This is a genomic window from Methylobacterium sp. WL119 (genome assembly GCF_008039875.1).
In the GTDB taxonomy this organism is placed as follows: Bacteria; Pseudomonadota; Alphaproteobacteria; order Rhizobiales; family Beijerinckiaceae; genus Methylobacterium.
In genome coordinates this window covers 1-53,730 of sequence record NZ_VRUU01000018.1, presented here as the reverse complement: position 1 = coordinate 53,730, position 53,730 = coordinate 1, and the positions used below count along the sequence as shown (strand labels likewise).

General features: G+C 70.1%; 58 protein-coding genes, 1 tRNA gene and 3 pseudogenes. 36 read left to right on the top strand and 26 right to left on the bottom strand.

The window, feature by feature from the left end; all coding sequences use genetic code 11:
• Window positions 1-34: 34 nt before the first annotated feature.
• The 10 genes and pseudogenes from FV227_RS09945 (at window position 35) to FV227_RS09900 (ending at window position 9,895) form a co-directional block, all read left to right on the top strand.
• The gene (locus FV227_RS09945) at window positions 35-382 is read left to right on the top strand and encodes a metalloregulator ArsR/SmtB family transcription factor (RefSeq protein WP_147853407.1); all 348 of its coding nucleotides are present in this window, start codon (window positions 35-37) and stop codon (window positions 380-382) included.
• A complete protein-coding gene (gene arsC, locus FV227_RS09940) occupies window positions 382-807 on the top strand; it encodes an arsenate reductase (glutaredoxin) (RefSeq protein ID WP_147853406.1) in 426 nt (141 codons plus the stop codon). The genes FV227_RS09945 and arsC overlap by 1 nt, the downstream gene beginning before the upstream one ends.
• A 34-nt stretch (window positions 808-841) precedes the next feature.
• The gene (locus FV227_RS09935) at window positions 842-2,137 is read left to right on the top strand and encodes an arsenic transporter (RefSeq protein ID WP_147853405.1); all 1,296 of its coding nucleotides are present in this window, start codon (window positions 842-844) and stop codon (window positions 2,135-2,137) included.
• An 85-nt stretch (window positions 2,138-2,222) separates the two neighbouring features.
• Window positions 2,223-3,304 (top strand): annotated as a pseudogene (locus tag FV227_RS09930) (MFS transporter).
• 186 nt (window positions 3,305-3,490) lie between these two features.
• Window positions 3,491-3,691 (top strand): heavy-metal-associated domain-containing protein, encoded by a 201-nt coding sequence (locus FV227_RS09925; RefSeq protein ID WP_147853404.1) that lies wholly within the window; start codon window positions 3,491-3,493, stop codon window positions 3,689-3,691.
• An 88-nt stretch (window positions 3,692-3,779) separates the two neighbouring features.
• Window positions 3,780-4,205 (top strand): hypothetical protein, encoded by a 426-nt coding sequence (locus tag FV227_RS09920; protein ID WP_147853403.1) that lies wholly within the window; start codon window positions 3,780-3,782, stop codon window positions 4,203-4,205.
• Window positions 4,206-4,286: 81 nt separating this feature from the next.
• Window positions 4,287-4,691, top strand: a complete 405-nt coding sequence (locus tag FV227_RS09915) for a FixH family protein (RefSeq protein WP_147853402.1) — start codon at window positions 4,287-4,289, stop codon at window positions 4,689-4,691.
• Entirely contained in the window at window positions 4,688-6,229 is a 1,542-nt protein-coding gene (locus FV227_RS09910; RefSeq protein WP_147853401.1) for an efflux RND transporter periplasmic adaptor subunit, read from the top strand. The genes FV227_RS09915 and FV227_RS09910 overlap by 4 nt, the downstream gene beginning before the upstream one ends.
• Window positions 6,226-9,402, top strand: coding sequence for a CusA/CzcA family heavy metal efflux RND transporter (locus FV227_RS09905; RefSeq protein ID WP_147853400.1), 3,177 nt, complete (start codon window positions 6,226-6,228; stop codon window positions 9,400-9,402). The genes FV227_RS09910 and FV227_RS09905 overlap by 4 nt, the downstream gene beginning before the upstream one ends.
• Window positions 9,403-9,562: 160 nt before the next feature.
• Window positions 9,563-9,895: a four-helix bundle copper-binding protein gene (locus FV227_RS09900; protein ID WP_147853399.1), complete on the top strand. Its 333-nt coding sequence runs from the start codon at window positions 9,563-9,565 to the stop codon at window positions 9,893-9,895.
• Window positions 9,896-9,923: 28 nt separating this feature from the next.
• Here FV227_RS09900 and cueR read toward each other — a convergent pair whose 3' ends face one another.
• Window positions 9,924-10,397, bottom strand: coding sequence for a Cu(I)-responsive transcriptional regulator (gene cueR, locus FV227_RS09895; protein WP_147812918.1), 474 nt, complete (start codon window positions 10,395-10,397; stop codon window positions 9,924-9,926).
• 137 nt (window positions 10,398-10,534) lie between these two features.
• On the opposite strand from cueR, the gene FV227_RS09890 reads away from it, so the two are divergent.
• Window positions 10,535-11,284, top strand: a complete 750-nt coding sequence (locus tag FV227_RS09890) for a glutaredoxin (protein ID WP_147853398.1) — start codon at window positions 10,535-10,537, stop codon at window positions 11,282-11,284.
• A gap of 14 nt (window positions 11,285-11,298) precedes the next feature.
• Window positions 11,299-12,033, top strand: a complete 735-nt coding sequence (locus FV227_RS09885) for a DUF4396 domain-containing protein (protein ID WP_147853418.1) — start codon at window positions 11,299-11,301, stop codon at window positions 12,031-12,033.
• Window positions 12,034-12,124: 91 nt separating this feature from the next.
• On the opposite strand, the gene FV227_RS09880 is transcribed toward FV227_RS09885, so the two are convergent.
• The 3 genes and pseudogenes from FV227_RS09880 to FV227_RS09870 form a co-directional block, all read right to left on the bottom strand.
• Window positions 12,125-12,388: a hypothetical protein gene (locus FV227_RS09880; RefSeq protein WP_147853397.1), complete on the bottom strand. Its 264-nt coding sequence runs from the start codon at window positions 12,386-12,388 to the stop codon at window positions 12,125-12,127.
• 172 nt (window positions 12,389-12,560) lie between these two features.
• Window positions 12,561-12,986, bottom strand: coding sequence for a threonyl-trna synthetase (locus tag FV227_RS09875; protein ID WP_147858840.1), 426 nt, complete (start codon window positions 12,984-12,986; stop codon window positions 12,561-12,563).
• Between the two features lie 139 nt (window positions 12,987-13,125).
• Window positions 13,126-13,443, bottom strand: a pseudogene (locus tag FV227_RS09870) (efflux RND transporter permease subunit); the annotation flags it as partial.
• Between FV227_RS09870 and FV227_RS09865 the strand changes: the two are divergent.
• Window positions 13,441-14,016, top strand: coding sequence for a hypothetical protein (locus tag FV227_RS09865; protein ID WP_187274744.1), 576 nt, complete (start codon window positions 13,441-13,443; stop codon window positions 14,014-14,016). The pseudogene FV227_RS09870 and the gene FV227_RS09865 sit on opposite strands and share 3 nt — an antisense overlap.
• Before the next feature lie 151 nt (window positions 14,017-14,167).
• Window positions 14,168-14,569: pseudogene (locus FV227_RS29760) on the top strand (hypothetical protein); the annotation flags it as partial.
• Here FV227_RS29760 and FV227_RS28925 read toward each other — a convergent pair.
• Window positions 14,451-15,038 (bottom strand): hypothetical protein, encoded by a 588-nt coding sequence (locus tag FV227_RS28925; RefSeq protein WP_187274742.1) that lies wholly within the window; start codon window positions 15,036-15,038, stop codon window positions 14,451-14,453. The pseudogene FV227_RS29760 and the gene FV227_RS28925 overlap by 119 nt on opposite strands.
• A 235-nt stretch (window positions 15,039-15,273) precedes the next feature.
• Here FV227_RS28925 and FV227_RS09855 point away from each other — a divergent pair, with 235 nt between their 5' ends.
• Window positions 15,274-15,591, top strand: a complete 318-nt coding sequence (locus tag FV227_RS09855; protein ID WP_147853394.1) for a hypothetical protein — start codon at window positions 15,274-15,276, stop codon at window positions 15,589-15,591.
• 158 nt (window positions 15,592-15,749) lie between these two features.
• Here FV227_RS09855 and FV227_RS09850 read toward each other — a convergent pair whose 3' ends face one another.
• Together FV227_RS09850 and FV227_RS09845 are read right to left on the bottom strand one after the other, a co-directional pair.
• Window positions 15,750-16,376, bottom strand: a complete 627-nt coding sequence (locus FV227_RS09850) for a hypothetical protein (RefSeq protein ID WP_147853393.1) — start codon at window positions 16,374-16,376, stop codon at window positions 15,750-15,752.
• A 71-nt stretch (window positions 16,377-16,447) separates the two neighbouring features.
• Window positions 16,448-16,954 (bottom strand): hypothetical protein, encoded by a 507-nt coding sequence (locus tag FV227_RS09845; protein WP_147854983.1) that lies wholly within the window; start codon window positions 16,952-16,954, stop codon window positions 16,448-16,450.
• Between the two features lie 258 nt (window positions 16,955-17,212).
• On the opposite strand from FV227_RS09845, the gene FV227_RS09840 reads away from it, so the two are divergent.
• The 7 genes from FV227_RS09840 (at window position 17,213) to FV227_RS09810 (ending at window position 21,842) form a co-directional block, all read left to right on the top strand.
• Window positions 17,213-17,491, top strand: coding sequence for a helix-turn-helix domain-containing protein (locus FV227_RS09840; RefSeq protein ID WP_147858839.1), 279 nt, complete (start codon window positions 17,213-17,215; stop codon window positions 17,489-17,491).
• Window positions 17,492-17,533: 42 nt separating this feature from the next.
• The gene (locus tag FV227_RS09835) at window positions 17,534-19,333 is read left to right on the top strand and encodes a ParB N-terminal domain-containing protein (protein WP_187274741.1); all 1,800 of its coding nucleotides are present in this window, start codon (window positions 17,534-17,536) and stop codon (window positions 19,331-19,333) included.
• Window positions 19,334-19,343: 10 nt separating this feature from the next.
• Window positions 19,344-19,892, top strand: a complete 549-nt coding sequence (locus tag FV227_RS09830; RefSeq protein ID WP_147858838.1) for a hypothetical protein — start codon at window positions 19,344-19,346, stop codon at window positions 19,890-19,892.
• Window positions 19,807-20,397 carry a hypothetical protein gene (locus tag FV227_RS09825; RefSeq protein WP_147854987.1) on the top strand — a complete coding sequence of 197 codons (591 nt, stop codon included), beginning with the start codon at window positions 19,807-19,809 and terminating at the stop codon, window positions 20,395-20,397. Before FV227_RS09830 ends, FV227_RS09825 begins: the two co-directional genes overlap by 86 nt.
• Complete coding sequence (locus FV227_RS09820; RefSeq protein ID WP_147858837.1) at window positions 20,397-20,927, top strand: hypothetical protein; 531 nt, start codon at window positions 20,397-20,399, stop codon at window positions 20,925-20,927. Before FV227_RS09825 ends, FV227_RS09820 begins: the two co-directional genes overlap by 1 nt.
• Window positions 20,928-20,940: 13 nt before the next feature.
• Window positions 20,941-21,165 (top strand): hypothetical protein, encoded by a 225-nt coding sequence (locus tag FV227_RS09815; RefSeq protein WP_147854989.1) that lies wholly within the window; start codon window positions 20,941-20,943, stop codon window positions 21,163-21,165.
• 179 nt (window positions 21,166-21,344) lie between these two features.
• Window positions 21,345-21,842: a hypothetical protein gene (locus tag FV227_RS09810; RefSeq protein ID WP_147858836.1), complete on the top strand. Its 498-nt coding sequence runs from the start codon at window positions 21,345-21,347 to the stop codon at window positions 21,840-21,842.
• Here the strand turns inward: FV227_RS09810 and FV227_RS09805 are convergent.
• The 6 genes from FV227_RS09805 to FV227_RS09780 all read right to left on the bottom strand — a co-directional run bounded on the left by FV227_RS09805 (window position 21,839) and on the right by FV227_RS09780 (window position 27,667).
• Window positions 21,839-22,120 carry a hypothetical protein gene (locus FV227_RS09805; protein WP_147854991.1) on the bottom strand — a complete coding sequence of 94 codons (282 nt, stop codon included), beginning with the start codon at window positions 22,118-22,120 and terminating at the stop codon, window positions 21,839-21,841. The two genes, FV227_RS09810 and FV227_RS09805, sit on opposite strands and share 4 nt — an antisense overlap.
• Window positions 22,107-22,667 (bottom strand): metallophosphoesterase, encoded by a 561-nt coding sequence (locus tag FV227_RS09800; RefSeq protein WP_246686452.1) that lies wholly within the window; start codon window positions 22,665-22,667, stop codon window positions 22,107-22,109. The genes FV227_RS09805 and FV227_RS09800 overlap by 14 nt, the downstream gene beginning before the upstream one ends.
• A 340-nt stretch (window positions 22,668-23,007) precedes the next feature.
• Window positions 23,008-24,489, bottom strand: a complete 1,482-nt coding sequence (locus FV227_RS09795; RefSeq protein ID WP_187274740.1) for an integrase arm-type DNA-binding domain-containing protein — start codon at window positions 24,487-24,489, stop codon at window positions 23,008-23,010.
• 343 nt (window positions 24,490-24,832) lie between these two features.
• Window positions 24,833-25,513, bottom strand: a complete 681-nt coding sequence (locus FV227_RS09790; RefSeq protein WP_147858834.1) for a TenA family protein — start codon at window positions 25,511-25,513, stop codon at window positions 24,833-24,835.
• 47 nt (window positions 25,514-25,560) lie between these two features.
• Entirely contained in the window at window positions 25,561-26,235 is a 675-nt protein-coding gene (locus FV227_RS09785; protein ID WP_147726003.1) for a response regulator transcription factor, read from the bottom strand.
• Window positions 26,236-26,281: 46 nt separating this feature from the next.
• The gene (locus tag FV227_RS09780; protein WP_246686455.1) at window positions 26,282-27,667 is read right to left on the bottom strand and encodes an ATP-binding protein; all 1,386 of its coding nucleotides are present in this window, start codon (window positions 27,665-27,667) and stop codon (window positions 26,282-26,284) included.
• Between the two features lie 210 nt (window positions 27,668-27,877).
• On the opposite strand from FV227_RS09780, the gene FV227_RS09775 reads away from it, so the two are divergent.
• A complete protein-coding gene (locus FV227_RS09775) occupies window positions 27,878-28,774 on the top strand; it encodes a hypothetical protein (protein WP_147858846.1) in 897 nt (298 codons plus the stop codon).
• Between the two features lie 283 nt (window positions 28,775-29,057).
• On the top strand, window positions 29,058-30,044 hold the full coding sequence (locus FV227_RS09770) for a hypothetical protein (RefSeq protein ID WP_147858833.1): 987 nt from the start codon (window positions 29,058-29,060) through the stop codon (window positions 30,042-30,044).
• Window positions 30,045-30,092: 48 nt separating this feature from the next.
• Here the strand turns inward: FV227_RS09770 and FV227_RS09765 are convergent, their stop codons facing one another.
• Window positions 30,093-31,829 carry a DEAD/DEAH box helicase gene (locus FV227_RS09765; RefSeq protein WP_147858832.1) on the bottom strand — a complete coding sequence of 579 codons (1,737 nt, stop codon included), beginning with the start codon at window positions 31,827-31,829 and terminating at the stop codon, window positions 30,093-30,095.
• A 231-nt stretch (window positions 31,830-32,060) separates the two neighbouring features.
• Between FV227_RS09765 and FV227_RS09760 the strand changes: the two genes are divergently transcribed.
• Together FV227_RS09760 and FV227_RS09755 are read left to right on the top strand one after the other, a co-directional pair.
• Window positions 32,061-33,167, top strand: a complete 1,107-nt coding sequence (locus tag FV227_RS09760) for a calcium:proton antiporter (RefSeq protein ID WP_244033554.1) — start codon at window positions 32,061-32,063, stop codon at window positions 33,165-33,167.
• A gap of 239 nt (window positions 33,168-33,406) precedes the next feature.
• Window positions 33,407-34,492, top strand: a complete 1,086-nt coding sequence (locus FV227_RS09755) for a phytanoyl-CoA dioxygenase family protein (RefSeq protein WP_147726192.1) — start codon at window positions 33,407-33,409, stop codon at window positions 34,490-34,492.
• Between the two features lie 63 nt (window positions 34,493-34,555).
• On the opposite strand, the gene FV227_RS09750 is transcribed toward FV227_RS09755, so the two are convergent.
• Both FV227_RS09750 and FV227_RS09745 read right to left on the bottom strand, forming a co-directional pair.
• Window positions 34,556-35,272, bottom strand: a complete 717-nt coding sequence (locus FV227_RS09750) for an FAD-binding oxidoreductase (RefSeq protein ID WP_147726191.1) — start codon at window positions 35,270-35,272, stop codon at window positions 34,556-34,558.
• The gene (locus FV227_RS09745) at window positions 35,265-35,870 is read right to left on the bottom strand and encodes a sulfite oxidase-like oxidoreductase (RefSeq protein WP_147858831.1); all 606 of its coding nucleotides are present in this window, start codon (window positions 35,868-35,870) and stop codon (window positions 35,265-35,267) included. The genes FV227_RS09750 and FV227_RS09745 overlap by 8 nt, the downstream gene beginning before the upstream one ends.
• Window positions 35,871-35,998: 128 nt before the next feature.
• Here FV227_RS09745 and FV227_RS09740 point away from each other — a divergent pair, with 128 nt between their 5' ends.
• Window positions 35,999-36,748 (top strand): class I SAM-dependent methyltransferase, encoded by a 750-nt coding sequence (locus FV227_RS09740; RefSeq protein WP_147858830.1) that lies wholly within the window; start codon window positions 35,999-36,001, stop codon window positions 36,746-36,748.
• Between the two features lie 174 nt (window positions 36,749-36,922).
• On the top strand, window positions 36,923-37,225 hold the full coding sequence (locus FV227_RS09735; RefSeq protein ID WP_147726188.1) for a hypothetical protein: 303 nt from the start codon (window positions 36,923-36,925) through the stop codon (window positions 37,223-37,225).
• Between the two features lie 37 nt (window positions 37,226-37,262).
• On the opposite strand, the gene FV227_RS09730 is transcribed toward FV227_RS09735, so the two are convergent.
• The 6 genes from FV227_RS09730 to FV227_RS09705 all read right to left on the bottom strand — a co-directional run bounded on the left by FV227_RS09730 (window position 37,263) and on the right by FV227_RS09705 (window position 41,902).
• Window positions 37,263-38,165 (bottom strand): DMT family transporter, encoded by a 903-nt coding sequence (locus FV227_RS09730; protein ID WP_246686451.1) that lies wholly within the window; start codon window positions 38,163-38,165, stop codon window positions 37,263-37,265.
• A gap of 55 nt (window positions 38,166-38,220) precedes the next feature.
• Window positions 38,221-38,496 carry a translation initiation factor IF-1 gene (gene infA, locus FV227_RS09725; protein WP_147025743.1) on the bottom strand — a complete coding sequence of 92 codons (276 nt, stop codon included), beginning with the start codon at window positions 38,494-38,496 and terminating at the stop codon, window positions 38,221-38,223.
• Window positions 38,497-38,731: 235 nt separating this feature from the next.
• The gene (locus FV227_RS09720; RefSeq protein ID WP_147726186.1) at window positions 38,732-39,838 is read right to left on the bottom strand and encodes a branched-chain amino acid ABC transporter substrate-binding protein; all 1,107 of its coding nucleotides are present in this window, start codon (window positions 39,836-39,838) and stop codon (window positions 38,732-38,734) included.
• Between the two features lie 143 nt (window positions 39,839-39,981).
• The gene (locus tag FV227_RS09715) at window positions 39,982-40,509 is read right to left on the bottom strand and encodes an MmcB family DNA repair protein (RefSeq protein ID WP_147858828.1); all 528 of its coding nucleotides are present in this window, start codon (window positions 40,507-40,509) and stop codon (window positions 39,982-39,984) included.
• Between the two features lie 83 nt (window positions 40,510-40,592).
• Window positions 40,593-41,381, bottom strand: coding sequence for a cobalamin-binding protein (locus FV227_RS09710; protein ID WP_147726184.1), 789 nt, complete (start codon window positions 41,379-41,381; stop codon window positions 40,593-40,595).
• Window positions 41,381-41,902: a DedA family protein gene (locus FV227_RS09705; protein ID WP_147858827.1), complete on the bottom strand. Its 522-nt coding sequence runs from the start codon at window positions 41,900-41,902 to the stop codon at window positions 41,381-41,383. The genes FV227_RS09710 and FV227_RS09705 overlap by 1 nt, the downstream gene beginning before the upstream one ends.
• 93 nt (window positions 41,903-41,995) lie before the next feature.
• On the opposite strand from FV227_RS09705, the gene pdxY reads away from it, so the two are divergent.
• The 4 genes from pdxY to FV227_RS09685 all read left to right on the top strand — a co-directional run bounded on the left by pdxY (window position 41,996) and on the right by FV227_RS09685 (window position 45,370).
• Window positions 41,996-42,844: a pyridoxal kinase PdxY gene (gene pdxY, locus FV227_RS09700; RefSeq protein ID WP_147841039.1), complete on the top strand. Its 849-nt coding sequence runs from the start codon at window positions 41,996-41,998 to the stop codon at window positions 42,842-42,844.
• A gap of 22 nt (window positions 42,845-42,866) precedes the next feature.
• Window positions 42,867-43,751: a PhzF family phenazine biosynthesis protein gene (locus FV227_RS09695; protein ID WP_147858826.1), complete on the top strand. Its 885-nt coding sequence runs from the start codon at window positions 42,867-42,869 to the stop codon at window positions 43,749-43,751.
• The gene (locus FV227_RS09690) at window positions 43,744-44,499 is read left to right on the top strand and encodes an NUDIX hydrolase (RefSeq protein WP_147858825.1); all 756 of its coding nucleotides are present in this window, start codon (window positions 43,744-43,746) and stop codon (window positions 44,497-44,499) included. The genes FV227_RS09695 and FV227_RS09690 overlap by 8 nt, the downstream gene beginning before the upstream one ends.
• A gap of 85 nt (window positions 44,500-44,584) precedes the next feature.
• On the top strand, window positions 44,585-45,370 hold the full coding sequence (locus FV227_RS09685) for a 3-hydroxybutyrate dehydrogenase (RefSeq protein ID WP_147726179.1): 786 nt from the start codon (window positions 44,585-44,587) through the stop codon (window positions 45,368-45,370).
• A 76-nt stretch (window positions 45,371-45,446) separates the two neighbouring features.
• Here the strand turns inward: FV227_RS09685 and FV227_RS09680 are convergent, their stop codons facing one another.
• The 3 genes from FV227_RS09680 to FV227_RS09670 form a co-directional block, all read right to left on the bottom strand.
• The gene (locus FV227_RS09680; RefSeq protein ID WP_147858824.1) at window positions 45,447-45,878 is read right to left on the bottom strand and encodes a CsbD family protein; all 432 of its coding nucleotides are present in this window, start codon (window positions 45,876-45,878) and stop codon (window positions 45,447-45,449) included.
• Window positions 45,879-45,967: 89 nt separating this feature from the next.
• The gene (locus FV227_RS09675) at window positions 45,968-46,096 is read right to left on the bottom strand and encodes a TFIIS helical bundle-like domain containing protein (protein ID WP_147726177.1); all 129 of its coding nucleotides are present in this window, start codon (window positions 46,094-46,096) and stop codon (window positions 45,968-45,970) included.
• 120 nt (window positions 46,097-46,216) lie between these two features.
• On the bottom strand, window positions 46,217-47,095 hold the full coding sequence (locus FV227_RS09670) for an alpha/beta hydrolase (RefSeq protein WP_147858823.1): 879 nt from the start codon (window positions 47,093-47,095) through the stop codon (window positions 46,217-46,219).
• A 211-nt stretch (window positions 47,096-47,306) separates the two neighbouring features.
• On the opposite strand from FV227_RS09670, the gene FV227_RS09665 reads away from it, so the two are divergent.
• The 3 genes from FV227_RS09665 (at window position 47,307) to FV227_RS09655 (ending at window position 51,323) form a co-directional block, all read left to right on the top strand.
• On the top strand, window positions 47,307-48,557 hold the full coding sequence (locus tag FV227_RS09665) for a nucleoside transporter C-terminal domain-containing protein (protein ID WP_147858822.1): 1,251 nt from the start codon (window positions 47,307-47,309) through the stop codon (window positions 48,555-48,557).
• A 152-nt stretch (window positions 48,558-48,709) separates the two neighbouring features.
• The gene (locus FV227_RS09660; RefSeq protein WP_147858821.1) at window positions 48,710-50,125 is read left to right on the top strand and encodes a cytochrome P450; all 1,416 of its coding nucleotides are present in this window, start codon (window positions 48,710-48,712) and stop codon (window positions 50,123-50,125) included.
• Window positions 50,126-50,276: 151 nt separating this feature from the next.
• Entirely contained in the window at window positions 50,277-51,323 is a 1,047-nt protein-coding gene (locus tag FV227_RS09655; protein WP_147858820.1) for a KpsF/GutQ family sugar-phosphate isomerase, read from the top strand.
• A 157-nt stretch (window positions 51,324-51,480) separates the two neighbouring features.
• Here the strand turns inward: FV227_RS09655 and FV227_RS09650 are convergent.
• Window positions 51,481-51,557: transfer RNA gene (locus FV227_RS09650), tRNA-His, on the bottom strand.
• A gap of 131 nt (window positions 51,558-51,688) precedes the next feature.
• Between FV227_RS09650 and FV227_RS09645 the strand changes: the two genes are divergently transcribed.
• Window positions 51,689-53,536, top strand: coding sequence for a chloride channel protein (locus FV227_RS09645; RefSeq protein ID WP_147858845.1), 1,848 nt, complete (start codon window positions 51,689-51,691; stop codon window positions 53,534-53,536).
• The last annotated feature ends 194 nt before the right edge of the window (window positions 53,537-53,730 follow it).

The window sequence follows — 53,730 nt, the reverse complement described above, 5'->3', positions numbered from 1 at the left end:
TCTACGTTTCAATGATGGTTGAGATATTGACATCATGATGGACGAACGGCAAGCCGTCGCTGCCTTCGCGGCCCTTGGCCAGGAGCATCGGCTGCACATCGTGCGCCGGCTCGTCACCGCGGGGCCTGACGGGATGGCGGCCGGCATGCTGGCCGAGGCGGTCGGCGTGTCCGGCACCAACCTGTCGTTCCACCTGAAGGAACTCAGCCATTCCGGCCTGGTCACCTCCCGGCGCGAGGGCCGGTCGATCATCTACAGCGCCGCCTACCCGGACCTCTCGGAGCTCATCCAGTTCCTGATGCGCGATTGCTGCCAGGGCCGCCCGGAGGTCTGCGCCCCGGCCGTCGCCGCCCTGTCCGCCTGCTGCGAGGAGACCGCCTGATGGACGTCGTGATCTACCACAACCCGGATTGCGGCACGTCCCGCAACACCCTGGCCCTCATCCGCAACGCCGGCATCGAGCCGCATGTGATCGAGTATCTGAAGACGCCCCCTAACCGGACCCTGGTGCGCCAACTCGCCGAGCGTGCCGGCATGACGGTGCGCGATCTCCTGCGCGAGAAAGGCACGCCCTACGCCGAGCTCGGGCTCGCGGACCCGAGCCTGACGGACGACCGGCTTCTCGATGCCATCGCCGCGCACCCGATCCTGCTGAACCGCCCGTTGGTCGTCACCCCTCAGGGCGTCGCCCTATGCCGGCCCTCCGAGGCGGTCCTCGACCTCCTGCCTGCCCAGCAGGGCGAATTCGTCGAGGAGGACGGCGGGCGCGTCGTCGACGAGCACGGGCGCCGCGTCGCCACCGCCTGATCGCCTCACAAAATCAAAAACGAGAATCGGTCCGATGCTCGCGCTCGCCATCTTCGTCGTCACCCTCGTCTTCGTCATTTGGCAGCCGAAGGGCTTTGGGATCGGATGGAGCGCCCTGACAGGGGCCGCCGTCGCCCTGGCCACCGGGGTGATCCACCCCGGCGACATCCCGGTGGTCTGGCACATCGTCTGGGATGCCACCTTCACGTTCGTGGCGTTGATCATCATCTCGCTGCTCCTCGACGAGGCGGGCTTCTTCCACTGGGCGGCGCTGCACATCGCCCGGTGGGGCGGCGGACGGGGGCGCCTGCTGTTTCCGCTGGTGATCCTGCTGGGGGCGGCGATTGCCGCGGTGTTCGCCAACGACGGCGCGGCCCTGCTGCTCACCCCCATCGTGTTGGCCATCCTGCTGAGACTCGACTTCAAGCCCGCGGCAGCCCTGGCCTTCATCGTCGCCTGTGGGTTCGTGGCGGACTCGACCAGCCTGCCGCTGGTGATCTCGAACCTCGTCAACATCGTCTCGGCGAACTTCTTCGACATCTCGTTCAGCCGCTACGCGGTCGTGATGGTGCCGGTGAACCTCGTCTCGCTCGCGGCGACCCTGGTGGTGCTGTGGCTGTTCTACCAGCGCGACCTTCCGGCCACGTACCCCGTGGCCGAGCTCGAAGCGCCGCCGCACGCGATCAAGGACCCGCTAGTGTTCAAGGCGGCCTTTCCACTCCTGGCCCTGCTGCTGGTGGCCTACTTCGTGACCGCGCCGTTCGCCGTGCCGGTATCGGCGGTCACCTGCGCCGGCGCCGTGGTGCTGCTGGTGCTTGCGAACAGGAGCCGCGTCATCCCGATCCGCAAGGTGCTCGCCGGTGCCCCCTGGCAGATCGTGCTGTTCAGCCTCGGCATGTACCTCGTCGTCTACGGGCTGAAGAACGCCGGCCTGACCGACTACCTGGCGCAAGGCCTCGTCTGGCTTTCGGGCCACGGACCGTTCGTGGCCACCATCGGTACGGGGGTCGCCGCAGCCATCCTGTCCTCGGTCATGAACAACATGCCGAGCGTGCTGGTGGGGGCGCTCTCGATCCAGCAGGCACCGGACCTGTCGCCCCTGATGCGCGAGCTCATGGTCTACGCCAACGTCATCGGCTGCGACCTCGGACCGAAGTTCACGCCCATCGGGAGTCTGGCGACCCTGCTCTGGCTCCACGTCCTAGATACCAAGGGCCAGCCCATCACCTGGGGTCAGTACATGCGGGTCGGCCTCGTGATCACCCCGCCGGTGTTGCTCGTCACCCTGGCGGCCCTGGCACTGTGGCTGCCCCTGCTCGGGGCTCGGTAGCGCGGCGATGCCCCCGACGCGTCGATGGCCCGTGATCTCGGCCCTGGGCGTCATCCAGATCCTGACCTGAGGCTCCTCGTTCTACCTGCTGTCGGTGCTGGCCGCGCCGATGTCGAAGGATACGGGATGGCCCCTCGGCTGGGTCATCGGAGGGCTGTCGGCCAGCCTCCTCGTCGCGGGCCTCGTCTCGCCGCGGGTGGGAGCCTTCATAGGGGAGCATGGCGGGCGGCCGGTGCTGGCCTTCGCCGCCATCGCCCTGGCGCTGGGCCTCACGGGCCTCGCCCTGGCCCCGAACCTCACGGCTTATCTGGCGGCCTGGCTTCTCGTCGGCCTCGGCATGGGCACCGGGTTGTACGATCCCGCCTTCGCCACGCTCGGACGCCTCTACGGCGCCGAGGCAAGGTCCGCCATCACGACCCTGACCCTGTGGGGCGGTTTCGCCAGCACGGTGTGCTGGCCGCTCTCGGCCTTCCTCGTCGAACGGGTCGGCTGGCGCGGGACCTGCCTCGCCTATGCCGGGTTGCATCTTTCGGTCACGCTGCCGCTCGTCCTGCTCGCGATCCCCCGCCCGCACACCCGGTCACGCGACCCGCAGGCCCGAGCCCCGTCATTCGTCTCCATGGTCGGGAACACCGTGCCTTCCTCCTCATGACGGGGGTGCTGACCCTCGGGGGCACGGTGATGGCCATGGTGTCGGTGCACCTCATCACCCTGCTGCAGGCCCGTGGCGTCGCGCTGGCCTCGGCCGTCGCTTACGGCGCCCTGATCGGACCGTCGCAGGTGGGGGCGCGCATCGTCGAGATGGCCGGGAAGGGCCGGCATCACCCACTCTGGACCCTGACCGCCGCCATGATCCTGGTGGTCCTTGGGGTCACGATGCTGGCGGCCGGCCTACCCTTGGTCGGGCTGGCGCTGGTCCTCTACGGGGCCGGCAACGGGATCTACTCGATTGCACGGGGTACGGTGCCCCTGGCCCTGTTCGGTCCGGAACGCTACGCCGCGCTCGTCGGCCTGTTGGCACGTCCGGGCCTGGTGGCGCAGGCGCTCGCGCCATCCCTCGGGGCCGTCGTGCTGACACATGGCGGAGCCGATGCGACCTATACCGTCCTGACCGTTCTTGCCCTGGGCAACGTAGTGCTCGCCCTGTTGCTGTGGCGCGTACGCTAAGCGCCGGCCCGTTCCCCGATCCACCTGGGTTCACGGAATTGGATGCCCGCCAGATGCCGCCGCTCGCGCCGTCGGGGGCATCGTTCAAGCATTCGGGCAAGCGTGAGAGGACATCGGCCGGCGACCCTTGACCTTACCACTATGGGAAGCCCCATCCCGGCGTGACGTTATCGAAGGAAGAGCGTCATGCTCCGTTACAAGGTCGACAAAATGGGATGCGGCGGATGCGCCAAGTCCGTGACCCGCGCGGTGCTTGGCATCGAGCCTGGAGCCCGGGTGGATGTGGACCTCGGTGCCAAGCTCGTGACCGTGTCCGATGCCGCCGGCCCGGCCGACCGGATCGCCGGAGCCATCGTTGCGGCCGGCTTCCCGGCGGTGCTCGCCTGACGGGTGCTTGCAACCAACCTGGTCCTGCGTCGTTCGAGGAATTCGGAACGGGCTTTCGCCCGACCGTAGAATTTGGCATCCTGCATCCGTGACCCTTCGGCTTGCCCTTAGGCGACTGTTGCCGCTGCTGGCGGTTCTCAGCCTCGCCCTGACGCCGGTGACCGCTCCCGCGGCCACTGTGGGCATGCACGCGTCCATCGCTCACGAGGCCGCGGCCTCGATGCCGGTCGTTCACCACGGCATGGTCATGGATCATGCCGTAATGGGTGCGATGGACATGGCCGAGATGGCCATGGACGACATGCCCTGCTGCCCGAAGGAAACGGCGAAGAAGCCCGACTGCACCAAGGGCTGCCCGCTGATGGCCCTGTGCTTCGCAAGCGCCGTGTCCCTGCTGCCGGGGACGGTCGCCGTCCCGGCTCCCGTCGCGTCCCGTGCGACACTGTCCTGGCCCGCCTCGGGGTCCTTCGCGAGCGTGCATGGGACGCCGCTACCCGAGCCCCCCCGAGCCTGAACCGATGACGCCGGCGCCGCATGCGCCGGCACGGTGACGCATGACCACGCGTCCCTTCCCGTCGTTCAGGAGACATCCCCCGTGACCCAGAAGACTTTTTCGCGCGCCGTCTCGGCGGCGCTGCTCGGTGCCGCCCTGTCGGCGACCGCGTTCCCGGCATTCGCCGACACCAAGGACTACCGCTTCGAGCTCGTGCAGCAGGAGGCCAAGGTCGGCGAGGCTGTCCTGTCGGTGCGCCTTCTCGATAAGCGCAGCGGCAAGCCAGTTCCCGACGCCGTGATCTTCGCCAAGCGCATCGACATGGCGCCCGACAGCATGGACGAGATGACCTCGAAGATCGAGCAACTCCCCACGACCGAACCGGGCGTCTATCGCTTCAAGGCGAAGCTCACGATGGCCGGCGGCTGGCGCCTGTCGCTCGGGGCCAAGGTCCAGGGCGAGACCGGCACGGTCGAGGACAAGCTGGTCTTCAAGGCCGTCAAGTGAGCCGCGCGGCCTGGTTCGCCGGGACCCTCGCCGCACTCGCGGCGGGGGGCGCCGGCTATGTCGCGGGGCATGGGGAGAACCCCGTGCCGGCGCTCGCCGAGCGCGCCCGGACGGAGTTCGCCCGGTGGTCTCCGGGCCCCATGCCGGCCGCGCAGGCTAGGGCCTCCGCGAAGGCGACCGGACCGGTGGTCTACTACCAGGACCCGGACGGGAAGCCGGTCTACTCGCTTTCGCCGATGGCGACCGCGGATGGCCGGGAGTTCCGGGCGGTCCACGCCAGCGAGGACGTGCGCTTCGACGCGCCGGATGCGGACGAGGCCATGCCCGCCGACATGGCCGGGCAGGGGATGGCCGGGCAGGGGATGGCCGGGCACGACATGGCCGCCCAGGACATGGGGAAGGCCGGGGACGCGAAGGCCGCCGCGGGCGCCCGGCCCATACGCTACTACCGCAACCCGATGGGCCTGCCGGACACCTCGGCCACGCCCAAGAAGGATTCGATGGGGATGGACTACATCCCCGTCTACGAGGGCGAGGACAGCGACGGCAATGTCGTCACCGTCTCGCCCGGCAAGGTCCAGCGCACCGGCGTGCGGACCGAGGTCGTCGAGCGGCGGGTGGTGGCGCAGCCCGTGCGCGTCCCGGGCACCGTCGCCCTCGACGAGCGGCGGGTGACGGTCATCGCGACACGCTCGGACGCCTACGTCGACCACGTCGAGAACGTCACCACCGGCGACCGCGTCCGCAAGGGACAGGCGCTGGTCCACGTCTACTCGCCCGAGATCAACGCCGCGGCGGCCCAGCTCATCGCCAACCCGGGCTTCGACGGCGCGAGGCGGCGCCTACGGAACCTGAACGTCTCCGAGGCCGTGATCGACGAGATGGAGCGCACCCGGAACGTGCCGATGGCCATCACCTGGTCCTCGGCCCGGGACGGCATCGTCCTGCAACGGACCGCCATCGAGGGCATGAAGGCCGCGGCCGGGGATACCCTGTTCCGGATCGGCGACATCTCCACCATGTGGGTGCTGGCCGACGTGCCCGAGCGCGACCTCGCCAACGTCCGCGTCGGGCAAACCGCCACGATCCGCCTACGCTCGGCCCCGGGCCGCACCTTCACCGGCAAGGTCGGGGTGATCTACCCGCAGGTGAATCCGGAGACCCGGGCCACGCGGGTGCGCATCGAGCTCCCGAACCCGGACGGCACCTTGCTGCCCGACATGTACGCCGACGTCGAGATCGCGACGGGGGACGCCATGCCGGTCGTGGCCGTGCCCGACGACGCCGTCATCGACACCGGCGAGCGACAGGTCGTGCTGATCGACCGCGGCGAGGGTCGCTTCGAGCCCAAGGCCGTGAAGGTCGGCGTACATGGCGGCGGCTACACCGAGATCCGCGACGGCGTCTCGACCGGCGACCGGGTGGTGACCTCGGCCAACTTCCTCATCGACGCTGAGAGCAACCTGAAGGCGGCACTGCAAGGCCTGGCGCCTCCCAAGGACGACCGCCTGGCCGCCGACGCGGGAGCGACGCCATGATCGCGCGCCTCATCGGATGGTCGGCCCGCAACCTCGTACTGGTGCTGGTGGGCACCGTGTTCGCCGTCGCGGCAGGCGTCCTGTCGCTGCGGACCCTGCCGCTCGACGCCATCCCCGACCTCTCGGACGTGCAGGCCATCGTCTACACGGAGTACCCGGGGCAGGCCCCCCAGGTCGTGGAGGATCAGGTCACCTATCCCCTGACCACCGCCATGCTGACGGTGCCGAAGGCCAAGGTGGTGCGCGGCTTCTCCTTCTTCGGGGTGTCGTTCGTCTATGTCATCTTCGAGGACGGCACCGACCCGTACTGGGGCCGCTCGCGGGTGCTGGAGTACCTCAACGCGGCGGCGAGCCGCCTGCCGGCGGGCGTGACCCCGACGCTGGGCCCCGACGCAACGGGCGTGGGCTGGGTCTACCAGTACGTGGTGGTGGCCAAGGAACGGACGCTCGCCGAGCTTCGCTCCCTGCAAGACTGGGTGGTCCGGTTCGGGGCCTCGCGGGCAGAGGGCGTCGCCGAGGTCGCCGGCGTCGGCGGCTTCGTGAAGCAGTACAACGTCGTGGTCGACCCGAACCGGCTACGCGCGCAGGGCATCTCCCTCAACAAGCTCAGGGACGCGATCCGGTCGAGCAACGCCGACGTCGGCGGCCGCACGGTCGAGCTCTCCGAGTTCGAGTTCATGGTCCGCGGGCGCGGCTACCTGAGGGGCGTCGCCGACATCGAGAACATCGTCCTCAAGACCGCGGGCGGCACGCCGCTGCGGGTGCGCGACGTCGCCCGGGTCGAGCTCGGACCGGACGAGCGTCGCGGCATCACCGAGATGAACGGCGAGGGCGAGGTCGCCGGCGGCATCGTCCTGCAGCGCTTCGGCGCGAACGCGCTGAACGTCATCGAGGGTGTTAAGGCGAAGCTCGCGGAGGTGGCGAAAAGCCTTCCCGCGGGCACCGAGATCCTGCCGGTCTACGACCGCTCCCAGCTCATCGACGCGGCCATCGACACCCTGCGGCACACGCTGGTCGAGGAGAGCGTCGTCGTCTCGCTCGTCTGCATCGTCTTCCTGCTGCATGTGAGGAGCGCGCTCGTCGCCATCCTGATGCTGCCGGTCGGGATCCTGATGGCGTTCGTCGGCATGCGAGCCCTGGGTCTCGGCGCCAACATCATGAGCCTGGGCGGCATCGCCATCGCGGTCGGCGCCATGATCGACGCGGCCATCGTGATGATCGAGAACGCCCACAAGCACCTGGAACGGGCGCCACCGGACAAGCCCCGGGTCGAGATCCTGGTCGAGGCGGCGTCCGAGGTCGGCCCGTCCCTGTTCTTCTCGCTCCTCATCATCACGGTCAGCTTCCTGCCCATCTTCACCCTGGAGAGCCAGGAGGGCCGCCTGTTCGGTCCGCTGGCCTTCACCAAGACCTTCGCCATGGCGGCGGCCGCGATCCTGTCGGTGACTTTGGTCCCCGCGCTGATGGTGCTGTTCGTGCGGGGCCGGATCATCCCGGAGCACAGGAACCCGCTGAACCGGCTCCTGATCTGGCTCTACCGGCCGCTGATCGCGGGCGTGCTGCGGGCGCGGGTCCTAACCGTCCTGCTCGCCCTAGGCGTCCTCGCGGCGACCGTCTGGCCGGCCCGTCAGCTCGGCTCGGAGTTCATGCCCGACCTCAACGAGGGCACGCTGATGTACATGCCGACCACCCTGCCGGGCCTGTCGGTGACCAAGGCCGGCGAGCTCCTCGCAACCCAGGACCGCATCATAAAATCATTCCCGGAGGTGGCCTCAGTCTACGGCAAGGCGGGCCGCGCCAACACCGCGACCGACCCGGCGCCGATGGAGATGTTCGAAACGGTCATCGCGCTGAAGCCGCCGTCCGAGTGGCGGCCGGGCGTGACGCTGGCGAGCCTCAAGGCCGAGATGGACAAGGCGCTGCAGTTCCCGGGCGTGTCGAATGCCTGGACGCAGCCGATCCGCGCCCGAATCGACATGCTCTCGACCGGCATCCGCACCCCGGTCGGCATCAAGGTGCTAGGAACGGACCTGAAGGAGATGGAAGGGGTCGCCCGCCAGGTCGAGGCGGTGGTGCGCAACGTGCCGGGCACGTCCAGCGCCTACGCGGAACGGGTCATCGGCGGCTACTTCCTCGACATCACGCCGGACCGGGAGGCGCTCGGGCGCTACGGGCTGATGGTCGGGGACGTGCAGGACGTCATCGCCACGGCGCTTGGCGGCCAGAGCGTGACGAACACCGTCGAGGGACGCGAACGCTACACCGTCAACGTCCGCTACCCCCGGGCCTTCCGGTCCGATCCGCGGGCCATCGCCGACGAGGTGCAGGTGCCACTCCCGGCCGGGGGCACGGTGCCGTTGCGCGAGGTCGCCAAGGTCGAACTCACCCGGGGCCCGACCTCGATCCGCACGGAGAACGGACAGCTTGCGGTCTACATCTTCGTCGACATCAATGGGCGCGACCTGGGCGGCTACGTCGCCGACGCGCGGGCCGCGGTCGACAGCGAGGTCAAACTCCCACAGGGCACGACCCTGCAGTGGAGCGGTCAGTACGAGTACCTGGAGCGGGCCGCGGCGCGCATGACGGTGGTAGTGCCGCTGACGCTGCTCGTCGTGTTCCTGCTGCTGTTCATCAACTTCCGCCGCCTGACCGAGACGCTCATCGTCATGCTGTCGCTGCCGTTCGCCCTGGTCGGCGGCATCTGGCTGATGTGGTGGATGGGCTTCAACATGTCGGTGGCGGTGGCGGTGGGCTTCATCGCGCTCGCCGGCGTCGCGGCCGAGACCGGGGTGATCATGCTGGTCTACCTCGACCATGCCCTCGACGAGGTCCGGGCCGCTTGCGCACGCGAGGGGCGGCCCCTGTCCCGCGAGGATCTGCGGCGGGCGATCATGGTCGGCGCGGTCGAGCGGGTGCGCCCGAAGATGATGACGGTGACCGCCATCATGGCGGGCCTCATTCCGATCCTGTGGAGCACGGGCGCCGGCTCCGAGGTCATGCAGCGCATCGCCGTGCCGATGATCGGCGGGATGGTGTCCTCGACCGTGCTGACGCTCGTGGTGATCCCCGCCGTCTACGGACTCGTGAAGGGATGGGGCCTGTCCACGGCCGCCGAGACGCCGGCGAGTGGCTCCCCGGCCGAACGACCCGCTTACCGCGAGGCGGCGGAGTAGGCGCCGGCGGACGGATTAAAAATCCCGGCCAAGAAGAAAGGAATTTATTAGAACGAACTATAGCGGCCTGAGTTGACAGAATGAGCAGGGCAATACTGGAGGCATATTGTCACCCAGTGCTGATGCTCGTCTCTTTTTGTCTAACATAAAGGAGCTTCACATGGGCAATATGTCGAGCGAGATGCAGTCCTGCATCGACGAATGTCTTCGCTGCTATCAGACCTGCCTCGGCATGGCCTCGAACCACTGCCTCCCGGCGGGCGGCAAGCACGTCGAGCCCGAGCACTTCCGCCTGATGCTGGCCTGCGCCGAGATGTGCCGGACGTCGGCGCACTTCATGCTGATCGGGACGAGGCATCACAAGCACACCTGCGCCGAGTGCGCCGACGTCTGCGAGGACTGCGCCCGAAGCTGCGAGCAGGTAGGCGACATGCAGCATTGCGTCGAGCAGTGCCGCCGCTGCGCCGAGAGCTGCCGGAAGATGGCCGCCTGATCGAAGCGCCGCCGGAGCCGGTTCGGGCTCAGTGACCGGCCACGGCCTTCCGACGCGGTGCGGGGGGCGGCATCGCCCCCTGGGAGCCGCCCGGATGGCAGGCCGGGACGTTCGCCCCGGTCTCCAGGCTGGCGATGATCGGGCAGTCCGGCCGGCCGTCGCCGTCGCAGGCGTCTGCCAGGGACCGCAGGGCGTCGGCCATCTCGTTCAGTTGGCGGGCCCGCTGTTCGAGTTCCGTGACATGGGCCCTCGCGATGGCCTTCACGTCGGCGTTGCTGCGGTCGGGGTCGCTCCAGAGCCCGAGCAGCACCCGGATGCGGTCCAGCGAGAAGCCCAGGTCCCGGGCGTGCCGAATGAAGCCGAGCCGGTGCAGGTCGGCGGTCCCGTAATCGCGGTAGCCGCTGTCGCGACGGTCCGCCGGGGGCACGAGCCCGATGCTTTCGTAGTGCCGGATCATCTTGGCCGAGACCCCCGAGGCCCGGCTCGCCTCGCCGATGTTCATCGTGAGAGCCCCTCCGTTGACCTTCCCATGATGGGAAGGTCCAGGAAGGTGCGCAAGCCCAATCGGCCGCGACCGATCCGTCGTTTCCACGGCAACGAGCGGACGGCATCCCGGCCAGACAACCCACGGAGTTTCCGATGCAAGCCACCGCGTCCCGCAAGGCCGTCCTGTACCGGATGATGATGCCGCAGCACACGTGCCCCTACGGCCTGAAGGCAAAGGACCTCCTCGAACGCCAGGGTTTCGAGGTGGAGGATCATTGGCTGAGCACCCGCGAGGAGACCGACCGTTTCAAGGCCGATCACGGGGTCGAGTCGACGCCCCAGACCTTCATCAACGGCGAGCGGGTCGGGGGTTTCGACGACCTCAGGCGGCATTTCGGGCAGGCGGCCAACGACCCGAACGTGACGACCTACACGCCGGTCGTGGCGGTGTTCTCGATCACGGCGCTGATGGCGCTCGCGGCGAGCTACGCCGTGTACGGCACGCCCCTTACAGTGAGGGCGGCCGAGTGGTTCATCGCCTTCAGCATGTGCGTGCTGGCCCTTCTCAAGCTGCAGGACGTTGAGACCTTCTCGTCGATGTTCCTCGGCTACGACCTGCTGGCCAAGCGCTGGGTGCGCTACGCCTACGCCTATCCGTTCCTGGAAGGCATCGCCGGCGTCCTGATGGTGGCCGGGGCCCTGAACTGGCTGTCGATCCCCGTGGCCCTCTTCATCGGCACCATCGGCGCGGTCTCGGTGTTCAAGGCGGTCTACGTCGAGAAGCGCGAGATCAAGTGCGCCTGCGTCGGCGGATCAAGCAAGGTGCCGCTCGGCTTCGTCTCGCTGACCGAGAACGTGATGATGGCCGCCATGGCCGTCTGGATGCTGGCGATGGGGCATTGAGCGGCATGGCCACGATGTTCCCTGCCTGGCTCCACGCGCTCTCGATCCTCGCCCTGCTGCTCGGGGCCGCCTGCTCGATCCTACTGTCGGTGCAGGTCATCCGGCATCCGCAGCACATGACCGTGATGAATGTCGTCTGGCCGGTCAGCGCCCTGTTCGGCACGGTCGCGGTGGTCTGGGCCTACTTTCGCTATGGCCGCCACGCCACCATGGAGGCGCATCACCGCGCGATGGAGCGGGACGGGAAGCCCCCGAACATGACGCAACCTCCGTTTCCGGTGATGGTGGGCAAGGGCGCGCTCCATTGCGGCAGCGGTTGCATGCTCGGCGACGTCGCCGCCGAGTGGCTCGCCTTCCTGGTGCCGGCGGTTGCGGTCTGGTTCGGCTGGCAGTCGCTGTTCGAGGAGAAGATGTACGCGGTCTGGGCGCTGGACTTTGTCTTCGCCTTCGGGCTCGGAATCGTGTTCCAGTATTACGCCATCGTGCCGATGCGCGGGCTCTCCCCGGGCCGGGGCATCGTCGCCGCGCTCAAGGCCGACACCTTGTCGCTGATCGCCTGGCAGGTCGGCATGTACGGCTTCATGGCGTTCGCCCAGTTCGCCGTGTTCCCGCACCTTGCCGGTCATTGGGCTCCGGTGAACTCGGTCGAGTTCTGGTTCGCCATGCAAATTGCCATGGTCGCGGGACTCCTGACCAGCTACCCGGTGAACTGGTGGCTCGTCGGCTCCGGCATCAAGGAGCGGATGTAAGCTCGCTTCCGCCAGGCCGCGCGACCTGCCTGCCTTGAGGTCCGTCGTTTCAATCGAGAAAAATAAGGGGCCCCGAAGGGCCCCTGGACGATCACATGCGGTGGTGGCGATGGCTGTGCCCGTGGCGCATCATGTGCCCGCGGTGATGGTGATGGTGGCGCATCATGTGCCCGCGGTGATGATGATGGCGCATCCCATGGCCGCGATGGCCGTGCATGCCGTCCATGCGGACGTCCACGACGTTGGTGGTGGCGTCGATGGCGCCGATCATGCCGGGAGCGGCCGAGGCGGGTGCGGCGATGCCGATGGCGCCGAGGGCGGCCAGGGCTGCGACGGCGAGAAGGGACTTCCTCATGGGGGGCTTCCTCGTGGGTTGTTGGTGGCCTGGATCAGGTCCGGGACCGATCCGGCGAAATCGGGGAACGGCCATGCTTCCGGGACCGTTCCACGGGGTGCGTACTTCCAAGCCGGGCATGGATAAGGGAACGTTCATCCCGAGGTAGCCTCGGCTCGGTCAGGAACCGCCTCTACCTCGGATCGCCGTCCTTCCCATCGATGAGGCGTCCGGCGTGGACGTTCGCCGGATGGCCCGTCGTGGAGGCTTGCGCGCGGGAGCGGGCATCATAGCGTTCACCGCGCGAGAGCATCACCAGCCGCCTGCCACCGGGTCCCGGCTTGCCCACGGCGAGCAGCGTGCGGCCGTTCGGCCAGGCCAAGGTCCCGGAACGGGTATCCGACCGGGGCGGCCCGTTGCGGCGGGTGCCTTCCCGGAGGATGGCATCGTAGCGCGCGGGCAACTCGGCGGCGGAGAGGGGCCGACTCAGCCAGACGACCTGCTGCAGCCCCTCGTCCCTGCACACCTCCAGGATGACCCGGTCGGTGTCGGCGCCCGATGCAAGGGGCCTGTCGTGGAGGTAGGTCAGCGCCGTGACGTTCGCCTGCCGGTCGACCATCGAGGGCCTCGGAACGTCCGTCACGGGCCCCCAGGCGAGGCCGAAGGGCGCCTCTTGCGCGCCCGCTGCGTTGGCCCAGGCCGACAGAAGAAGTGGTCCGAATACCCTCGCGTCCATGACGCACTTCTCCGGGACCCGGCTACTCGGCGGCCTGCGGCAGGACGGGATGGGACCGTGTCCCGGCCTCCGCCGCCGCGCCCTTCGCCGGTTCGATGGCCGCCGCGAACCTGGCGTAGAGCGCCGGCAGGACGACAAGGGTCAGCAGGGTCGCGCTGATGAGCCCGCCGATCACCACCGTCGCCAGGGGCCGCTGGATCTCCGCCCCGGTCTCCGTCGCCAACGCCATCGGCACGAACCCGAGGGACGCCACCATGGCCGTCATCGCCACCGGACGGAGCCGGGTCATGGCGCCCTCCAGGATGGCCTCGCGCCTGGGCCGACCTTCCGCGATCAATTGCGTCGGCTGAGCCTCCTTGTCGCCAAAGCGGGATACGGAACGTCCGGCATCACCACCATGGCGTTCGGCGGCGTCCAGGGGTCGAGCAACGGCCTCACCAAGGATTTCGACGACCTTCTGGCGACCCTGAAGCTGACGAAGGCGGAGATGGCCGAGGTGCGTCAACCCCTTCTGCGGGCAATCGCCTACCGCATCTATGCCCGCTTCCTGTCCGTCATCCAGAGCTTCCCGACCCTGCCCGATGACGAACGGGGAAAGAACATCGTCCCAAAGGACATCGCAACGCTCATGAACAGCATGCAGTTCAGCGTGCTGAACATCGACACCGAAAACGACATGAGGAAGCTCTTCGCCGCATTCCTTCCCGACGGGCTGCTCCCGGACCAACGGAAGGCCGCCGGAAAGTACGTCGACCAGCTCGTCTCCCTTTACAAGGACTGCAAGAAGGCCGGTGGCCCGACGCCTGACTTCCTGGCGTTCGAAACGCGCTCCATCGCGAACGTCGGCACGGGGGAAACGGCGCGGGCGATCTACGACGGTGCCCCCATCTCCGAACCCGAACCGACCCGGTAGGGACGGAGCGCCCTGTGGCGGGCACTTCCGCCCGATCACCATCTAAATGCGGCAGCAGCCTTCGAGGCGCCCTCCCGGCCGGGTCGGAACACCCGAAGCCAACGCCGTCTTGCTATTGGTGGGGCAGGTCTCGTCGGGAAAAGCATCCAGGATGCAGGGCTACGCAACCTCTTTCGGTCTCGGCTTCGTTGCGGGGATGCGCAACATGACGGCGTGCGCCGCCTTGGCTTGGGCCGCCTCCGAGGGTCGTACGCGCGATAACCTCATCCCTGCCGGTCCCGGCGCCCCCATTCTCTCCACGGGGGCGGCAATCGCCGAGATGGCCGGAGACTAGATGCCGTTCGCTTCGGATCGGCGCATCCCGCCGTCCTTCGCGTTACGGATCGCCGTTGGTGCGTTCGGGGGATGGGCCTTGGCCGGGCGCCGCTCGTCTCCTAAAGTCGGTGCGATGGCCGGCGTTGCCGGCGCTGTCGCCGGGACGCTCCTCGGATGCACCGCCCGGGGCCCCGACTCCCGCACGACGCCCGGCCGCGCCAAGGGCCTCGCCGAGGAAAGGACCTGCAGGCCGTCGCGTCCGGGCAGCACGAGGATGGGCGGCCGGGTTTCGCCTCGATCCACCGGGCGCCGCGTGACACGGCGTCGGAAACGAAGCCCTCGTGGAGGTTGCTGTGCTCGTCGAGGACGGCGTCACGCCCGGGGACGAGGGGCCCCTGATCCGTCGTCGCGAAATCCCCGGCGACGCGCTCTGCACCGGAGATCTCCAGGCCCAGATATTCGGCGCGTCCCGGCAGGACGTAGACCAGTGCCTCCGCCGCCTTGGACCCCTCGACGCGCTTTAAGGCGAAGCCGTCGACCGTCCAGTCGATGGGACGGTCGAAAAAGACCTCGGTCGCCTCTGAGAGCTGCTTCCGGGCGGACGCCGCCATATACAAGACCGCCTCGCCCAGCGCGGGCGTTACCGTCTCCTTGATGTAGGCTCGGGACCGCCGGGAGAACGCGGCCCCGTCGAAGGAGACATTCATGCGCATGCCCGGGAGCGTGCGCCCGCCCCATGCATCCGCCCACACATGGGGCCGAAGCCGGTGACGCCGTCCCGCGAACAATTCGATTCTGTCCCATGAAGTAACGGGGCGCTAGGGATGCTCACAATTCGAGGCCTGTTTCCGCGTACGGGCCAGGGACAGGTGTTGACTCCCCCTCGACGTGAGAATCCGGAGCTGAGATCGTGGCCACATCAGCCGACCGAGGAGGCCCCCGATGAGCATCTCGTCCCACCACATCGCCCAGGGTTTTGACGCCGGCGCACAGGGCCTCGCTTCGGTCCTCTTCCGCGCGCGTCAGGACCGCCTCGCCGCTCAGGCCCATGCCGACGCCGTACAGGCCGACCGCAACATCACCGCCGCCACCCGCGCTGCCCGGGCCGTCGATGCCCTGCGGCGGGTCCTCTTCGCGACCCAGACTGAGAACGTGGCGCTGACGCAGGAGAACGCCCGCCTTCAGCGCGAGCTCGCGGCCTCGCGGGCCGAAACCCTCCGCGCCAAGGGGCTCCTCGTCCGCGTGATGAGGGCCGCCTGACGCAGCATTCGGTGTGCGCACGTCAGCACGCCGTGTGTGCAAGCGGGGTGGCACAACCCTTTTCTTTGGGGTGTGCGCCGATGTCGCAGCCCGGTATCCAGACATGAAAAAGGCCCGCTCCGATCATCTCGGGCGGGCCTTTTGCTGGGCGGGTTGGCTCACATCGCCGGGGCGTACCGCTCGGGCTCCTGCTCCAGCATCTCGTCGATGACCCGGCGCAGGGTCGCATCGTGCTCAGCGATGTTCGCCCGCATCTCGGGCGTGACCTGAGCGGCGGCGCAAAGGGCGCTCCGATACTCCGCCGGGGTGGGCGTCAGGGGCAGGCCGTCGATCAGGCGGAGGCCGGCCATGTGGCTGCCCACCCGGTGGGCGCCGTGCCTGTCGATCTGCATCAACTCCGAAGCGTTGAGGGACCCCAGCCACGCCGCGCTGGCCTCGTCCAGGCCCTCGGCGGTCGGCTCGGCGTCGATGTTCAGCATGTCGTGGGCATACTGCGTGGCGATGCGGCCCTTCGCCAGGATCGGGTCGAGGGGAATCGGCGCGGGGGCCGGCTTGGCGGTGACGGCTGATTCGGCTGCGGGGACCGACACGGCGGCGGTGGCGGATTCGGCCTTGGCGGCGATGCCATCGAAGGCGTCCTCGATGTCCGCGCCGGCGCCGACGGGCGGGCGGAGGCTGTCGCGGACGGAGCGGAGGACCCAGCGGCCCCCCTCCCAGACGGCTTTGACGGTGACGGCGGCCATCATGGCCATGGCGAGGGCGAAGAGGCGAATGGCGTTGCGCATGAGGGGTGGGTGATCCTGCTCTCGGGGGTGGGATTCGATTTTCGGGACGGGGACGAAAACGACCAGGGCGATCAGGGGCTGACGCCGAGGGCGACGATTTCCTCGTAGGTCGTGGCTCTGATCCAGATCTGCCGGCCGGACCGCTTCGTGCAGGTGACGTAAGCCCCCTCCCGATGCTCGTCCGGATACGTGTCGCCGGGCACCCACTCATCATCTGCGCGATCAAGGGGAAGCGTGAACCTCCGCGGCTTGCGGGGCAGCAGCCCGAGCCGGGCCTCGTAGCGGCGACGCCCGGCGTTCTCGGGGTCGAGCTCGTTCAGGGCGTCGATGTAGTTCACGGGCACGAGCTCGCCGTTGACGAGCCTGTGGTGGGAGCCGCCGCGGCAGACCGGATCGCGCATGAAAACGATGGTGCCGTCGGGCGCGTCGACCGCGGTGATCCGGCGGTACGTGATCGCGGTTTCGGTCTCCGTCCGCGTGATCTCCAGGGTCGGGAACGCCTGCCCAACGTCGAGTCGGCCGTTCTTGGGGGCGACCGGGTGGAGGGTGACAAAGTTGGGTGTCGTGATCTTCGGCATCGTTGGGGGCACTCCGTCAAATCCGCTGATTGACGGATTCTCCCACCCGACCCTGCATATTGGAATGGCATTGGGGCGATAAAGGACGCCCTGCGACAACTCGTATTAAGTGATACCATCAATACACCACTTAATCGGATGGGCGCTCCAGGCCATCGTCGCGAATTATTATACTTTTTGTAAAAATTCAGGGCCCTTGCGGATCAGCGGAACAGGTCTAACATCTGATTCGTCTCAACCGCATCTTCCGGTCTCGCCATGAAACACGACGTACTACGCACTGGCGAGGTGATCCTCAAGCTGAGGACGGCATGTGCCGATGCGGGCGGGCAGACTAACTGGGCAAAGTCACAGGGTATCAGCGCGCAGTACGTAAGCGACGTCCTCCACGGTCGTCGTCCGCCTGCGAATGCCATCCTCCGGGGTCTCGGGCTGCAGCGTGCGGAGCCGATGTACGTCCCCAGGGAGCCCGAGGACGTCACTCTCTATGACGCCGACGGCCTGACGCTCCTGACTGCCCAGCGCGTCTTCGACTGAACCCACCACACCGACCAGACCAGATCAGCAGAGGTGCACCCCGTGAACCATCAGATCCAGAACCTCCGTTTCGGCCACGAGCCGGGTGCGCCCCTCGGCGTCGTCAACGTCCGCGTGTCCGGGCGTGAGGCGGGGCTCGACGCTCTCGCCGCGTCCATCCTCGCGCTGGGCCTGATCCAGCCGCTGGTCGTCGTCCCCGGTGAGGGCGGGATCGCATACGTGGTCGACGGGAATCGGCGCTTGGCCGCGCTGCGGGCCCTCGTCGCCGAGGAGAAGCTCCCCTCCGACCGCGAGGTCCCCGTTACCGTCCGCGAGGCGGCGCTCGCCCGGGAGATCGGGCTCGGCGCCAACATCAATCAGGCGCCGATGCACGATGCCGACCGGGTGCAGGCGTTCGCCGAACTGCGGCGCTCGGGCGCCAAGGAGAAGGACATCGCCGTCCGGTTCGGCCAGCCGGTCGCGCAGGTCCGGAAGCTGCTCGCGCTCGGTGGCGTGTCGCCTGCGGTGCTCGATGCATGGCGCGCCGGTAAGGTCAGCGAGGACACCGTGAAGGTCTTCACGATGGCCCTGCATGCCGATCAAGACCGCGTGCTGGAGAAAGGGCTGAAGAGCCCGGGCAGCCTGTATGCCTGTTTCGTCAAGCGCGATCTCGGACTCGATCAGGATGTCTCGGGGCTGCTCGCCTACGTCGGGACCAAGGCGTTCAAGGCCGCCGGCGGCCACGTCGTCGAGGACCTTTTCGGCGGAAGCAACGCGGTGTCCGACCCGGTCCTGCTCGCCCGCCTCGCGGATGAGCGCCTGGAGGCCGAGTGCGAGCGCCGGCGCCGTGAAGGTTGGGCCTGGGTCGCCAAGGCCACGGACTTGCCGATGGGCTGGCGCTGGTCGTGGCCCCAAGTGAAGCCGGCGGAGCGTCCGCTGTCGTCCGAGGAGCAGGCCCGTCTCGCCGAGATCGAAACGTGGCTGGATTCCGACGACGAGGGGGAAGAGGCGTCCGACGAGCAGATCCGCGCCGCCCACGACGAGGCCGAAGCGCTTCGTGACAAGGGTTTCATCCAGCCGGGTCCCGCTGATCGCGCCCGCTCCGGGAGCGTGATCCTGCTCGGTCGCGACGGCAAGATCGAGGTCACCGAGTACGTCATCCGCCCCGAGGATGTCCCCGCGGTCGCGCCGAAGGACGACAAGCCGGCCGAGCCCGAGGAGAAGGGCCTGCCGATTTCCCTGGTCGAGACACTGTGCGGTACCGCGACCGAGGCAGTGCAGGCGGCGCTCGGTTCGTCGCCGACCGCCGGCCTGGTGGCGCTGCTGGCCGGGGCAATGTGCGCGAACCACTGGGCGGCGCCTATGAAGGTGCGGCTCGACGGCCTCGGGGGGCAGGCCTCGTCGCTCCACGACAAGGAATCGTTCCAGGACCTCGTCGCCCGGCTGTCCACGATGTCGGTCGACGAGCTTCTCGTGATCGCGGCCGGTGTCGCCGCCCGGGGCGTCCAGACGCTGCACCGCGAGCACGGGACGCGGCCCCTCGCCCCGTCGGAGCGTGCGAGCGTTCAGGCGCTGATGGGCCTTCCGGACCCCTCGGCCATGCAGGACGCGCTGCTCGCCAAGTTCGATGGGGAGGCCTTCTTCAAGTCGGCTCCCAAGGCCGTCACGCTGCAGATCGTGGGGGAGGTCCTCGGCGAGGCAGAGGCCAGGCGCGTCAAGGACAAGAAGAAGAAGGAACTCGTCGAGTTCGCGGTCTCGTCGATCTTGCCGACGGGCTGGCTCCCGGCCGAGCTCCGCCACCCCGGCTACGCCGGCCCCGGCGCTGTCGGCATCGAGCCGGCTCCCCAGGCCCTGGCCGCCTGAGGAGGCACCCATGCCCGTCAATGCCCCAAGCTTCGTCGACGGGCTCGTCGCCCTGGACGCTTCCCAGACGCGCAAGCGCCTCGCCGCGGCGCTGGCCGAGGCGCGCCTCCACGCTCAGTGGACCGCGGGCCCGAGCGGCGACGGCATCGCCGAGGCCATTCGGCACGTCGATGGCGTCCTTCTCGAAAGTGCACGCTGGGCGATCAAGCGCCTCGACGATGCCCTGCTCGCCTCCCGCTCCGCACCGGCCCGTCAGGAGACGCTGGCGGAGGCGCACGCCGCCGTCGTGGCCGCCCTCGACCGCGACGACGACCCGATCACGCCCGTCGTGCCGAGGACGCCCGATTCGTCTCGGGCGCGTTCGGCCGGCGCAGCGAGGCCCCGCCGCCTGGCTGCTGAGGGCCTACGTCGACGCGCCCGGCGGCAGGGGCGCTCCACCTGCTCAAGCATCCCCAACATGAAGGAGAGCGCCCGTGCGCCTGAACGACGACATCAGTTACGCCGCCAGCAAAGCCATCGCGCGGGTCTTGAAGACCGACGACCTGAACCGCGCCGGTGATGTCCTCGACCGCCTGGAAGCCGATGGCTTTGCCGTCCTGCCGATGATGCGTCGGGGCATGGCTGAGAAGTTCACCGAGGCTGTGCGGACCGGGGACTGGCGCGGTATCAGCGATTGGGACTGGAAGGCGTGGTCCCGGGCCGTGCACGCCGGCTACATCTCCAGGGATACGGTCTCCGAAAAGTCGTCCGTCATGGGCAACGTGTTTGCCCTGACGCCCGCGGGCGAGGATGCGATCCGTCGGTTCGTCGACGCCGTCGATCTGACCCAGGCGGCGGTCAGCGCCGGCAGCGACGCGCTGGAGCAGGCCATCGAGGCGGATGAGGGTCGCTACGTCTACGCCGTGAGCGGCCGGGACCATGCGGTCGATCCGCGGGCCCTGGCGGTGCGGGATCTCATCGAGGCAAACCGGCTCTACGCCATGGCCGTAGCGACCCTCGGACTTGAGGCGGCGGACTTGATCCTGCAGCACATGCCGATGCCGGACGTCGGGGCGGCCGCCTGATGGCGCTGACGCACGCAATCGTCGACCGGGGGACGTCGTTAATCGTCTCCCGGCACGGGTCGCTCACCTTGGCGCGGAAGGCATGGCGCCGGCATGCGACCGTGCTGCAGGGCGGCCGCATCGTGCTGTTGCCGTGGGCGGCCCGGCACATGGTCGTGCCACTCAGTGTCGCCAATGCCGCCTTGGCCCGGCTCCGGAGCTCGCCCGTGCAGCGTGTCACCGCATCGTCGCACCCCCACGTGCACAGGGCCTTCGGGATCGTGGCCGAGGACGCAGGGGAATCCCCGCGTTTCGAGTACCTCGTGCCCCGCGCGTTCGAGCACCGCCTCGGGCAGGCCGAGGTTGCCCTAGGGGAGCTAGACGAAGCCGGATTCGAGACGCTCTGCCTCGGATCGCCGAGCGCCGTCCGGGCCCTGATCGGTCGCGACGAGGGACGTCGGGCCGCGGCGGATCTCCTCGCTGGCTTCTTCTCGGACTGGCACCCGCTGACGCATGCCGGCATTGCCCCATCGCCAAGGCCGTCCGCCTGATCCCCGAGATCCCATGAACCCGTTCCCCCCGTGTCGCCTGCCGCCCGCCGTCGTCGGTGTCTGCCGCGCCCTCGATGGCGTCCTGACGCTGCCCGAGGCCGGCCCGGCTCCGGACGGCGATCTCTCCCTGGCGGATGTCCTGGCCGTGCATGCGCGGATGCTGGCCGCGTCGGTGGAGGAGGCCGCGCCGGGGCTGATGCATGCCGTCCGTGAGCCGGTCATGCAAAGCAGTCGTTAACCAATATCGACGCTTCCTCTTGCAGCCATCCCCTCTACATCTTGCCCAAACGTCAGGTGTGGGTTAAATTGACCAGCGCAGCACGTTAACTGTACGGGCACGTCGCGCTTTTAATCTTCGATGGCCATGCGCTATCTCTTGCTCACGCCCAACGGGCACAACAGCAGGAGAGCGCCATCATGGCGGAGCGGAAGTTCAAGAAGCCCCCGAAGGTCGTGGTCGTCGATCTCGCCAAGCCGGTGCCGGCCGAGATCTTCATGCGCGAGATGTGCCGCAAGTCGCATCTGACGATGGAGGCGCAGGTCGGGCTCACGATCCAGGAGCAGACCGATTACATCGCCAGGGAGATCGCCGCGCACGAGTTCGTGTTCGCGATCCACCAGGCGCCGCACAGTCCGATCCTGAAGTGGATCAAGGGTCGCGATGCCGCGGACGCCAAGGGAGGCTTGGGCGCCATCCCCCCCGCGAAGGGGACGGCGTTCTTCATGCCCAACGAGGGTCTGGCCGAGGCCTTCCTCCTGCTCCACGGGAAGGGCCTGATCGCCGACATGATCCGTGCAGATGACCGGCGGGATGCGGGAGGCATCCTTTCCTCCATCACTCCCGACCTCTTCACCAAGAGCGTCATCGAGCATTTCCACGGGCCTCAGACCGGTCCCGTGACCGATCCCGTTTAGCCCTCCCACACGACGGGATTCGTCGTGGCGCCGTCCGGGCAGTCCTCTGCCCGGGCCGGCCGGAATTCCCGCCCACCGCAGCCCATGCAGACGTACTTCTCGACGCTGGGGCCCTCCTCGGACCACCCCCGGCGATCCTCGGCCGACAAGGTCGCAAGGTACTCCCGCATGCGGGCGACCTCGCTTTCCGCCTCGGCCCGCGTCACCGCGTAGGACACCCACCCGCATGCCAGGCAGGTGACCTCGCAGGGGCCGATCTCCCGCTCACGCCTCGCCATCCTCATCCTCCTGTGGCTCGCCCAGCAGGCGCTCTTCGGGAATCGTGGGCGTGGCTGCGAGGCGCTCCATGATCTGCCCCAGGCTGATCGGCGCGTACGACCAGCGGTCGACACCGACGTCGCAGGACTGGGAGGTGTCCGGGAGGCGTCCGTGAGTATGCCCGAATAGCTGAAGGCTCCCGCGGAACGCACCGGCCCAGGCGCGCATCGGGTAGTGAAAAAGCACAACCCGGGTCCCCTCGACCTTGGGTGTCGCGAGGTCCTGCCGGGAGTACCATGGCAGGTCGAGGACCCGCTTCTTGTCGTGGTTGCCCCGGATGAGGTGCTTGCGACCGCGCAGGCGCCGAAAGATCGCCTGGCATCGCTCCGGGGTGGCGCCCATCGCGAAATCGCCGAGGTGGTAGACCTCGTCGCGCGGGCCGACGACCGCGTTCCATGCCGCGATCAGCGCCTCGTCGTGTTCCTCGATGGAGGCGAACGGGCGCCCGGCCATCGACAGGACCCCCTTGTGGCCGAAGTGGGTGTCGGCGGTGAAAAAGGTCTTCATCGGGGCAGCCTCCATGATGGGGCTGCGCGCACTGCGTCACGCCCCGGGGATGGGTCTCGTCGGTAAGCGGGGGGTGTGTATTCGTTTCACGATGGCCTCGTGGGCTGGCTGAATCCTGAAGATCGCAGCTCTCATGCCGCGGCGCAAGGGATAACCGATCAGATTGTTATGCAATCCACAGACTATGCCAAGTCGCCTGTGCATGTATTAACAAACTACTAATGTATAAAATTGTCATCATTGAACATAAGGACGGCCGATTTATCGAATTTGTATCTATCGTGCGCATAAGACGCCCGATTTCGTCCTAACGTAGTCATGGACATCGATCGCTCGTCTCTTAACGACGAGCGGCGGAACGGTCGAGCGCGGCCGCCTCGCGCGCATAGGCATCGAGCACCGCAGCGACCCAGGCCTCCATGCCTCGCGCCTTCAGGTCTAGCCGCTGCGCCTTCGCGTAGACTTTGCGGGTGATGTCCTCCAAGCGCGCGTCCTCGTCGTCCCTCTTGCCCGTCTTATGCGCCAGGATGGCGCTCGCCGCGCCGCCGAGCTCCTCCTCGGCCAGGAACGATCCGAGGGTGCGCCGGACGTCGTGGGGCGTCCAGATGCGGATGCGGTGGGCCTTGAACAGGTCCACCTCCCGCAACGTGACAGCATCCTTCTTTCCCGCCTTCGCCTTGCCCTGCAGGCGGTACAGCATTTGGTTCAGGCCGTCGGACGTCACGTGCTTGCCCAGGGCTCGGGACGGAAACGCCCACTCGCTGTCCTCGCCCTCGTCGAAACGGCTCAGCGCCTCAAGCGCCGCCGGTGGAATCGGCAGGGCGTGCGGGCGCGGGCTCTTGCCGCCCTTCATGTCGCCGGACGACCACGTCCACACTTCCCACCCGGGGCGCCCCGGCATCGGGATGACCCGGTCCCTTCGTGTGGCCGCCAGGGCGCCGGTCCGCTGCGCGGTCAACACCACGGCCCACAATGCCTTGAGCATTCCGGCCGACGTCTCCTGGTCGGTCGTGCCGAGGACGCGGTGACGCTCGGCCAGGGCGAGGGTTCGCCCAAGCTCGGACAGGGTCGGCTCGTGGTCGCGCGTGCTGGCGGCATACTCGATGGACCAGCCCTGCCACCACGGCGTCTTGCCGAGGCGGCTGAGGCGCCGGTGGTACTTCCAGGCCCACGTCAGCATCGCCTTTCCCTGGTTCACGGCCCGGGCGGCGGTGGAGACCGAGTTGGCCTTGGCGATCCTGTCGCGGATCTCCTCCAGCACATCGATGTCGAGTCGGGCGAGCTCCCATGTCGAGATCCGCTCGAACGCCGGGTGGCGCAGGTATCCCTCGTACTGCTCGGCCCATCCCGGCTTCAGCTTGGGCAGGCGGGTGGCGAGGTACGCATCCACCAGGTCGCGCCACTGCCAGGGGCCGTCCCGGCGCCGGTCCTCGTCGGACTGCTCCACGACCTCTTCCGGGAAGGCGGCCTCGACGGACAGCCCGACGTCGTCCGTCTGGGCGATGGCCTCGGCGTAGATCTCCAGGCTCGCCCGGGGATTCCGACCCGACCTGAGGTCGAGGCGGGCCTGCTGGGCGGCCGCGCGGGCGGCGGGGACCGGCAGCGCATCCATGTCGCCGAGGCGCACGGTCCTCGCCTCCGTCTTGAGGAGCCATGCCCCGCCGAGGGGGCCGACGCGGAGCAGGAGGCCGGTGGTCGCGGTGTCAGCCCACTCGATCCCGCGGCCCGGGACCTTGCTCGTCGCGATGAGCCGGCGGGCCCTTTTCAGGTGGTCCGCTGTCAGGTTGACACGTTCGCGGGTCCACGTGTTCTGGGTCGCCAAGGTAGCTCTCCGAGGGCTGATACCAGCCTGATACCAGCCAGCCCCCGAGAGGGATGGCAAGGAGTCGGAGTGCGCAAGCGGCGGTTAAGTCACGGAAATCATTGGCGCAGGGTTAAGAATTCGGGCTCGATACTTGGGTTCGAAAGGTAGATGTCCGGCTTCCCAAGCTGAATATACGGGTTCGATTCCCGTCGCCCGCTCCAATCCGATCGTTCCGCCCCTTTCGAATCAGTGGTGTATCCCGCTCTCCCTTCGAGGAGGCGCGACGCACGCAGGGCCGGTCGAAACGGTCCTTACCGATGCCGGTGCTTAGAGCGCTGGATCGGCCGCGCGAGACCTGCCGTCACACCGGCCAGGCGGCTTCGCGGTAGGCGCTGTCCCAGAACATCCATTCGAGCCTAGTCGCGTGGGTGAAGGCCTTGTGCATCCGCTCGCGCAGGGTGGGCGACGCCCCGCGGGCGGCTTCGTCCGTCGCCGCGATCATCCGGGCGACGGCGTCCTGGAAGTCCGTTCCGGAATAGGTGTCGATCCAGGCGCGATAGGGATTGCCGGCGCTCTCGCGCGCCAGGATGTCCCGCCCGACCTCGGCGTAGATCCAGAAGCACGGCAGCAGCGCCCCGAGCAGCACCTCGAACGGCTCGGCGTAGGCCGTCGCCATGAGATACGCGACGTAGTGATCGCAGGCCGGCGTCAGCGGCGTCGCCGCGAAGGCCTCCGCGCCGATGCCGTAGTCGCGGAAGAAGCCGCCGTGGAGCGCGCGCTCGACGACGATCGCCTCTTCCGCCGCCTTGGCGAACAGGACGATGCCGTCGGGCTCCGGCGCCTTGGCGGCGGCGAGACTCAGGGCGCGGCCGAAGCCGATGAGGTAATGAGCGTCCTGGACGATGTAATGCGTGAAGCGCGACCGGCCGAGCGTGCCGGCCGCGAGCTCGGCGTTGAACGGCATCGTACGGATGGTCTCGTAGAGCGCGGCGTTGCGCGCCCACGCGGCTTGCGAGAACGTGCCGGTTTCCGCATCGCCCATGGTTCGGCCTCTCGTCGTGTCGCGCGGCGCGGCCGCCGCCGGATCGGTCAGCCCTGACGCTGGGCTTCGGTGACGGCGACGTGGATCAGCTCGGCCAGCGTCCGCACGCCGAGCTTCTGGCGCATCTGCGAGCAGGCGTTGGTCACGGTCTTGTAGCTCACCGACAGGTCGGTCGCGATCGCGCCGTAGGACTTGCCCTGCGCGAGGCGCGCGAGGATCTGCTGCTCGCGCGGCGTCAGCTGGGATTCGGGGGTGCGGCGGGCGTCGGTGCGCAGCATCGCGACCTCGGTGGCGAGGCGCCGGTCGAGGTAGACCTGCCCCGCCCGGACCTTCTCGAAGGCCTCGAACAGCTCGGCCGAGGCGTGGTCCTTGAGCACGTAGCCGAGCGCGCCGGCCTCGAGCGCGCGTGCCACGATCACCGGATCGTTGTGCATGCTGAACACGAGGATGCGGGTCTTGGGCTCGACCGCGCACATGCGGCGGATCAGGCCGAGGCCGGCCAGGCCGCTGCCCTGGAACGTCAGGTCGCAGATCACGATCGGCGGGCGCAGGCGGTGGAACGCCCGGTAGCCGTCGACCACGGTGGTCGCCTCGGCCACCGTCTCGATGCCGGCATCCTCCAGCACCCGGCGGCAGCCCTGGAGCACGATCGGATGATCGTCGATCACGAGGACCGGCATCCGGGTCTCGACGGCGACGGGCTTCATGGCAAAGGCGTTCATCGAGCCGGGAACTTCATCGGGGGATCGCTCGGGATGGCGAGGCCGCTCAGGCGGATCGCACCGGGTCGGCATCGTCGCCCCTTTGCGCATCCACGGGAATGATAATGCGGACAACGGCGCCCGGGGGGGGCTTGTCAAGAACAAACGTTCCGTCCAGCGCTTCGACGCGCTCGCGCATGCCCGAGAGCCCGAGGCCGGTGCCGTGATCGGGCGCGAACCCGGTGCCGTCGTCGGCGATCGACACGACCAGCGAGCCGCTCCCCTCGCGCGCCTCGGCGGTGACCGTCGCGGCGTGGCCGTGACGCACGGCGTTGGTCATGCTCTCCTGGATGCAACGGAACACGGTGAGGTCGGCGAGATCGCCGTAGCCGCGGGCGAGCCCTTGGAACCGCCCGGTGAATCGGGTCTCGGGGTGTCGGCGGGCGAAGTCGCGCAACAGCAGGCCGAGGCAGTCGGCGAGCGGAACCTGGCCGAGCGCGTGCGGACGCAGACGGTTGAGCAGGTCGCGGTTGCGGCTCTGCACCTGACCGACGATCGCCGCGATCTCGGAGGCGCGCGCCAGGAGCTTGTCCCGGTCGGGCTCGGCCGTGCCGGTCGCGAGCCGCTTCACGGAAGCCGCGTTGGCTTCCAGGGCGAACAGGCAGGGGCCGAACTCGTCGTGCAGTTCCAGTGCCGTGCTGCGGCGCTCGTCGTCCTGCGCGGTCAGCAGTTGCCGCTTCAGGCGGCCGTTGGCGGCTCGGACGGCACTCAGCGCTTCCGCGACCTGGTTGAAGCGAATGGCGATCACCGCGAACTCGTGGGTCGCCGGGTTCTCGAGCCGCGCGGTGTAATCGTGTCGCTCGAGCTGGGTCAGGCCGTCGGCGAGGCGGCCCAGCGGCGCCAGCACGCGCCCGAGCGCAAGGTAGAGGGCTGCCAGCATCGCCGCGTTGATGCAGAACGTCGTCAGCGACAGGGCGCGCGCATAGACCCAGATCTCGTCGATCTCGTCCATCGGCTGCGTGGTGATCCGCGCGGTGCCGATCGTGCGGCCGGCGGTGACGATCGGCAGCTCATGCTGCTCGATCTTCGGCATGATTAGGTCTGCGAACCAAGCCGGCGCCGTCTTCTCCTGACGCGGCTGGCCGATCGGCGCGCCCACCGTCGCGCCGGCGGCGTCGCGCACCGTGACGCGGACGTGGCGCAGGATCTGGAAGCGCAGGTCGAGGGTCTGGAGCAGGCGTTCGGGCGGAGCCGCGTCGAGGAGGCGGATCGTGTCGGCGACGAGCGATTCCACGGTGGAGAGCGATGCCCGCGTCTCGACCTTCACCGCCGTGCGCGCGTTGATCACAATGACGCCGCAGGAGACCAGGGCCGCGACGACATCGATGGCGAGGACGACGGCGATCAGCCGCGCGCGGGTCGACCAGCCGCTCCAGAACCCGGCCGCCGGGATCGCCTGCGGTGGAACAGGGGAGGCGGTGCCGGGCGCGTCGTCCGGCGGTGTCGAGAGGGAGATCGGTCTGGCGCTCACGCCGCGCAGGGTGGCGGCGTCGCGCGGCGAAGTCCATGCCGCGCAGGCGCGTTCGGCATGCGGTCCACATCGCAGCCTTCGGTTGCAGACGGCGCTTGAGCCTCCGCGACGACCGGCGTAGCCGTGCCCACCATGGCCCTCGACGCGACCGATCGCGACATCCTCTGCGCCGCGCTCGCCGATCCCGCGAGCGCGTGGAACCTCGGCGCGTTCGGGGCGGCCGCCGAGTTCCGCCGGCGGCCGGACGAACCGTTCCGGATCCTTGGGGAGGGCCGGATTGGCCTGCGGACCGCCACGGGCGGCATCGCGCTGACGCTGACGGATGCGGTGCGACCGATCGCCTACGAAATGCCGGTGGGCGACGGATGGAGCCACGCGGTCGCGCTGTGCCTGCCGGCTGCGGATTTCGGCGCCGTCGCCTGCTCGCGGTTCACCGAGCTCGGCCCCGATCGCGAAGCGCTCGATCCGGCTCGGCGGGCGGCCGTGAGCTTCGATCTCGGTCTCGGCTCGGCGCAGGTCTCCGTCCGGGTCAGGACCGATCGGCCGGGACCGCTCGCGCGGCTCCGCGCGCATCTCGGCGCCGCACCGCCGGATTTCGATGGCGCGATCCGGCCGGAGGCGTTGGGCGGCGAGGCAGACTTGGTCGTCGTGGGACCGCTCGGGCGGATCGAGGTGTCGTCCGGCGCCGGCGATCCGTTCGGGCCGCGGGCCTACGTCGTGCCGAAGATCCTGCGCCGCCGCCGCACCCACGTGGCCACGGCGCCGATCCCGGCCGGCCTGGTGCCGGTCGCCCATCTCTACCCGCCCCATCCCTGTCGCGATTCCGCTTTGCGGCCGATCCCCTTCGAGCGTGCGCGGCACGACGCGTTCCAGGTTCTGCTCGCGCGCTGGGGCGATCGGGACGGCTTGACGCTGAAGGCGGCCGTCGCGGCCGGCGCATCGTCGCCCGTTCGGCCGGCGAGCCGATGGACCCGCGCGGTCGAGCGCGTGGCACGGGCGCAGGCCGTGCACCTCGCAGGTTGGCCCTGAGGCTCGACCGGGGCAGGACGCCCGCCGATACGAGTTCTTAAGCACACACCGTCTACGCAAGACCTCGGCGCGACGACGACTTCTCCACAGAAGATGCGACAGGTCGAAGCCCGGGGCTCGGCGCCGCGAAGCGGGGCGACATCGTTGCGCCGTATTGCCGGTTCTTGATCCACACTCGAGTTCCGCGTGCGGAACATCTTCGGAGGCGATGCGGCCGTGATGGGGAGATCGGTCGCATCCGCCTCGCGTGCCCGATGCAACCTCCTGCCATGATCGCCCCCCGATGAATGATCGCGCCCTCGACCCGTCCGAGACCCGGCAATCGCAGAAGACGGTGCCGCGTCCGGCCGCACGACGCCCCTGGGCCCGCATCGCGCTGTTCGGCGTGATCGGGGTGGCCGGGACCGGGGCCTTCGCCGCCGCGGCCAGCACCTACCTCTCAGGCCTCGCCGGACCGCAGCGCGCCAAGCCGATCGTGACGAGCCGGCAGGCCGCCGACTGGCCCGACCTGAAGGACGGGCTGCCGGCGCTGGCGACGGGCAGCCCCTCGTCGATCCCGAAGATCCGCGAGATCCTGCCGCCCGAGCCGGCTGAGCCCCCGGTCGTCGAAGCGCGGATCGATCCGATGCTGCGCGCGGGCTCCGTCGCCACCGACGCCGTACCGACATCTGCGACGCCCGCCATCACCCCGAACCCGCCCGTCGCCGCGAGCAAGCTCGCGACGCCGGCACCCGCGCCGAAACCGGTCCCGGCGCTTGTCGAGGTGCCGGTGATCGGCCCGGCCCGTCAGGCGACCCTGGTCGCGCCGGCCCGCACCGTGCCCGGCATCGCGCCGCTGGCGGCCGAGACCGTGCGCGCCAAGACCGAGACCGCGACCTACGCGGCCCTGCCGCCGGAGCCCCCGAAGGCGGTCGCGACCCGTCCGGCATCTTCGGTCGACGAAACGGCCAAGATCGAAGCGGCCAAACCTGAGCTGGCGAAGCGCGAGGCCGCGAAGCCCGAGCCTTCGAAGGCGAAGCCGCGGATCGAGGCGCACGCGAAGCCTCCCGCCGCCACGGCGGCACCAGCGGCGAGCAAGGCGGTCGCGGAAAAGCCGGCCGCCCGCAAGCCCGCGGCGGTCGAAGCCAAGGCAGTGCCCGCGGAAGCGCAGGACGAGGACACCGAGGTGTTCGGCATCAAGGTGCCGTCCCTGGCGCCGGCCGGGCGCAAGCTGCGCGAGAGCGTCGAGGCGCTCGGCGATGCGGTGAAGGGCATTCCCGACCGGTTCTGACCGGTCGGGTCGCTGCGAGGCAACGTCGGCCGCGCGCCGACGCCGCGCTCAGGCGCGCGGCTTGCGGGCGTAAGGCTTCGCCGCCTCTGGCTTGCCGATGTGGCGCTCGTGCTTGGCCGCGCGCGGGCTCTTGAAGCCGGCCGGCCCCTTGCGCTCGGCGACCGGGGCATCGCCGACCAGGGCCTCGACCTGGATCTCCGGCGAGCCGTTGCGGGCGAAGGCCTGCGCGAAGCGCGAGGCGGCGTTGCCGCGCACCTCGAACTTGGTCTCGCGGTCGAAGATGCGGATCGCGCCGATCTCCTGGCGGTCGATCCCGCCGCGGCGGGTCAGCATCGGCAGCAGGCGGCGCGGGTCGGCGTTGTCGCGCCGGCCGAGGTTGAGCCGGAACCACACCGCCGGGCCCATCGCCGCGATGCGCTCGGGGTCCATCGGATCGTAGGGCGGCCGGCTCGTGGAGCCGCGGCCGGACTGGTCGCCCGGATCGGTGACCTCCTCCGGCGCCGGCAAGCGGGTGCGGTAGACGCGGGCGAGGGCGGCGGCGAGCTCGAGCGGGGTGCGGCCGGTGATCAGCGTCTCGGCGAGGGCGAGATCCTCCTCGCCGGGCGCCTCGGTGAACAGCGGGTCTTCCAGCATGCGCTCGCCGTCGAGGCGCCGGATCTCGTCGGCCGACGGGGGACCGCCCCATTCGGGGCTGATCTTGGCGAGCTGGAACATCTGCTCGGCCCGGCGACGGCGGGCGTTCGGCACCAGCAGGATGCTGGTGCCCTTCTTGCCGGCGCGTCCCGTGCGGCCGCTGCGGTGCTGCAGCACCTCGGCGTCGTGCGGCAGGTCGGCGTGGATGACGAGCGACAGACCCGGCAGGTCGATGCCGCGGGCGGCGACGTCGGTCGCGACGCAGACCTTCGCGCGGCCGTCGCGCAGCGCCTGGAGCGCGGCGTTGCGCTCGCCCTGGCCGAGTTCCCCCGACAGGGCCACGGTGGAGAAGCCGCGCTCGGTCAGGCTCGCCTGGAGGTGACGCACCGTGTTGCGGGTGTTGCAGAACACGATCGCCGTCGGCGCGTCGGCGGCGCGCAGCAGGTTGAGCACGACGTGCTCGATCTCGCGCGGCACCACGCGAATCGCCCGGTAGGCGATGTCGGCGTGACCGCGGGTCTCGCTCTTCACCGCGAGGCGCAGCGCGTCGCGCTGGTAGCGGGCGGCGAGGCTGTCGATCGCCTTCGGCAGCGTCGCCGAGAACAGGAAGGTGCTGCGCTCGTTCGGCGTCGCCGAGAGGATGAACTCGATGTCCTCGCGGAAGCCGAGGTCGAGCATCTCGTCGGCCTCGTCGAGCACGACGGCCCTCATCTGGTCGGTAACGAGGGTGCGGCGCTCGAGGTGGTCGCGCAGGCGCCCAGGCGTGCCGACGACGATGTGCGTGCCCTCGTTGAGCGCGCGCGCCTCGCGGCGCGGGTCCATGCCGCCGACGCAGGCCGTGACGCGGCCGCCGGCCGGGCCGTAGAGCCACATCAGCTCGCGCTGAACCTGCAGCGCCAGCTCGCGCGTCGGCGCGATGACCAGCGCCAGCGGGGCACCGGCCGGCGCCAGCATCTCGGCACCGTCGAGCAGCAGGCCGGCCATGGCGAGGCCGTAGGCCACGGTCTTGCCAGAACCGGTCTGCGCCGAGACCAAAAGGTCTCTGCCGTCGGCGGCCGCTTCGAGGACGGCGCTCTGCACCGGTGTGGGTTCGGCGTAGTCATGGTCGGCGAGCGCCCGCGCGAACGGGGCGGGAAGGGTCGGAAACGGCACGGTGCGGGGCTTTCACGACCGTCCGTCCCGTCGGAACCGGCGCAGGGCGCAGTTCTCTGTCAGGCTCACCGGTCTCGACTCGGGTTGCGAAGCCCTATCCTCTAGCGCCTTCGCGGCGGTTCCGCCACGTCCCGGCCCGCATGGGGCGGTTGCGTGTGCGCAAGCCCTCCCGATCGCCTAAAGGTCTTTCGGGTGCGTGGGGCATCCGGGCGGATCGGACGGTAGATGGGCATGGCGCGGTTGGCGGTGGCGTGGGCGACGGTCGGCGCCTTCGCATGGTTCGGCAAGGACTGGCTCGGCGACCTCGACCGCCCGCTCTGGGCCCTGGCCCTGTTCGCCTGGCTGCTCGTCGCGATCTTCTGGTGCGCCTTCGGCGTGGTGCACGAGGCGGAAGAGCTCGCCGACCTGCTCGGCGAGCCGCTCGGCACTCTGGTGCTCACGCTCTCCATCGTCGTGATCGAGGTGGCCCTGGTCTCCGCGGTGATGCTCGGTGCCAAGGATGCGCCGACGCTCGGGCGCGACACGATGTTCGCGGTGCTGATGATCGTGCTGAACGGCGTCGTCGGGCTCGGCCTGCTGGTCGGCGGGCTCAGGCATCACCAGCAAAGCTACAACCTGCAAGGGGCGTCGGCCTTCCTGTCGGTGATCATCCCGCTCTCGACCCTCGCGCTGATCATCCCGAACTTCACCACCTCCACGCGCGATGGGACCCTGACCACGCTCCAGGCGGTGACCTTCTCGGGCTTCACCCTCGCGCTCTACGCGGTGTTCCTGCTGATCCAGACCGGGCGGCACAGCGATTTCTTCCAGGAGGAGGGCCACGCGGCGCGGGGCCGAGCCGCCGGAGCGGAACGCGAGGGGCCCGAGGGCGAAACGGCATCCGCCGGGAGCATCGTCCGGCACACGATCCTGCTGATCGCCAACATCCTGCCGATCGTGCTCCTGTCGAAGAGCCTCGCGACCATCCTCGACCACGGCATCGCCGCCCTCGGCGCCCCGTCCGCCCTATCGGGCGTGCTGATCGCGGCGATCGTGTTCACGCCCGAGGCGATCTCGGCATTGAAGGCGATCGCCCGCAACGAGTTGCAGCGCGCGATCAATCTCTGCCTCGGCGCCGCGACCTCGACCATCGGCCTGACCGTGCCGGCCGTGCTCGCGGTCGGCCTGATCACCGGGCAGACCGTGGTCCTCGGGCTCAAGCCGACCGAGATGACCCTGCTCGCCGTGACCCTGATCCTGAGCACGCTGACCTTCTCTGGCTTGCGCACCACGGTGCTCGAGGGCGCGGTGCACCTGATCGTGTTCTTCGTTTATCTGGTCCTGATCTTCAGTCCCTGAACCTCCCGCCCCGACCATGTCGTCGCGCGGGGCGATGGGATCGTGCCAACGGATCGCAGCCGGGGCGTCCGGCGTCCCGGCTTCGTCGATCGACCGATGAAGGCAGGATTGCCGTTCCTCCAAGCCGCTTTCCCGGGGCGGCAACGGACGATATCCGTCGGCCGACGGCCTCAGTATGACCCGAATCGGATGTCGGATTGCACGTCGGGGCGAGTGGTTTTCAACGGCGGAGCGGAGTGATGGCGCGTGCGGGCGTAGCGGACACGGTGAAGACCTGGGCGAACGCGGCCCGAGGCCTCGCGCTCGGACGGAACGAGAAACCCGCGATCCTTCCCGTCTCGCGGCCGGGAGCGCCCAACGTCGTCGATGCCGACATCCCGGTCGACATCGGCTGCATCAAGGTGTTCCGTTCGGAGAATTTTCCCGAATCCGGGCCGACCCCGTGGCTCGACCAGCCCGATGCCGCCGAGACGATCGAGCGGCGGCTGGCGCGCGGGGAGCTGACCCCGAAGCAGGCCGAGATGTGCCGCTTCTGGGTCGAGAACGGGTATTACGTCGCCCGCGGCGCGGTCGATCCCGACACGATCGACGCGGCCTGGGCCGCCTACGAGGCCGCGATCGCGCGAGGCGACATCACGCTCGCGCCGGAGAAGGCGACCGACGACGACCCCCATCCCGGCCGCTACCTCAACCCGCACCTGAAGGTCGAGGAACTCGATCACCTGCTCGAGCATCCGGTGCTGTTCAACTTCAGCAGCATGGTGCTCGGACGGCGGGCGATCCCGTTCCAGACCATCGCCTCGCACAAGGGCAGCCAGCAATCCGAGCACTCGGATTCGATCCACATGACGACCTACCCGCTCGGCTACCTCGCCGCCTGCTGGGTCGCGATGGAGGACATCCACGCGGATTCGGGTCCGCTGGTCTATTATCCCGGCAGCCACCGGCTGCCTTACGTGTTCAGCCACGATGTCGGCATCTCGACGGAGGATTTCCGCGAGAAGGGCTACGCGGCCTACGCCGAGCGCTACGAGCCGGCGATCAAGCACACGATCGCCGAGCACGGCATCGCGCCGCAGCGCTTCCTCGCGAAGAAGGGCGACGTGCTGTTCTGGCACGCCAACCTCCTGCACGGCGGCTCGCCGCGCAACGACGTGAGCCGGTCGCGCAAGGCGCTGGTGCACCACTACTTCGCCGAGGGCTGCGTGTGCTACCACGACCTCTCGGCGACGACCTCGGCGGTGCACGGCCCGGTGGAAAGCCTGCCGACCTGCGGCGCATTGAGCCCCGACATCAAACGGCGCAGCCAGATCGTCCGCTCCTGAATCCCGGAGCATCGCGAGGTCGCATCCGTCTCGCGCGCACCGGCCGCCACTGCGCACAAGACCCTAGCCGCCGAACCGCTCCGTGCGGATCAGGCCCGGCGCAACGCCCGCCTCGACAAGCAGCGTCGCGGCCGTACGGACGAACGGCGTGGCGCCGCAGACGAAGACCCGGGCCGGCTGGCCGAGCCTGTCGAGGGCTTCGGCGACCATCGCCGCGTCGATCCGGCGTCCGCCTTCACGCGTCGCGGTGAATGTCAGCGACAGGCCCGGCTCGGCGCCGGCACGCGCCTCGATCTCGGCGAGCGCGACGGCGTCGCTCCGCGTCCGGGCCGAATAGAGCAGCAGCGCCGGGATCTCGGGTGCTGCGACCGCGCGGTGGCGCAGCATGGCGAGCAGCGGCACCACGCCGGAGCCGCCGCCGACGAGCAGCAGCGGCCCGCCATCGGCCGGCCCCCAGGAAAACGAGCCGCCGATCGGCCCGCGCAGCTCGATTGCGTCGCCGACCTCGGCGATCTCGTGGAAGAAGCTCGAGACCTCGCCGCCCTCCAGCCCCTCGATCATCAGCTCGATCGTCCCCGAGCCGTCCGGCGCCGAGGCGATCGAGTAGCTGCGCTGCGCCCGGTAGCCATCCTCGGCGGTGAGGCGCACGTCGACGTGCTGGCCCGGCCGGTAGGCGTCGGCGATCTTGGTGCGCAGGCGAAAGCTCTTCACCCGCGCGGTGACCGGCGCGATCGCCGTGATCACGCCCTCGCGCCAGCGGAGATCGGGGGCCTCAGTCACCGGTGTAGCGCTGGTCGCGCCACGGGTCGCCGTACATGTGGTAGCCGCGCATCTCCCAGAAACCGGCCTCGTCCTTCTTGGTGAAGCGCAGGCCCTTCACCCACTTCGCGCTCTTCCACAGGTAGAGGTGCGGCACGAGCAGGCGGGCCGGGCCGCCATGGTCCGGCTCGATCGGCGCCCCGTCGTAATGCGTCGCGATCATCGCGCGCCCGCCGACGAGGTCGGCGACGGGGACGTTGGTCGAATAGTCGTCGTAGCCCTCGGCGAGCAGGAAATCGGTCGGGGCCGCGATCCCGGCATCGGCGAGGAGGTCGTCGAAGCTCACGCCCTCCCAGCCGGTGTCGAACTTCGACCACTTGGTGACGCAGTGGATGTCGCCCTGCCACGTGGTGCGGGGCAACGCCTGGAACGCGTCCCAGTCCCAGGATTTCAACGGCTTTGCGCCGTCCCGCAGCGTGAAGCGCCAGGTGGCGAGATCGATCACCGGGTTCGGCCCGATCTGGAGGATCGGGAAATCCTCGACGCGATGCTGCCCGGGAGGCAGCCGCTTCTGCGTCTCTTCCGGACTGCGCCGGCCGACGAAGCCTCGTGTCGCCATTCGTTTCGCTCCGATGCTGCTTGCGCCGGTTGCAGCCGGAATGGCCGGCGCCGTCAAGCACCGGCTTCAGCGAACGCGACGGCGGCGCTACGCTCGCCCCGCGGCACGCAATCGACAGGGCGACGACGATGGACCCGGCCTTCAAGGATCATTTCTCGTCCCATGCGGCCGGCTACGCCGCGCACAGGCCGACCTATCCGCCGGCGCTCGCCGCGTTCCTCGCCGAATGCGCGCCCGGTCGAGACCGCGCGCTCGATTGCGCCTGCGGCACCGGCCAGCTCTCGACGCGGCTCGCTGAGCATTTCGAGGCCGTCGTCGCCACCGATGCCAGCGCCGCGCAGATCGCGAACGCGACGCCGCATCCCCGCGTCGCGTACCGGATCGGGGCGGCCGAGCGGAGCGGCCTGCCGTCGGCGAGCGTCGATCTGATCACCGTGGCGCAGGCCGCCCATTGGCTCGACCTCGACGCCTTCTACGCGAAGGTCCGCCGCGTCGCCCGCCCGGGCGCCGTGCTGGCGCTCGTCAGCTACGGCATCCTCCACGTCGAGGGCGCACCCGACGCGGTGGTGCAGAATTTCTACCGCAACGTCGCCGGACCGTACTGGCCGCCGGAGCGCAGGCACGTCGAAGAGGGATACCGCTCGCTGCCGTTCCCCTTCGCGGAGTTCGTCGCGCCGGACCTCGCGATCACCGTCGCGTGGCGTCTTCCCGACCTTGTGGGCTACGTCGAGACATGGTCGGCGCTGCGGGGGCTCGAGACGGCGGTCGGCCGGGCGCCGGTCGACGCGTTCCAGGATGCGCTCGCCGCGTCGTGGGGGCCGGCCGAGCACCGCCGCACCGTACGCTGGCCGCTGGCGTTGCGTCTCGCGCGGCTGTGAGCGACAGCGTCGATCGGACGTCGAAGATTTGCCTCAAAGCACGCTGATCTGTGTTGCGATCCGCGGCCCAACACGAACGTGATCGTGCGATGGACTTCGAAGCCTTCGGCGTTCGCATTTCGTTTACGAACTGGCCGGACATTGCGACCACGACAGATCCCGAGGGGACGAACCATGATCCGAATTCTTTCCGTTGCTCTCCTCGCCGGGAGCCTCGTCGCCGCAGCACCCGCGGCTGAAGCCCGTGACGGCATCGGCGCCGGCGGCGCAGCCGCGCTCGGCGTGCTCGGCGGCCTCGCCGTCGGCGGCGCGATCGCCTCCTCGCAGAACGGCTACTATCCTGGCCAGCCGGTCTACCGCGCCCCGCGCCCGGTCTACGTCGAGGAAGATTACGGCCCGGTCTGCCACTTCGAGCGCCGCCGGACGATCGACGCCTACGGCGACGTGTTCATCCGCCGCGTCCGCGTCTGCGAATAAGCGATCGATCCGCGGCCGGTAGCAGCACCGGCCGCGCTCAAGGTCTCGGCCGGTCCCGCGGCGCGGCGGGCTCGACGATGGCCGGGCCTGGGCCGCGCCCGAGCCGTTCCGCGCAGAAGATGCCGCCGAGCACCAGGGCCAGCGCGACGGCCTCATTGGTGCCGAAGGGCTCGCCGACCACGAGCACGGCGAGCCCGGCGCCGAAGATCGGCACGAGATTGACGAACAGGCCGGCCCGGTTCGGCCCGATCAGCTCGACACCGCGCATGAAGAACAGCTGCGCGGCCAGCGACGGCCCGAGCGCGACGAACACCACGATCGCCCAGCCCTCGATCCCCGGCCAGATCACCCGGCCGGACGCCGCCTCGATCGCCAGAAGCGGCAGGGAGGTGACGAAGGCCATCAGCGCCATCGCCGCGAAGAAGCTCAGCCCGGAAATGGCCGGGCGGTGCGGCAGGGCGATGGTGTAGCCGGCATAGAACAGGCAGGCGATGAAGATCAGCACGTCGCCGCGATTGAAGCCGAGGGTGGCGAGCACGTGCCAGTCGCCGTGCGTCGCGGCCACCGCCGCGCCGAGGAGGGTCACGAGCACGCCGATCGCTTGGCCGGACGTGACCCGGGTCCGATAGAGACCGTAGTTCATCAGAATCACCAGAACGGGGATCGAGCCCTGGAACAGGGCGAGGTTGATCGCGCTGGTGTAGGCCCCGGCGGCGTAGAACAGGCTGTTGAACGCCGTGTAGCCAAGGCCGCCCATCAGGAGGACGAGCCGCCAATAGCCACGCATGCCCGGCCAATCGGGCGCGATGCGGCGCCGGGCGAACAGCCACAGCACAACGCAGACCACGGCCCAGCGCAGCGACGTGATCGCTTGCGGCGAGACGTGGCCCGGCGCCCACTTCCCCGCCACCGCGTTGCCCGCCCAGAGCAGGGCGGTCAACGTCAGGAGGGGATAGGCCGCGACGGTCCGGGGAGGCGTGGGAATCGCCGGCCGCTCAGCGGCGGCGGAACTGGCCGCCGCGCACCGGCGGACGCGGGCCGGCCGAGCGCTCGTCCTTGTGACGGAACACGAGGCGGCCCTTCTCGAGGTCGTAGGGCGACATCTCGACGGTGACGCGGTCGCCGGCCAGCGTCTTGATGCGGTTCTTCTTCATCTTGCCGGCGGTGTAGGCGACGATCTCGTGGCCCTGGTCGAGCTGCACCCGGTAGCGCGCATCCGGCAGGATCTCGAGAACGAGACCGTCGAACTGCATCAATTCTTCTTTCGCCATTCACCCTCTCCAGTCGGACCGTCTGGAAGCAGGCGTTCCGGCGCACGATCTTTCGTCACGGCAATTCGATGAACGCGGCGGCGGCGGGTCCGTATCCGGAGGCGCCAAGCCATCGAGCGTCGGGCACGATGTAGGGGCCTCCTGCCACGCAAGCAAGCTTCGCTGCCTCGCGACCACGGCGGCGTCGACACAAAAAGCGCCGTTCCCGGACGATTCCTGTGCGAAACGGTTGATCCTACGGCGCCGTCTCGTTGCCCGCGTAATCGAGCCGGCCGTCCGGCGCACGCTTCCAGACCTTGAGGGCTACGGCACCCGAGCTGGGGTCGCCCTGCGCATCGAAGGCGATTTCGCCCTGGATCGTGCGGAAGGGCGCCCCCCGGAGTGCTGCGGCGACCGTGCGCCCGTCCCGAGACTTCGCCCGGTCGACCGCCTGCGCCAGCACCTCGACCGCCGCATAGGTCGGCCCGGCGAGCGCATCGGCTTCCGCGGTGCGGGGCGGGCGGCCCTTGACCTCGGGAAGCCGCGCCGGCTCGGCCGGGACGGTCATCACCGTCCCCTCGCCGGCGGACGACGCGAGCGTCGCGAAGTCCCGGTCGAGGATGCCGTCGCTCGCCACCAGCCGGGCGGTCGATCCGGCGTCGCGCATCGCGTGCGCGAGCGTCGACGCCTCCGGCGCCAGCCCGCCGAAGTAGACCGCATCGACGCGGGCGGCCTTCAGCGTCGCGGCGAGGTCCGCAGCGTCCCGGCTGCCGCGCGGCAGGCTCTCGAACGCGACCTCGGGCCTGCCGGCGGCCTTGAGCGTCGCGGAGACCGCGTCCGCAAGGCCGCGGCCGAAGGTGGTTCGGTCGTGGACGATGGCGACGCGGCGCCCCGCTTCGTGCGCGAGCAGGTAGCGGCCGGCGGCCTCGCCCTGCTGCGCGTCGCCGGCGACGATGCGGAACAGGGTCGCGTGGCCCCGGCGCGTCAGCGCGGCCCAGGACGCCCCCGGCGTGACCACGACGATGCCGGCATCGTCGTAGATCGCGGCGGTGGCGGCCGCGACCGAGGATTCAAGCGGCCCGACCACGAGGCGGATGCCGTCCGCGGCGAAGCGCCTGGCGACCGCGACGCCCTGCTTCGCGTCGCCGGCATCGTCCGCGACCACCAGCGCGAGCTTGCGGCCGGACGCGCCGGCCGCGCGGTTGAGGTCGGCGACGGCCTGCTCGGCGCCGAGCCGCATGCCCTGGCCGAAGGCGGCGTCCGGCCCGGTGAGCGGCGCTGACAGCCCGATCTTGGTGACCGTCTGAGCCGCGGCCGGCGCAGCGAGCAGAAGTGCCGTGACGATCCCGATCAGTGCGCGCATCGAAACCCATACCGCAGCGGCCGGAGCGGCGGCCGCGATGACCGCGGGACAGCTTAGCCGCCGCGCCGCGCCGGCGAAAGCGAAGCGGCGCCGGTCCGACGGTCGATCAGCACGCCGTGTTTCCGGGCATGACGACCAGGCTTTCAGAGCGCGCCGTCGCGGATCGCGCCCGGATCGGCGAGGCTGTGCAAGACCCGCGCGGCGCTGTGGGCGAAGCGCAGCGTCACGGCCTTGCGGCGCGGGCCGGAGAGCGGGTGCTCGGGCGCCTCGCGGATCACCAGCCCGCCGAAGGCGTCGGCGACGATCAGGCCGCATTCGTCCGGGATCAGCGATTCCGGCACCGTGTCCGGGATCGCGAAGAAGAAGCGGTCGCAGAAGTCGCGGTAGTCGGGCCATTTCCGGTCGGCGCGGAAGTCCGCCACGCTCGACTTGATCTCCACGATGGTCAGGCGCCCGGCGCCGCACAGGGCGATCACGTCGGCGCGCCGCCCGTTGACCAGCGAGAACTCGGGCAGGGTGGCGCAGCCCATCTCGGAGAACAGGCGGCGCACCCCGCGCTGGATCCTCAGCGCCGTCGGCGACTGGCGCCGGTCGGGCGGCAGGATCAGGTCCGGCGCGGCGTCGACCGTGCGGGCTTCGGCCGGAAGAGCATGGGCGAGGGCTGACGACATCGTCTCTCGTGTGGCGGCCTGTGCCGAATCGGGACGGCGCATCTTGCCAAGCCCGGACAGCGCTTGTCACCTGCGGCCGGAGATCACGCGAGCGATCCTGCCAGCGCCGCGCGGATCGCGGCGAACCCGTCCGTGAGCGCGGCCGGGCCGGGCTGCAGGATCAACGGCGACTTGATCTCGTGGATGCGGCCGTCCCGCACCGCCGGGATCGCCGCCCATCCCGAGCGGGATGCGATGCGCGCGACGTTGACCTTCTTCCCGCACCACGAGGCCAGGATGACGTCGGGCGCCGCCGCGATCACGGCCTCGGGCGCGACGATCCGGTCGACGGCGGCGGCCATCCGGGCGCGGTCGGGAAACACGTCGTCGCCGCCGGCGTGGCCGATCAGCTCCGAGACCCAGCCGATGCCGGAGATCATCGGCTCGTCCCATTCCTCGAAATAGACGCGGGGCCGCCGACGGCCCGCGACCTCGGCGGCCGCCCGTGCCAACGCGTCGGCATAACCCTGCGCCAGGGCGTCGGCCCGGTCCGGCACGCCGACGAGGGCGCCGAGCGTGCGGATCATCGCGAGGCAGCCGGCGACGTCGCGCTGGTTGAACAGGTGCACGGCGATCCCGGCCCGGGCGAGGTCGGCAGCGATGTTCGCCTGGAGATCGGAGAAGGCGAGGACGAGATCCGGCTCGAGCGCGAGGATCTTCGGCAGGTCCGCGCTGGTGAAGGCCGACACGCGCGGCTTCTCGCGCCGGACCCGCGGCGGACGCACGGCATAGCCCGACACCCCGACGATGCGGCGCTCCTGGCCGAGCAGGTACAGCGTCTCGACGGTCTCCTCGGTGAGGCAGACGATGCGCTCGGGCGGAAACCGTCGCATCAGCCCTGGAACCACGCCAGCAGCCCGGCACCCGGTGCCAGAAGCACGAAGGCCCAGACGAGGGCCGAGAGGACGTTGGCCACCTGGAACGGCAGCCGGGCGACCCCGAACATGCCGGCGATCAGCGGCACCACCGCGCGGGCGGGCCCGAAGAACCGCCCGAGCGCCACCGCCGCCGCGCCCCAGCGCTTCAGGAAGACCTCGCCCTTGGCGACCATCTCGGGGTAGCGCCGCATCGGCCACAGGCGCTTGGCGCCCTCGCCGTAGGACCGGCCGAACTCGTAGGAGAGCCAATCGCCGAGGGCCGCGCCGACGGCCGCCGCGGTCACCACCGGCCAGAACGCGATGTCGGTCGCCCCGATCATCGCGCCGATGCCGATCAGGATCACGGTGGCCGGCACCAGCAGCGACAGGAAGGCGATGGATTCGCAGAAGGCCAACGCGCCGACGATCAGCGGCGTCCACGCTCGGTGCGCCTCGACGAAGGCGAGGGCGGAGACGCGCAGCGATTCGAAATCCATGGTCCGCCTTGTCGAGGATGGGGGGTGCCGGGTGCGCGGGATGCCGAAAGCCGGTAACACGCCGCGGAGGCCACGCGGGCCGGGGAGATCGCGATGAACATCCTGTCGATCCAGTCTCACGTCGCCTACGGCCATGTCGGCAACGCCTCCGCGGTGTTTCCGATGCAGCGGCTCGGGGTCGAGGTCTGGCCGATCCACACGGTGCAGTTCTCCAACCACACCGGCTACGGGGCCTGGCGCGGACGCGTCTTCGACGGGCCGGCGGTCGAGGATCTGGTGGCCGGCATCCGCGAGCGCGGGGTGCTCGGCACCTGCGACGGCGTCCTGTCCGGGTACATGGGCTCGGCCGACATCGGCACCGCGATCCTCGGCGCGGTCGATGCGGTGCGGACCGAGAACGCCCGGGCGCTCTACGCCTGCGACCCGGTGATCGGCGACACCGGCCGCGGCGTCTACGTCCGCCCCGGCATCGCCGAGTTCATGGCTGAGCGCGCGGTGCCCGCCGCCGACATCGTGACGCCGAACCAGTTCGAGCTCGACCTGCTCACCGGCCTGCCGACCGGCACGTTGGCGCAGGCCAAGCGCGCGGTCGCCGCCCTGCAGGAACGCGGACCGCGGGTGGTGCTCGTCACCTCGCTCGTCACCGACGCGACCCCGCCCGACGCCATCGACCTGCTGGCCGGGGAGGGCGGCACGTTCTGGCGGGTGCGCACGCCCCGCCTCGACCTGTCGGTGAACGGAGCAGGCGATTGCATCGCCGCGCTGTTCCTCGTCCACTACGCCCGCACCGGCTCGGCGGCGCTGGCGCTCGGCATGGCGGCGGCCTCGGTCTACGGCGTCCTGCGGCGCACGCTGGCGGAGGGCTCGCGCGAGATCCTCACCGTGGCGGCGCAGGACGAGTTCGTGGCGCCGACCGAGACGTTTCCGGTGGAGACGGTCTGAGAGCGAGAGAAGGAACCTCTGGATGCCGCGCCGCTTCGTCACCCTGGACGTGTTCACGACGCAGGCCCTTTCCGGCAACCCGCTCGCCGTGGTGCTCGAGGCCGACGGGCTCGTCGACGGGGCGATGCAAGCGATCGCCCGGGAGTTCAACCTGTCGGAGACGGTGTTCGTGATGCCGCCGGACGAGCCACGGCACCGGGCGAGGCTCCGCATCTTCACGCCGACCCGCGAGCTGCCCTTCGCCGGGCATCCGACCATCGGCACCGCAATCCTGCTGGTACTGCGCGAGGCGCGGCCCGAGTGGGCCGACGCCGTCGCGTTCGGCCTCGAGGAGGCGGTCGGCACGATCCCCTGCGTGGTCGAAACAGGCGACGGAGGGGGCCGGGCCCGCTTCAGGCTCCCGATCCTGCCGGACTACCTCGGCGAGGCTGCCGACGCCGCCGCTCTCGCGGCCGCGTTCGGGCTGGCGCCCGATGATATCGGCTTCGGGCGGCACCGGCCGAGCCGGCACGGCGTCGGCCCGAGCTTCACCTTCGTTCCGGTCGCCTCGCCGGACCGTCTCGACGCGGCGCGACCGGGCACGCTGGCCGACACCTCGGACGGCTTCCTGCTCTACGCGCCGGACACGGCGGAGATCGGTCTCGCCTTCCAGGCCCGGATGTTCGCCCCCGCCCTCGGCGTGGCCGAGGACCCGGCGACGGGCTCCGCGGCCGCCGCCTTCGCCGGCGTGCTGATGCAGTTCGAGCCGCTCGGCGACGGCACGCACGACGTCGCGATCACGCAAGGCGTCGCGATGGGCCGCCCGAGCGCGATCGCGCTGCAGGTCGTGGTCCAGGCCGGCGGCCTGCGCTCGGTCGAGATCGGCGGGGCGGCGGTGATCGTGTCGGAAGGCGTGCTCCATGTCTGATGCGGCGACGCCGGACTCACGGCCGTACGGTTTCGAGGTCGTCCGCCTCGCGCGCCTCGAAGCCCGGCTGGTGACCTACGATTGGGCCTGGGCGCGCGACAACGCCGAGCGCATCGAGCAGAACTGGATGCGGCGGCGGGCGGCGCAGCCCGCTCTGTTCGACGGGCCGGTGCTGGTGGCCTGCGGCTGCGCGATCGACGGCGACAGCTGTCGCCTGGACCTGTTCGAGACGCCGTATTCCCGCTTCCTGGCCTATCGCGACGGCGGATCGCCGGACGGGCACGTCGCCAACGCCTTCGCGGCGATCGTGCCGTGGAGCGCCGACGGCGCGGTCCTGCTCGGGCGGATGGGCGTGCATACGGCCAATGCCGGGCAGATCTACTTTCCCTGCGGCACGCCGGACCTCGACGACGTGCGCGGCGAGGCGGTCGACTTCTCGGGGAGCGCCGCGCGCGAGCTTCTGGAGGAGACCGGCCTCCGGGTGCCCGACGGGGCGACCGAGGACTGGGTCTGCCTGCGCGGCGAGGGCCAGCTCGCCTTCCTGCGGCCCGTCCGCTTCGCCGAGGACGCCGCCGCCCTGATCGAACGCATGGAGATCCACGCGCTGGGCGAGGACGAGCCCGAGCTCGCCGGGATCGTGGCGGTGCGCGAGGCCGCCGACATCGAGCCGGCGATGCCCGGCTTCGTGCGCGCCTACCTCGCCAGCGCCTTCGAGGCCGAGACCGGCGTCGCCGAGGTGACGCCCTGATCCGTCCGTGACCCGGATGCGTCGACAACCGGCGGTGCATCGGGCAGGCTTTCTTAGCCGTTTCGTCGCCATCCCGGAGTTCCGCATGACCCTGAAATCCAAGACCGCGATCGTCACCGGCTCGACCAGCGGGATCGGGCTGTGCATCGCACGAGCCCTGGCGCGGGACGGGGCGAACGTGGTGCTGAACGGCTTCGGGGAGGCCGACGCGATCGAGACGGCGCGCGCCGGGATCGAATCCGAGTTCGGCGTGCGGGCGCATCATTCGGCCGCCGACATGACGAAGCCGACCGAGATCGGCGAGATGGTGCGCGAGGCGGAAGCCCGCTTCGGCTCCGTCGACGTGCTCGTCAACAACGCCGGCATCCAGTTCGTGTCGGCGATCGAGGAGTTCCCGGGCGCGAAGTGGGAGCAGATCATCGCGATCAACCTGTCCTCGGCCTTCTACGCGATGCAGGCGGCGATCCCGGGGATGAAGGCGCGCGGCTGGGGGCGGATCATCAACACCGCCTCGGCCCACTCGCTGGTCGCCTCGCCGTACAAGTCGGCCTACGTCGCGGCCAAGCACGGCATCGCCGGCCTGACCAAGACCGCGGGGCTGGAGCTTGCCACGCACAAGATCACGGTGAACTGCATCTCGCCCGGCTACGTCTGGACGCCGCTCGTCGAGGCGCAGATCCCCGATACGATGAAGGCGCGTGGGCTGACCAAGGAGCAGGTGATCGACGAGGTGCTGCTGAAGGCGCAACCGACGAAGGAGTTCGTCACCGTCGACCAGGTCGCCGCGCTCGCCCTGTTCCTGTGCTCGGACGCTGCCAGCCAGATCACCGGCACCAACATCGCCATGGATGGCGGCTGGACGGCGCAGTAGCCCGCAGGCGAAAGCACCCCGCCGGTCAACCGGCGGGGTGCTTCGATGGCGCAGGATTTTAAAACGCGGGCTGCGTTTAGCGGCGCCCGTGCAGCAGCAGGGCGAGGCCGTAACCGACGGCGCCGGCGAGCACCAGCGCGATCAGCGGATTCTCCTCGACCCGCGAGCTGACCGCCTGGCGGCCGTCGCGCAGGTAGTCGCCGCGGCGGTCGTAGGCGTCCGAGGCGTAGTCCGTGACGTTGTCGGCGACGTCGCGCAGCTTGCTGCGTGCCTGCCCGTAGGCGTCCTTGGCCTGCCCATAGGCCTCCTGGGCGCGGTCGCCGGCCTCGTCGGCGACGTTGCGCACGGTGTCCTTGGCCTGACCGTAGGCCTCCTGCGTCTTGCCGCCGGCCTCGCGAAGGCGGCCTTCCGCCGAGTCGCGGTTGGACCCGACGAAGTCGCCAGCCGCACCCTGCATCTTCCCGCCAAGCTCCTTGGCACCGCCGACGATGCGATCCGTATCGACCATGGTCATCTCCTACCCGTCAGTTCTGCGCGTTTGATGGCGGCGTGACCCACGCCGCCCGTCGATCCGTGCCCGCCCGAGCGGGGTGCCGGCTACTTGCCGAGGATCTTGGTCACGAGGCGCCCGATCGGCGAGGCGGAGCTCGCGTTGCGGTCGTCGCGAACGACCTGGCGATCCTCGTTCCCGAGAAGCTTCGTGACGATGCGTCCGATCAAGCTCATGGTTCTCTCCGCGCGATGGGCGCCGCCGGGCGGCGCAGCTTGACCTCTCAACGGCCGATCGCCGCAGCCCGTTCCGTCGCAACGGAGGCGGTCGCGGCGCGGGCCGGCGTCTTGCTGGAGCTACTGGTGGCTCCGCAGGAACTCCGCCGCCGCATCGAGGGAGCGGCGCGCCTCCGGCAACATGCTGTGCGCGAACTGCCAGACATGGGCGACCACCGGGAACACCGTCAGGGACACGGTGACGCCGGCCGCCCGCGCCTTCTCGGCCATCCGCACCGAATCGTCGCGCAGCACCTCCCGCTCGCCGACGTGGAACAGCAGCGGCGGCAGGCCGGCGAGATCCGCGAAGAGCGGCGAGATCCGCGGGTCGGCGGGATCGGCCCCGCCGAGATACATCGGCCCGAGGTTGATCAGCGCCCGCGGGTCGAACATCGCGTCGCGCCGGGCATTGCTGACGCGCGAGCCGTCCTCGGCGAGGAAGTCGGTGACCGGCGAGAACAGGGCGGCGGCCGTCGGAAGAGGCAGCCCGCGGTCGCGGGCCGCCAGCATCGCGACGAGCGCCAGGTTGCCGCCGGCGGAATCGCCGGCGATCGCCGCCGGGCCGAGCGCGGCGAGGGCGTTCCAGGCCGCGCACGCATCCTCGACGCCGGCCGGAAACGGGTGCTCCGGTGCGAGCCGGTAATCGGCGGCGAAGATCGTGAAGCCGCGCTCGGCCAGCGCGCCCGTCACCGGGCGATGCGATTTCGGCGAGCAGGCGACGAAGCCGCCGCCGTGCAGGTAGAGCAGCCGCCGCTCCGGTCCCTCGGGGCGGACCGGCCTGACCCATTCGCCGGGTATCCCGCCGACGGCGCCGGCCTCGTAGGTCGCGCCGGACGGATCCGGGAACGTCCGGCCGCCGAAGACCGCCCGGATCTTGCCCACGTCGTCCAACGCGCCGAGGCGGTTCCGGACGTTGCGCCTGACCATGTAGGACGCGAGATGCGCACGCAGGCTCGCCATGATGTCGTCTGCTCCGGATCTTCGATTGGGCCACGGGACGGCGCCCGGCACGATATGGTCCGGGCCCCGGCGATGAACAGCCGGGGTCACGTTCCGATCCGGGATCGATCCAGCACCCGCGGGGAAACGACCGCGTGTCGATCGCGCCGGGAAAAGCTTGGCCCGAAGCTTCCATGGCCGTCCCGATCAGCCAGCCGAGTTCCGAGATCCGATGTTCGACCGCCTCCTGCATGCCGGCCTCAGCATCCTTCTGCTGCTCGCCGTCGCCGTCCTGCTCTCGACGAACCGGCGTGCGATCCGGCCCCGCGTGGTGCTCGCCGCGCTCGGTCTACAGGTCGGCCTCGGCGCGCTGATCCTGTTCGTCCCGTCCGGCCAGTCCGGCCTCTCTGCCGCGGCCGGCTTCGTCCAGACCGTGCTCGGTTACGGCGACCGCGGCACCGCATTCCTGTTCGGCGGCCTCGTCGAGCCGCGGATGTTCGAGCTGTTCGGCGGCAGCGGCTTCATCCTGGCGCTTCGGGTGCTGCCGCAGATCCTCTACGTCTCGGCGCTGATCGGCGTGCTGTATCACCTCGGGATCATGCAGGCCGCCGCCCGCATCGTCGGCGCCGGCCTGCGCAGGCTGGTCGGTACCAGCCCGATCGAGTCGTTCTCGGCGGTGATCACCATCGCCATCGGGCAGAGCGAGATCGCGGTGGCGCTGCGCCCGTTCCTCGCGCTGCTGACCGGGGCCGAGCTGTTCGCGGTGATGACGAGCGGCGCCGCCTCCACCGCGGGCTCGATCCTGGCCGGCTACGCGGCGCTCGGCGTGCCGATGACCTACCTGCTCGCCGCCTCGCTGATGGCGATCCCCGGCGGGCTGCTCTTCGCCAAGCTGCTGGTGCCCTCGACCGAGCCGACGCGGATCGCCACCACCCGGGTCGAGTTCGTCGAGACGCGCGCGGCCAACCTGATCGAGGCCGCGGCCGACGGCACGCAGAAGGGGCTCGCCGTCGCCGTCGCGGTCGGCGCGATGCTGATCGCCTTCGTCGGCCTGATCGCGCTCGCCGACGGCATCGTCTGCTACCTGGGCGGCCTCGCCGGATATCCGGCGGCCTCGATTCAGGGCATCCTCGGGTTCGCGCTCGCACCGCTCGCCTGGCTCCTCGGCGTGCCGTGGGAGCACGCGACGCTGGTCGGCGGCGCGATCGGGCAGAAGCTCGCCTTCAACGAGTTCTTCGCCTACGCCAACCTCTCGCCGGTGCTGAAGGGCGGCACCCTCGATCCACGCAGCCAGGCGATCGTCTGCTTCGCGCTCTGCGGCTTCGCCAACCTGTCGTCGATCGCGATCCAGCTCGCGAGCTTCTCCAGCCTCGTGCCCGAGCGCCGGTCCGAGATCGCCCGCTACGGCCTGCGCGCCATCCTCGCGGGCACCCTGTCGAACCTGACGAGCGCGGCCATCGCCGGCCTGTTCATCGCCGCGTGAGGCGGTTTGCCGGCCTCACGCCGGCGGCTGCGAACGTGTAGAACGGCGCCCGAAGACCCGATGTCGGCGACAGATCCCTCGCGAGGGATCGGCCCCGGCGAACGGGTCGCGGACGGTGGACCGGGGCGCGTCGCCATCGGCGGAGGACGGACATGACGACGGTTCTCGACTCTACGGCGGCGCAGGCCTCCGATGGCGCGCGCGCCGCGACGTCGCGGATCGTGCCGCCGTTCCGGGTTCCGCCGGAGCGCGAGCCGCCGATCCTCTCCTATCTCGGCGCGTTGCGCACCAACGCCCTCGTCGGCTGGCCGCGCCGAGCCTACGACGATCTGATCACCCGCCGCAGCCTGCTCGGGCGGTCGAGCTTCACCCTGAGCGATCCGGATGCGATCCGCCGGGTGCTCGTCGACAACCAGGCGAACTATGCCCGCACCGCCGGTTCCGTGCGGATCCTGCGCCCGATCCTCGGCGACGGCGTCCTGATCAGCGAAGGCGCATCCTGGCGCCACCAGCGACGCTCGCTGGCACCGGCCTTCACCCCGAAGGCGATCGACGGCCTCGTCCCGCTGATCGACCGCGCGATCGGCGACGCGCTCGGCGAGTTCGACGTCGCCGCCGCGCGCGGCCCCGTCGCCCTGTTCGCTGCCCTTCACCGGCTGGCCCTGGAGATCGCCGGGCGCAGCATGTTCTCGGTGGCGATGGATCGGCATGGGGACGCGCTGCGCGGCTTCATCGCCGAGTATTCCGAGCGCCTCGGCCGGCCCCACCTCCTCGACATCCTGATGCCGCCGACCTGGCGGGCGCCCCTCGACTTTCCGCGCGCCCGGTTCCGGAAGCGCTGGACGCCCTTCCTCGGCCAGATCATCGAAGCGCGGGCCGCCGACGGGACCCCGCGCACCCATCGCGACCTGCTCGACCTGCTGATGGCCGCCCGCAATCCCGAGACCGGGGCGGCCTTCAGCTACGCCGAGGTCCGCGACCAGGTCGCGACCATGATCCTGGCCGGGCACGAGACCACCGCGGTGCTGCTGTTCTGGGCCGCCTACATGCTGGCGCTGGCGCCCGAGCTGCAGGAGCAGGTGGCGCGCGAGGTGCAGGGCGCGGACCTCGCCGCCCCGGCCGGCTGCGCCCAGGACGGGCGCCTGCCGCTGACCCGCGCGGTGATCGACGAGACGATGCGGCTCTATCCGCCGGCCTTCGTCATCGTGCGACGCGCGCTCGAAGCCGACCGCGTCGCCGGCGTGGAGATCGCGGCCGGCGACATCGTGATGATCTCGCCCTGGGTGCTGCACCGGCACCGCCGCGTATGGGACGACCCGCACGCCTTCGATCCGGGCCGCTTCCTGCCCGGCGCCCCGGCGATCCCGCGCTACGCCTATCTCCCCTTCGGCGTCGGCCCGCGGGTCTGCATCGGCGCGCATTTCGCCCTGACCGAGGCGGTGCTGGCGCTCGCCCGCATCGTCGGCCGGTTCAGGATCTCGCTCGCCGATGGCCGCCCGGTGCTGCCGGCGGCCGTCGTGACGACCCAGCCCGAGCACGCACCGGACTTCCACCTGGTGCCGCGCTGACGGCCCCCCGTGCCGGCCCGCTGCGACATCGCGCCGTCACATTTAAACCACGGCCCGAACCTAGGCGTAGCGTCGCCCGACGACCGGGCACGATGCCGTTCCAGCCTGCCCGGTGCGCGTTCTCGATGCCGGGATCCTATGCGGATGCCCCATGTCGCACGTCACCGCGTTCCCGATCGCGCAGAAACCCCCCAAAGCGGCGTCGCCGCGCCTTCATGCGGTCGCCGCAGGCGAGGGCGATCCGCGCGCCATCGCGGTGCGCAGCCTCCGCCTCGGCATGTCGGCGCTCGATGAGGTCATCGCGCTTCTGGACGGCGACCTCGGCGTCGCGTTCGAGCGGGCGGTCGAGACCATCCTGTCGGTGAAGGGCCGCGTCATCGTCTGCGGCATCGGCAAGAGCGGCCATGTCGGGCGCAAGCTCGCCGCGACGCTGGCCTCCACCGGCACGCACGCCTTCTTCGTCCACCCCACCGAGGCGAGCCACGGCGACCTCGGCATGATCGCCGCCGACGACGTGATCGTCGCACTATCGTGGTCGGGCGAGACGGTGGAGCTCGGCGACCTCGTCAGCTTCTCGCGCCGCTTCTCGATCCCCTTGATCGCGATCACCTGCAACGCCGACAGCACGCTCGGCCGCGCGGCGGACGTGCTGCTCGCCCTGCCGAAGGTGCGCGAATCCTGCCCCCACGACCTCGCGCCCACCACCTCGAGCCTGATCCAGCTGGCGCTCGGCGACGCCATCGCGGTGGCGCTCGTCGAGCAGCGCGGCTTCACCTCGGCGCGCTTCAAGACGCTCCATCCCGGCGGGACCCTCGCCGCACGCCTGAAGACCGTGCGCCAGCTCATGCACACCGGCGACGAGGTGCCGCTCGTGCCCGACGCGATGGTGATGTCCGACGTCCTGATCGAGATCACCCGGCGCCGCTACGGTTGCGTCGGCGTCGTCGACGCGGACGGGCACCTGATCGGCATCGTCACCGACGGCGACCTGCGCCGCCACATGGGCCCGGCGATCCTCGACACCACCGTTCAGCAGGTGATGACGGCCGCCCCGGTGGTGGTCGAGGCCGACCTCCTGGCGAGCGCCGCCCTGGAGGTGATGAACCGCAAGCGCATCACGGCGATCTTCGTGGTCGAAGCCGGCCGCCCCGCCGGCATCCTGCACATCCACGACCTGCTCCGCGCCGGCGTGGTGTGACCCCCGCGGCCGCACCCTCGCGGATGCGGCTCGAAGCTTCGTCTGCGAAAGCGCAGTCGGGCTTGAGCAAGGGGCGGGGGGAGTGCGGACCCGATCCTCCACAAACGAAAAAGGGGCCGGCGCTTCGCCAACCCCTCGCATCGCCCGTCGAAATCGATGGTACCACCGCCCCGGCTCGAACGGGGGACCTCTTGATCCACAATCAAGCGCTCTAACCAACTGAGCTACGGCGGCACTGCGGCGGGGTGTATCGTGGCGGCGGCGGCATTTCAAGCGGGTTCGACACCACGCCTACGCCTGTGGACGGAGGCGTGCGCGAACCCGTAAGGATCGGGCGTGACCTGTCGTCCCATGCCCGCGCCGCGATGAGCCAGACCGCCGAGACCCCGCGCCGCTGCTGGGACCGCGCGACCCTGGTCCAGGCGCCCGGCCGGCTCCGCGTCCTCGTCCGCCGCAGCGAGGTCGGGCTCGTGGTGCTCTCCGGCCTGACTGGATGCGTCGCCGGCGCGGCGGTGGCGGGGATGAACGTCGCGACGCAGGGCCTTCGCGAGGCGCTGTACCGCCTGCCGCACGGGACCCGCCTCAGCGCGGCCGACGCCGTGACGCCGCTCGCCCTTCTCGTCGGCCCCTGCCTCGGCGGCATCCTGCTCGGCCTCGTGATCCTCGCAGCCAACGCGATCCGCGGGCGGCGGAGGCGGCCGGTGATCGATCCGATCGAGGCCAACGCGCTCCATGGCGGCCGGATGTCGCTGCGCGACAGCGTCTACGTGGCCATGCAGAACGTCATCTCGAACGGAAGCGGCGCCTCGGTCGGGCTCGAGGCGGGCTATACGCAGATCTGCGGCGGCCTCGCCTCGCGCCTCGGCATCGCCTTCGAGATGCGGCGCAACGACCTGCGCACGCTGGTCGGCTGCGGATCGGCCGCGGCGATCGCCGCCGCCTTCGGGGCGCCGCTGACCGGCGCGTTCTACGCCTTCGAGCTGATCATCGGCACCTACTCGATCGCGACGCTGACGCCGGTGGTGGTGGCCGCCTTGTGCGGCAGCCTGGTCTCGCGGAGCCTGGTCGCGGCCCAGCCTCTGGTCGCCCTCGACAACGTCCAGGCGGTGACGACGGCCGCGGTGACCGGCGCCGACACCCTGCCGAGCCTCGTCCTCGGCCTGTTCTGCGCCGGCCTCGGCATCCTGATCATGCGCGGCGTCACGCTGGTCGAGCAGGGCGTGGCGGCGACGCGGATCCCGCGGGTGGCCGGACCCGCGCTCGGGGGCCTCTGCGTCGGCGCGCTGGCGCTCGCGATCGGCCCGCAGGTGCTGTCCGGCGGGCACGGCGCTCTCCACGTCCACTTCGCGGACGGGGCCGAGGGCTACGGCACGGCGGCGCTCGTTCTGCTGTTCGTCGGCAAGGCGACGGCCTCGGCGATCTCGATCGGGTCGGGGTTCCGCGGAGGCCTGTTCTTCGCCTCGCTGTTCCTCGGTGCGCTCGCCGGCAAGCTGTTCGCGATGGTCGCGCCGGCGGTGATCCCGGGGCTCGCCGCCTTCGGGCTGACGCCGCTCGCCTATGCGGTGATCGGCATGAGCGCGCTCGCGGTCGCCGTCATCGGCGGCCCGCTCACCATGACGTTCCTGGCGCTGGAAGTGACCGGCAGCCTGCCGATCACCGGCCTCGTCCTCGTCGCGGTGATCGCCTCGTCGCTCACCGTGCGGAAGACCTTCGGCTATTCCTTCGCCACCTGGCGCTTCCACCTGCGCGGCGAGAGCATCCGCAGCGCCCACGACGTCGGCTGGATCCGCAGCCTGACGGTCGGTCGGCTGATGCGCAAGGACGTGCGCACCATCCCCCTCGATACGCCGATGGCGACCTTCCTGCGGGCGCACCCGCTCGGATCGCCCTCGCGGGTGATCGTGGTGGACGAGGCAGGCCGCTACGCCGGCATCGTCCTGGTGCCCGAGGCCCATGCCGCCGCGCGCGACGCGAGCGAGACGCCGGCGACGCTCGCCGACGTGCTGCGCCACCCCGACGACATCCTGACGCCCGAGCTGAACGCCAAGGAAGCCTCGGCGGCCTTCGACCGCACCGAGAGCGAGGCGCTCGCCGTGGTCGACTCGATCCGCGACCGGCAGGTCATCGGCATGCTCACGGAGAGCCACACCTTGAAGCGCTACAGCGACGAGCTCGACCGCCAGCGCCGCGCGATCCAGGGCGAGACGGACTGATCGACGGCCGACCGGCGCTCAGCGCGGGCGGCGCCCGACGCTGACGACGTTGCTCGGGCGGGCCTTCCGCTCGGGGAGGATGTCCTCGACCTTCCGGACGATGCTGGCGGCGTCGAGGCCGGCTTCGGCGTACATCTTGTCCGGGCTGTCGTGGTCCTGGTAGCTGTCGGGCAGGGTCATCGTGCGCACCCGCA

What these genes read in the sequence shown, in the direction of transcription:
- FV227_RS09945 (WP_147853407.1), top strand. Translation starts at nt 35, where the DNA reads ATGATGGACGAACGGCAAGCCGTCGCTGCCTTCGCGGCCCTTGGCCAG.
- arsC (WP_147853406.1), top strand. Translation starts at nt 382, where the DNA reads ATGGACGTCGTGATCTACCACAACCCGGATTGCGGCACGTCCCGCAAC.
- FV227_RS09935 (WP_147853405.1), top strand. Translation starts at nt 842, where the DNA reads ATGCTCGCGCTCGCCATCTTCGTCGTCACCCTCGTCTTCGTCATTTGG.
- FV227_RS09925 (WP_147853404.1), top strand. Translation starts at nt 3,491, where the DNA reads ATGCTCCGTTACAAGGTCGACAAAATGGGATGCGGCGGATGCGCCAAG.
- FV227_RS09905 (WP_147853400.1), top strand. Translation starts at nt 6,226, where the DNA reads ATGATCGCGCGCCTCATCGGATGGTCGGCCCGCAACCTCGTACTGGTG.
- FV227_RS09900 (WP_147853399.1), top strand. Translation starts at nt 9,563, where the DNA reads ATGGGCAATATGTCGAGCGAGATGCAGTCCTGCATCGACGAATGTCTT.
- cueR (WP_147812918.1), bottom strand. Translation starts at nt 10,397, where the DNA reads ATGAACATCGGCGAGGCGAGCCGGGCCTCGGGGGTCTCGGCCAAGATG.
- FV227_RS09890 (WP_147853398.1), top strand. Translation starts at nt 10,535, where the DNA reads ATGCAAGCCACCGCGTCCCGCAAGGCCGTCCTGTACCGGATGATGATG.
- FV227_RS09885 (WP_147853418.1), top strand. Translation starts at nt 11,299, where the DNA reads ATGTTCCCTGCCTGGCTCCACGCGCTCTCGATCCTCGCCCTGCTGCTC.
- FV227_RS09880 (WP_147853397.1), bottom strand. Translation starts at nt 12,388, where the DNA reads ATGAGGAAGTCCCTTCTCGCCGTCGCAGCCCTGGCCGCCCTCGGCGCC.
- FV227_RS09875 (WP_147858840.1), bottom strand. Translation starts at nt 12,986, where the DNA reads ATGGTCGACCGGCAGGCGAACGTCACGGCGCTGACCTACCTCCACGAC.
- FV227_RS28925 (WP_187274742.1), bottom strand. Translation starts at nt 15,038, where the DNA reads ATGAATGTCTCCTTCGACGGGGCCGCGTTCTCCCGGCGGTCCCGAGCC.
- FV227_RS09855 (WP_147853394.1), top strand. Translation starts at nt 15,274, where the DNA reads ATGAGCATCTCGTCCCACCACATCGCCCAGGGTTTTGACGCCGGCGCA.
- FV227_RS09850 (WP_147853393.1), bottom strand. Translation starts at nt 16,376, where the DNA reads ATGCGCAACGCCATTCGCCTCTTCGCCCTCGCCATGGCCATGATGGCC.
- FV227_RS09845 (WP_147854983.1), bottom strand. Translation starts at nt 16,954, where the DNA reads ATGCCGAAGATCACGACACCCAACTTTGTCACCCTCCACCCGGTCGCC.
- FV227_RS09840 (WP_147858839.1), top strand. Translation starts at nt 17,213, where the DNA reads ATGAAACACGACGTACTACGCACTGGCGAGGTGATCCTCAAGCTGAGG.
- FV227_RS09830 (WP_147858838.1), top strand. Translation starts at nt 19,344, where the DNA reads ATGCCCGTCAATGCCCCAAGCTTCGTCGACGGGCTCGTCGCCCTGGAC.
- FV227_RS09820 (WP_147858837.1), top strand. Translation starts at nt 20,397, where the DNA reads ATGGCGCTGACGCACGCAATCGTCGACCGGGGGACGTCGTTAATCGTC.
- FV227_RS09815 (WP_147854989.1), top strand. Translation starts at nt 20,941, where the DNA reads ATGAACCCGTTCCCCCCGTGTCGCCTGCCGCCCGCCGTCGTCGGTGTC.
- FV227_RS09810 (WP_147858836.1), top strand. Translation starts at nt 21,345, where the DNA reads ATGGCGGAGCGGAAGTTCAAGAAGCCCCCGAAGGTCGTGGTCGTCGAT.
- FV227_RS09805 (WP_147854991.1), bottom strand. Translation starts at nt 22,120, where the DNA reads ATGGCGAGGCGTGAGCGGGAGATCGGCCCCTGCGAGGTCACCTGCCTG.
- FV227_RS09800 (WP_246686452.1), bottom strand. Translation starts at nt 22,667, where the DNA reads ATGAAGACCTTTTTCACCGCCGACACCCACTTCGGCCACAAGGGGGTC.
- FV227_RS09790 (WP_147858834.1), bottom strand. Translation starts at nt 25,513, where the DNA reads ATGGGCGATGCGGAAACCGGCACGTTCTCGCAAGCCGCGTGGGCGCGC.
- FV227_RS09785 (WP_147726003.1), bottom strand. Translation starts at nt 26,235, where the DNA reads ATGAACGCCTTTGCCATGAAGCCCGTCGCCGTCGAGACCCGGATGCCG.
- FV227_RS09775 (WP_147858846.1), top strand. Translation starts at nt 27,878, where the DNA reads ATGGCCCTCGACGCGACCGATCGCGACATCCTCTGCGCCGCGCTCGCC.
- FV227_RS09770 (WP_147858833.1), top strand. Translation starts at nt 29,058, where the DNA reads ATGAATGATCGCGCCCTCGACCCGTCCGAGACCCGGCAATCGCAGAAG.
- FV227_RS09760 (WP_244033554.1), top strand. Translation starts at nt 32,061, where the DNA reads ATGGCGCGGTTGGCGGTGGCGTGGGCGACGGTCGGCGCCTTCGCATGG.
- FV227_RS09755 (WP_147726192.1), top strand. Translation starts at nt 33,407, where the DNA reads ATGGCGCGTGCGGGCGTAGCGGACACGGTGAAGACCTGGGCGAACGCG.
- FV227_RS09745 (WP_147858831.1), bottom strand. Translation starts at nt 35,870, where the DNA reads ATGGCGACACGAGGCTTCGTCGGCCGGCGCAGTCCGGAAGAGACGCAG.
- FV227_RS09740 (WP_147858830.1), top strand. Translation starts at nt 35,999, where the DNA reads ATGGACCCGGCCTTCAAGGATCATTTCTCGTCCCATGCGGCCGGCTAC.
- FV227_RS09735 (WP_147726188.1), top strand. Translation starts at nt 36,923, where the DNA reads ATGATCCGAATTCTTTCCGTTGCTCTCCTCGCCGGGAGCCTCGTCGCC.
- infA (WP_147025743.1), bottom strand. Translation starts at nt 38,496, where the DNA reads ATGGCGAAAGAAGAATTGATGCAGTTCGACGGTCTCGTTCTCGAGATC.
- FV227_RS09720 (WP_147726186.1), bottom strand. Translation starts at nt 39,838, where the DNA reads ATGCGCGCACTGATCGGGATCGTCACGGCACTTCTGCTCGCTGCGCCG.
- FV227_RS09715 (WP_147858828.1), bottom strand. Translation starts at nt 40,509, where the DNA reads ATGTCGTCAGCCCTCGCCCATGCTCTTCCGGCCGAAGCCCGCACGGTC.
- FV227_RS09710 (WP_147726184.1), bottom strand. Translation starts at nt 41,381, where the DNA reads ATGCGACGGTTTCCGCCCGAGCGCATCGTCTGCCTCACCGAGGAGACC.
- FV227_RS09705 (WP_147858827.1), bottom strand. Translation starts at nt 41,902, where the DNA reads ATGGATTTCGAATCGCTGCGCGTCTCCGCCCTCGCCTTCGTCGAGGCG.
- pdxY (WP_147841039.1), top strand. Translation starts at nt 41,996, where the DNA reads ATGAACATCCTGTCGATCCAGTCTCACGTCGCCTACGGCCATGTCGGC.
- FV227_RS09695 (WP_147858826.1), top strand. Translation starts at nt 42,867, where the DNA reads ATGCCGCGCCGCTTCGTCACCCTGGACGTGTTCACGACGCAGGCCCTT.
- FV227_RS09690 (WP_147858825.1), top strand. Translation starts at nt 43,744, where the DNA reads ATGTCTGATGCGGCGACGCCGGACTCACGGCCGTACGGTTTCGAGGTC.
- FV227_RS09685 (WP_147726179.1), top strand. Translation starts at nt 44,585, where the DNA reads ATGACCCTGAAATCCAAGACCGCGATCGTCACCGGCTCGACCAGCGGG.
- FV227_RS09680 (WP_147858824.1), bottom strand. Translation starts at nt 45,878, where the DNA reads ATGGTCGATACGGATCGCATCGTCGGCGGTGCCAAGGAGCTTGGCGGG.
- FV227_RS09675 (WP_147726177.1), bottom strand. Translation starts at nt 46,096, where the DNA reads ATGAGCTTGATCGGACGCATCGTCACGAAGCTTCTCGGGAACGAGGAT.
- FV227_RS09670 (WP_147858823.1), bottom strand. Translation starts at nt 47,095, where the DNA reads ATGGCGAGCCTGCGTGCGCATCTCGCGTCCTACATGGTCAGGCGCAAC.
- FV227_RS09665 (WP_147858822.1), top strand. Translation starts at nt 47,307, where the DNA reads ATGTTCGACCGCCTCCTGCATGCCGGCCTCAGCATCCTTCTGCTGCTC.
- FV227_RS09660 (WP_147858821.1), top strand. Translation starts at nt 48,710, where the DNA reads ATGACGACGGTTCTCGACTCTACGGCGGCGCAGGCCTCCGATGGCGCG.
- FV227_RS09655 (WP_147858820.1), top strand. Translation starts at nt 50,277, where the DNA reads ATGTCGCACGTCACCGCGTTCCCGATCGCGCAGAAACCCCCCAAAGCG.
- FV227_RS09645 (WP_147858845.1), top strand. Translation starts at nt 51,689, where the DNA reads ATGAGCCAGACCGCCGAGACCCCGCGCCGCTGCTGGGACCGCGCGACC.